This is a genomic window from Methanomassiliicoccus sp., from assembly GCA_012719175.1.
GTDB lineage: Archaea > Thermoplasmatota > Thermoplasmata > Methanomassiliicoccales > Methanomassiliicoccaceae > UBA6.
The window spans coordinates 1-49,715 of record JAAYAX010000009.1; the positions used below are offsets into that span (position 1 = coordinate 1).

At 58.0% G+C, this 49,715-nt stretch carries 42 protein-coding genes, 1 tRNA gene and 1 rRNA gene; 22 read left to right on the forward strand and 22 right to left on the reverse strand.

Translation table 11 applies throughout. From position 1 onward, the window contains the following. Window position 1: 1 nt before the first annotated feature. From rrf to GXX95_07495, 3 genes are all read right to left on the reverse strand, one after another. Window positions 2–122: ribosomal RNA gene (gene rrf, locus GXX95_07485) — 5S ribosomal RNA — on the reverse strand. A gap of 48 nt (window positions 123–170) precedes the next feature. Further along, window positions 171–899 carry a DUF92 domain-containing protein gene (locus tag GXX95_07490; GenBank protein NLT37984.1) on the reverse strand — a complete coding sequence of 243 codons (729 nt, stop codon included), beginning with the start codon at window positions 897–899 and terminating at the stop codon, window positions 171–173. 108 nt (window positions 900–1,007) lie between these two features. After that, window positions 1,008–5,444: a PKD domain-containing protein gene (locus GXX95_07495; protein NLT37985.1), complete on the reverse strand. Its 4,437-nt coding sequence runs from the start codon at window positions 5,442–5,444 to the stop codon at window positions 1,008–1,010. Window positions 5,445–5,642: 198 nt separating this feature from the next. Here GXX95_07495 and GXX95_07500 point away from each other — a divergent pair, with 198 nt between their 5' ends. After that, window positions 5,643–6,044: a winged helix-turn-helix domain-containing protein gene (locus tag GXX95_07500; GenBank protein NLT37986.1), complete on the forward strand. Its 402-nt coding sequence runs from the start codon at window positions 5,643–5,645 to the stop codon at window positions 6,042–6,044. On the opposite strand, the gene GXX95_07505 is transcribed toward GXX95_07500, so the two are convergent. Next, window positions 5,993–6,292, reverse strand: coding sequence for a hypothetical protein (locus GXX95_07505; protein NLT37987.1), 300 nt, complete (start codon window positions 6,290–6,292; stop codon window positions 5,993–5,995). The genes GXX95_07500 and GXX95_07505 overlap by 52 nt on opposite strands. A gap of 1 nt (window position 6,293) precedes the next feature. After that, complete coding sequence (gene fliE, locus GXX95_07510) at window positions 6,294–6,821, reverse strand: flagellar hook-basal body complex protein FliE (protein NLT37988.1); 528 nt, start codon at window positions 6,819–6,821, stop codon at window positions 6,294–6,296. 193 nt (window positions 6,822–7,014) lie between these two features. Here fliE and GXX95_07515 point away from each other — a divergent pair, with 193 nt between their 5' ends. After that, on the forward strand, window positions 7,015–7,404 hold the full coding sequence (locus tag GXX95_07515) for a roadblock/LC7 domain-containing protein (GenBank protein ID NLT37989.1): 390 nt from the start codon (window positions 7,015–7,017) through the stop codon (window positions 7,402–7,404). Window positions 7,405–7,473: 69 nt separating this feature from the next. Here GXX95_07515 and GXX95_07520 read toward each other — a convergent pair whose 3' ends face one another. Next, a complete protein-coding gene (locus GXX95_07520) occupies window positions 7,474–7,929 on the reverse strand; it encodes an aspartate carbamoyltransferase regulatory subunit (GenBank protein ID NLT37990.1) in 456 nt (151 codons plus the stop codon). Next, the gene (pyrB, locus tag GXX95_07525; protein ID NLT37991.1) at window positions 7,926–8,858 is read right to left on the reverse strand and encodes an aspartate carbamoyltransferase; all 933 of its coding nucleotides are present in this window, start codon (window positions 8,856–8,858) and stop codon (window positions 7,926–7,928) included. The genes GXX95_07520 and pyrB overlap by 4 nt, the downstream gene beginning before the upstream one ends. A gap of 271 nt (window positions 8,859–9,129) precedes the next feature. Between pyrB and GXX95_07530 the strand changes: the two genes are divergently transcribed. Continuing rightward, window positions 9,130–10,188: a DUF2117 domain-containing protein gene (locus GXX95_07530; GenBank protein NLT37992.1), complete on the forward strand. Its 1,059-nt coding sequence runs from the start codon at window positions 9,130–9,132 to the stop codon at window positions 10,186–10,188. Window positions 10,189–10,247: 59 nt separating this feature from the next. On the opposite strand, the gene GXX95_07535 is transcribed toward GXX95_07530, so the two are convergent. Next, window positions 10,248–10,622, reverse strand: coding sequence for a hypothetical protein (locus GXX95_07535; GenBank protein ID NLT37993.1), 375 nt, complete (start codon window positions 10,620–10,622; stop codon window positions 10,248–10,250). A 103-nt stretch (window positions 10,623–10,725) separates the two neighbouring features. Between GXX95_07535 and GXX95_07540 the strand changes: the two genes are divergently transcribed. The 8 genes from GXX95_07540 to GXX95_07575 all read left to right on the forward strand — a co-directional run bounded on the left by GXX95_07540 (window position 10,726) and on the right by GXX95_07575 (window position 15,584). Beyond that, entirely contained in the window at window positions 10,726–10,950 is a 225-nt protein-coding gene (locus GXX95_07540; protein ID NLT37994.1) for a sulfurtransferase TusA family protein, read from the forward strand. A 97-nt stretch (window positions 10,951–11,047) separates the two neighbouring features. Then, a complete protein-coding gene (locus GXX95_07545; GenBank protein NLT37995.1) occupies window positions 11,048–11,458 on the forward strand; it encodes a pyridine nucleotide-disulfide oxidoreductase in 411 nt (136 codons plus the stop codon). Between the two features lie 5 nt (window positions 11,459–11,463). Beyond that, complete coding sequence (locus GXX95_07550) at window positions 11,464–11,763, forward strand: hypothetical protein (GenBank protein ID NLT37996.1); 300 nt, start codon at window positions 11,464–11,466, stop codon at window positions 11,761–11,763. A 46-nt stretch (window positions 11,764–11,809) separates the two neighbouring features. Then, the gene (locus tag GXX95_07555) at window positions 11,810–12,130 is read left to right on the forward strand and encodes a DsrE family protein (protein ID NLT37997.1); all 321 of its coding nucleotides are present in this window, start codon (window positions 11,810–11,812) and stop codon (window positions 12,128–12,130) included. A 4-nt stretch (window positions 12,131–12,134) separates the two neighbouring features. Further along, window positions 12,135–12,494 (forward strand): hypothetical protein, encoded by a 360-nt coding sequence (locus GXX95_07560; protein NLT37998.1) that lies wholly within the window; start codon window positions 12,135–12,137, stop codon window positions 12,492–12,494. 43 nt (window positions 12,495–12,537) lie between these two features. Beyond that, the gene (locus GXX95_07565) at window positions 12,538–14,265 is read left to right on the forward strand and encodes a DUF5591 domain-containing protein (protein NLT37999.1); all 1,728 of its coding nucleotides are present in this window, start codon (window positions 12,538–12,540) and stop codon (window positions 14,263–14,265) included. Window positions 14,266–14,865: 600 nt separating this feature from the next. Further along, the gene (locus GXX95_07570) at window positions 14,866–15,195 is read left to right on the forward strand and encodes a hypothetical protein (GenBank protein ID NLT38000.1); all 330 of its coding nucleotides are present in this window, start codon (window positions 14,866–14,868) and stop codon (window positions 15,193–15,195) included. Window positions 15,196–15,200: 5 nt separating this feature from the next. Further along, window positions 15,201–15,584, forward strand: coding sequence for a hypothetical protein (locus GXX95_07575; GenBank protein NLT38001.1), 384 nt, complete (start codon window positions 15,201–15,203; stop codon window positions 15,582–15,584). 119 nt (window positions 15,585–15,703) lie between these two features. Here GXX95_07575 and GXX95_07580 read toward each other — a convergent pair. Further along, window positions 15,704–15,779 (reverse strand) — tRNA-Gly (locus GXX95_07580). A 750-nt stretch (window positions 15,780–16,529) separates the two neighbouring features. On the opposite strand from GXX95_07580, the gene GXX95_07585 reads away from it, so the two are divergent. Then, window positions 16,530–21,344 carry a tetratricopeptide repeat protein gene (locus GXX95_07585; protein NLT38002.1) on the forward strand — a complete coding sequence of 1,605 codons (4,815 nt, stop codon included), beginning with the start codon at window positions 16,530–16,532 and terminating at the stop codon, window positions 21,342–21,344. Window positions 21,345–21,389: 45 nt separating this feature from the next. Here the strand turns inward: GXX95_07585 and truD are convergent, their stop codons facing one another. The 7 genes from truD to GXX95_07620 all read right to left on the reverse strand — a co-directional run bounded on the left by truD (window position 21,390) and on the right by GXX95_07620 (window position 28,360). Continuing rightward, complete coding sequence (gene truD / locus GXX95_07590; GenBank protein NLT38003.1) at window positions 21,390–22,691, reverse strand: tRNA pseudouridine(13) synthase TruD; 1,302 nt, start codon at window positions 22,689–22,691, stop codon at window positions 21,390–21,392. A gap of 1 nt (window position 22,692) precedes the next feature. Continuing rightward, a complete protein-coding gene (locus GXX95_07595; GenBank protein NLT38004.1) occupies window positions 22,693–22,965 on the reverse strand; it encodes a DNA-directed RNA polymerase subunit L in 273 nt (90 codons plus the stop codon). A gap of 154 nt (window positions 22,966–23,119) precedes the next feature. Then, the gene (locus GXX95_07600; protein ID NLT38005.1) at window positions 23,120–23,530 is read right to left on the reverse strand and encodes a universal stress protein; all 411 of its coding nucleotides are present in this window, start codon (window positions 23,528–23,530) and stop codon (window positions 23,120–23,122) included. A gap of 195 nt (window positions 23,531–23,725) precedes the next feature. Then, on the reverse strand, window positions 23,726–25,486 hold the full coding sequence (locus GXX95_07605) for an ATP-dependent DNA ligase (GenBank protein ID NLT38006.1): 1,761 nt from the start codon (window positions 25,484–25,486) through the stop codon (window positions 23,726–23,728). A gap of 43 nt (window positions 25,487–25,529) precedes the next feature. Then, entirely contained in the window at window positions 25,530–27,128 is a 1,599-nt protein-coding gene (locus GXX95_07610; protein NLT38007.1) for a DEAD/DEAH box helicase, read from the reverse strand. 69 nt (window positions 27,129–27,197) lie between these two features. Next, window positions 27,198–27,887 (reverse strand): SOS response-associated peptidase, encoded by a 690-nt coding sequence (locus GXX95_07615; protein ID NLT38008.1) that lies wholly within the window; start codon window positions 27,885–27,887, stop codon window positions 27,198–27,200. A 152-nt stretch (window positions 27,888–28,039) separates the two neighbouring features. After that, window positions 28,040–28,360, reverse strand: a complete 321-nt coding sequence (locus tag GXX95_07620) for an iron-sulfur cluster assembly accessory protein (protein ID NLT38009.1) — start codon at window positions 28,358–28,360, stop codon at window positions 28,040–28,042. Between the two features lie 116 nt (window positions 28,361–28,476). Here GXX95_07620 and GXX95_07625 point away from each other — a divergent pair, with 116 nt between their 5' ends. The 10 genes from GXX95_07625 to GXX95_07670 all read left to right on the forward strand — a co-directional run bounded on the left by GXX95_07625 (window position 28,477) and on the right by GXX95_07670 (window position 40,380). Then, the gene (locus GXX95_07625; GenBank protein ID NLT38010.1) at window positions 28,477–28,992 is read left to right on the forward strand and encodes a GNAT family N-acetyltransferase; all 516 of its coding nucleotides are present in this window, start codon (window positions 28,477–28,479) and stop codon (window positions 28,990–28,992) included. Window positions 28,993–29,218: 226 nt separating this feature from the next. Beyond that, window positions 29,219–31,396, forward strand: coding sequence for an amino acid permease (locus tag GXX95_07630; protein ID NLT38011.1), 2,178 nt, complete (start codon window positions 29,219–29,221; stop codon window positions 31,394–31,396). A 78-nt stretch (window positions 31,397–31,474) separates the two neighbouring features. Then, entirely contained in the window at window positions 31,475–32,170 is a 696-nt protein-coding gene (locus GXX95_07635; protein ID NLT38012.1) for a DUF429 domain-containing protein, read from the forward strand. Further along, window positions 32,160–32,864 carry a M48 family metallopeptidase gene (locus tag GXX95_07640; protein ID NLT38013.1) on the forward strand — a complete coding sequence of 235 codons (705 nt, stop codon included), beginning with the start codon at window positions 32,160–32,162 and terminating at the stop codon, window positions 32,862–32,864. Before GXX95_07635 ends, GXX95_07640 begins: the two co-directional genes overlap by 11 nt. 61 nt (window positions 32,865–32,925) lie before the next feature. Then, window positions 32,926–33,906, forward strand: a complete 981-nt coding sequence (locus GXX95_07645) for an HD domain-containing protein (GenBank protein ID NLT38014.1) — start codon at window positions 32,926–32,928, stop codon at window positions 33,904–33,906. 118 nt (window positions 33,907–34,024) lie between these two features. Beyond that, a complete protein-coding gene (locus GXX95_07650; protein ID NLT38015.1) occupies window positions 34,025–34,885 on the forward strand; it encodes a tetratricopeptide repeat protein in 861 nt (286 codons plus the stop codon). Between the two features lie 340 nt (window positions 34,886–35,225). Next, window positions 35,226–36,122, forward strand: coding sequence for a DUF72 domain-containing protein (locus GXX95_07655; protein ID NLT38016.1), 897 nt, complete (start codon window positions 35,226–35,228; stop codon window positions 36,120–36,122). A 35-nt stretch (window positions 36,123–36,157) separates the two neighbouring features. Beyond that, window positions 36,158–38,314: a CoA-binding protein gene (locus GXX95_07660; GenBank protein ID NLT38017.1), complete on the forward strand. Its 2,157-nt coding sequence runs from the start codon at window positions 36,158–36,160 to the stop codon at window positions 38,312–38,314. Then, complete coding sequence (locus tag GXX95_07665) at window positions 38,314–39,315, forward strand: phosphotransacetylase family protein (GenBank protein ID NLT38018.1); 1,002 nt, start codon at window positions 38,314–38,316, stop codon at window positions 39,313–39,315. The genes GXX95_07660 and GXX95_07665 overlap by 1 nt, the downstream gene beginning before the upstream one ends. 63 nt (window positions 39,316–39,378) lie before the next feature. Beyond that, window positions 39,379–40,380 (forward strand): PH domain-containing protein, encoded by a 1,002-nt coding sequence (locus GXX95_07670; protein ID NLT38019.1) that lies wholly within the window; start codon window positions 39,379–39,381, stop codon window positions 40,378–40,380. Window positions 40,381–40,402: 22 nt separating this feature from the next. Here the strand turns inward: GXX95_07670 and GXX95_07675 are convergent, their stop codons facing one another. The 6 genes from GXX95_07675 to GXX95_07700 all read right to left on the reverse strand — a co-directional run bounded on the left by GXX95_07675 (window position 40,403) and on the right by GXX95_07700 (window position 49,254). Further along, the gene (locus tag GXX95_07675; GenBank protein NLT38020.1) at window positions 40,403–42,850 is read right to left on the reverse strand and encodes an SMC family ATPase; all 2,448 of its coding nucleotides are present in this window, start codon (window positions 42,848–42,850) and stop codon (window positions 40,403–40,405) included. Then, on the reverse strand, window positions 42,805–43,920 hold the full coding sequence (locus tag GXX95_07680) for a DNA repair exonuclease (GenBank protein ID NLT38021.1): 1,116 nt from the start codon (window positions 43,918–43,920) through the stop codon (window positions 42,805–42,807). The genes GXX95_07675 and GXX95_07680 overlap by 46 nt, the downstream gene beginning before the upstream one ends. A gap of 113 nt (window positions 43,921–44,033) precedes the next feature. Beyond that, window positions 44,034–45,539 (reverse strand): ATP-binding protein, encoded by a 1,506-nt coding sequence (locus GXX95_07685; protein ID NLT38022.1) that lies wholly within the window; start codon window positions 45,537–45,539, stop codon window positions 44,034–44,036. Between the two features lie 164 nt (window positions 45,540–45,703). After that, window positions 45,704–46,714, reverse strand: coding sequence for a hypothetical protein (locus GXX95_07690; GenBank protein ID NLT38023.1), 1,011 nt, complete (start codon window positions 46,712–46,714; stop codon window positions 45,704–45,706). 196 nt (window positions 46,715–46,910) lie between these two features. Continuing rightward, window positions 46,911–47,927, reverse strand: coding sequence for a DUF354 domain-containing protein (locus tag GXX95_07695; protein ID NLT38024.1), 1,017 nt, complete (start codon window positions 47,925–47,927; stop codon window positions 46,911–46,913). A gap of 10 nt (window positions 47,928–47,937) precedes the next feature. Then, entirely contained in the window at window positions 47,938–49,254 is a 1,317-nt protein-coding gene (locus GXX95_07700) for a nucleotide sugar dehydrogenase (GenBank protein ID NLT38025.1), read from the reverse strand. Between the last annotated feature and the right edge of the window lie 461 nt (window positions 49,255–49,715).

Below are 49,715 nucleotides of genomic sequence, written 5' to 3' on the forward strand. Positions count from 1 at the left end.
TGGCTGACAGCGCCCCATGGTTCCCGCGGGCTCGCGCACCGCAGTACAGCATGGAACGTTGGCGGGCTTAACTACCGGGTTCAGATGGGACCGGGTGTATCCCCGCCGCTGTGGCCGTCACACCAAAGCTCAGAATAGGGAGGTCATATAAAAGGATTTCCTCGGTCGGGTCACAGGAGTACGTAGATAACGGCCGCCATTGCGCCCCCGAAGGCCATGGACAGTATGTTGTTCTGCAACTTTCCTACCATCCCCCTCCGCTCCAGCGTGGCCCCTATCAGACTGTCCATCATGCAACCCGCCACTCCCATGACCACGGGGATGATGAGCAGGGGATCGAAAAGCTGTTGGAAGGCGAAGAGCCAGCCAGTATAGGATGCGGCTATGGAGGCGACGATGCACCACCATGTCCCCAGGACGGACACTCCGCCATCGGTCCCTGGTGGTACCCGCTTTCCGGTCGTGATGAGGTAGGCTCGATCGGACAGGACGCCGAGCTCGCTGGCCGTGGTGTCAGCGGCGGCAACGGCTATTGAGGATATGTAGGCTATGGATGCCAGGGCCGTCTCCTGCCCTCCCAGGAGGAAGGATATGACGGCCACCGCCGCCGGCACCAGCCCGTTGGCGAGGACGTTGCGGTAAGTCCTCTCCCCTTTCTTCCCTTCCTGGAGGCCCTTGGTCTCCTTGGTCTGGAACCGGAACTTGGTTACGAAGAAGCCCATGAACGTGAACACGATTAGGGTCAGGAGCCAACCTATGGAGCCTAGGCCTCCGATGATGATCCCCACGAGGAAGGAGGCTATGGAGCCGCTCAGGGTCAGAAGACCGAACCAATAGGAAAGGAGGGATAGCACTGCGCATAACACCAGCACTATGGCCAGGCTCTCCAGGCTGAGCATGAGAGTTCAACAGGGAGGTCGCATATTAATCTTGTCAGAAGGAGCCAGGAGGACGAAGGGAAGCATCCGACGCTAGAGAGGCGCCCATCGAGATGAGATAAGAGGGCTCTAGGAAGCTTTGCCGGGACCCTCGGGATCGCGCCTCTTCTCCCGCGGTGCAAGGTCCAGCACACTTCCCCGCAGCAGCCTGCTGGCCTCTGCGTTGATACCTCTCACCTTGTCCATGTCCCCGTCCCATTCTCCGAGGGTCTCGGAGAACCGTTCCTCAGTATGGGAGATGGCCTCCCTCATGATATGAGGCACCCTTCCCTCGCGTTTTCCGTGGAGCACCACTGCCAGGTAAATGTTGTCCCCCTTCTCCACCAGGACCTTCCTCTCCCCGAAGTCCATCCTGTTCAGCCCGGTGGATGCATCCTCTTTGAAGGAGTCACGCACGAAGTCCTGGATGGCGACCAGCATGCTTCCCATTATCTGATCGTCCATCCCCGGCTTGAGCCTCCGGGTCTGATGGGCCATGAGGTTGCCGTCACGGTATATCATGAACACCTCATCGACCACCATGGTGGTCCTCCGGAAGTACAGCAGGAGGAGGGAAGCGACGATTGTCGCTGCCGCCGCCAATGCCAACATCCAAATGCTGTCCGGCCTCTCCACGACCTTCACGTTCATGGTCGCGGACAGGGAGCTATGCCCGCCTGCATCCTCGGCCTCGACATGGAAGGTCAAAGGACCGGTCAGGGGCAGGGCGGGGATGGTGGCCACATAGGTATCGGTCCCGGTGATCCTGCTCATAACCAACGTCCCGTTGACGTCCCCGCACTGGTAGAACAGGAGGACACGTTCGATGTTGGAGACATCGGTGACCTTAGCACGGACCACTACCTCCTCTCCGGCATAGGCCTCGGTCTGCACCGCGGCATCGTCCAGGTCGATAGAGGGTGCGCTGGTGTCCACGACGATATTGCCGGTCACGGAGTCCACCTCCCCCCAACGGTCCCGCACCTCCAGAGAGGCCTGGTATATGCCATCCGTCGAGTACTGGTGCTGCACATAGCTGATGTTGGACCATGAGGTCCAGCCGCTGCCGTCGCCATAGTACCAGCGGTACTCCAGGTCGGAGATGTCCGTGGCCGAGTCCAGGCTGCTGCTCCCATCGAACGTCACGTGTCCTCCACCGGCGGTCTGGCTGACGAACCTGGCTGTAGGCAGGACATCGTTGATGGCCACCGTCAGGAAGCGTTCGGTGAATGAATTGGTGTCGTATATGCGCACGCACACCTGGTATTCTCCCGGTGCTCGGAACGACCAGGTGGTCTGATTGACCGAGATGCCCGGGGTCTCGTTGAACCCTGATGAGGGATCGTGATCAAGGTCCCACGCGTACCTGACGATCGGGAGGTAGTGCTGCCATGCAGACACCCTGAAGGTTATGGGCTCGTCCATGGGGAAGCTCACGCCCCCCGCCACAGCGACCAGTTCTCCCGCCCCAGGATTGGTCCCCAGCACGGTGATGGTGTGATTGAACGAGGATGCCTGACCCTCCTGGTCGACAATGGTAAGCGCGACGATGTACTGTCCGGGATCTGGGTAAGATGTGGTGACGTTCCGGGTTGTCAGAATCCGCCCGTCCCCGAGGTCCCACGACCACGAGGCGATGCCGTCATAGGCGTAGGAGGCATCAGTGAAGTGGATGGTCTCACCTTCCGAGAAGGAATACTTGGGCGAGCTGAACGAGGCCACTGGTGGCAGGTCCTGGACCACCACGGTGACGTTGGTCGTACTGATGTCGCCGTCCTCGTCCCACACCGTATGGGTGACCACATATGTGCCCTTGGTCAGGTAACGGTGCTCCGCATCGCGCGTGGACACCGGCGGGCTGGAGTCCCCGAACACCCACCGGTAGGCCGTTATTCTGTCGGGGAAGGATGAGGAGTCGTCGAAGAAGCCAATGAGCCCTCCTTCGTGGATGGTCGTCGAGGATAGGTACACGGCCGCCACGGGTCCGGCATCCTCGGCCACCACATGGAAGACCGCCCGCCCTTTCATCCCTGCCCGGTCGGTGACCTCCAGGTAGCCGTCGTAGGAGCCGTTGGCCCCGTAAGCATGATGCCCACTGACGGCCGTGGAGGTGTTCCCGTCACCGAAGTCCCAGAGGTATGTCAGCGAGGGGCGGTCGGACATGGAGTCGCTGCTGTTGCCGGCATCGAAGGCCATGTTGCCCCCCTCGATAGGGGTAAGATCAGAGAGCCAAGCCTGGGGCGATGGGGCAAGGTTCCTCTGGAACCATATGCTCAGGGCCCCGCTGGATGATGAGGAGGCAGCAATGTCGTCCCGCTGGTCACCGTTGATGTCCCCTGCGAAGATGCCGGCCGCTCGACCTCCGGCGGAGAGGTTGATGTTGTTGGAGAACGAGCTTCCGGTGCTTAGGAGGAGACCTACCTTGGATATGGAGGAGTATCCCACGGAGATGTCGTCCAGTCCGTCATCGTTGAGATCGGCGGAGCTAACATGCGAGACAGCTCCTGGCAGGTGCGAGGTGATGGATGCCGGTGTGTCACCGTAGAACCCCAGGTCGCTATTCAAGAACACCCTCACCTGCCCCTGGGCCGACCCCGCCGCCACATCGTCCCGCCCGTCACCGTTGAAATCCCCCATGGTCATGGAGGTGGGCGCCCGGCCCACCATGTTGAGCCATGCATTCGGTGTATCCGGGTAGCAGTCTCCGATCGAGGGAGACCCCTTCACCAAGTAGATCTCGATCCGTCCTGTGCCCTCGTTGAGGGCCGCTATCCCTCCGCTCACAGAAGTGGACGAGATCTTGCCCATGGACACAGCGGTGCGGTTCCCCGTTGTACCCGCACCGATACTCTCCAGCACGGGCGTGGACAGAGGGTGGTAGACGATCTCCACTCCATCGCTTCCGCCCACCGCCAGCACTCCCTCGCCCAGTGCCCCGATGTACCCTCCGCATATGGAACGGGGGGACGTCAGGCCTAGTGAGACGATGGCATCGGGTACTCCCTTGGTCATTATTTCGCTGCTGCCCCTGAACACGCTGACGGTCCCTGCATCACCGTTCAGGACCGCGAGGTCATCGGTACCATCGCCGTCAAGATCGCCGATGTAGAGCCCGCAAGGACCAGCCTGAGCGGGTAGGGTCGCCTGGGCCTCTCCGGCGATATCAGAGATCGTGACCAGGTCCTCCCCATCCACGATGGCCACCACGGCATCGAAGGAGAGGTTTCCGGCATATAGCGCGGTGAACTTACCGCCCTCGCGGAAGACGTTCACATCGGCGTTGCCGATCGTGCCGTTGACGTATGGGTAGAAGGCGAGGGAGGGAGCGTCCCCTGCCCCTCCGTTAGATAGTACATAGATGCCATCTGCACTGGAACCGTGGTCAAGAGCGAGCATCTTCACCGGACGATCTTCGATGGGGAACCGATGATCGTATTCTGCGTCCACCGTACCTCCTTCATTTGTGTACACGCGACAGGTATCATCCTCCGATACAAGTACGAGGTCGGGACGGCTCGAGCCAGAGAGGTGCCCGAAGGACATGGCGACAGCATTGCCAAACCCGTCGATGATGGCGGTGGCCGAAGCAGGTATGCCAGAACCAGTATTGGCCCGGATCTCCACCCGCTCCTCACCCGAATTGATCACGGCGAGGTCCTTTGGTCCGTTGCCAGTATAGTTCACCATCTGGACGTCCGTGAGCGATCCTCCAATCTCCACGTTCCTCATGCTCCAGGCCGGAGAGAAGGTGGATGGCTGAGTAAGGACCAGGACCCGATCGCCGCCTGGCTCTCCGGCGATGAGGTCGATCCGGCCGTCCGAGCCGTCGTATCCTGCTGTGAGATAGGCAATATCGGCCATTTGGGAGACGCCGATCTGGACCTGATGATATGTCTGGGTGAAGGGCCATCGGATGAGGGAGATGTTGGCATCGATGCCCTCTCCCGGGTCCCCCCGGCAGGCCACCGCCAGGCTGTTGTAGCTAGACCCCTCGAAGTGACCTATGACCACCCGCTGGGGATCGGGAAAGATTCCAACATCCAGCGCTGTGGAGAAGCCGGTGTTCTGGTAGAACAAGGTCACCTTGGGGTTCTCCCCGCTGATGTTGGTGTAGGCCGCGGCCAAATCGTCCTTACCGTCCCCGTCCAGATCTCCTATGGCCAGGCTCCTTATGTCATCCATACCTCCGCGGGTCAGCGTTGTGGATACAGCGCTCAGCGAGCCATCTCCCAGACCATGGTAGATCATGATGGAAGATGCGTTGGCGACGGCCACATCAGTGATGCCGTCCCCGTTCAGTTCTCCCAGGGCCATGTCCCTCAATTCCCCGGGAAGGTCTAGTGGTTCACGGAACGAATCGAAGATCGTACCCTCAGAGAAGATGCTGTCAGCGTTATAGGGGATGGAGGGGGTTGCGGCCTCATTGACCGCGGGAACGCTAGTTATGATAAAGGACGCGGGGACTGCCAGCAGCAGGGCTGCAGCAAGGACCGGAATTATCCAGAGGAACGCGCTCTTCTTCCCCATGCCTCCTCCACCTTTTATATGATGGCAGAGAGCCAGCGTATTTAATTCTACCTGGGTGAATACTAATTTCAAAAAATGAATCGAGAATTATATGACACTGGACAATTTAAAAATGAGGCCAGGCTATCAGGATGGATAATCGGGGACCAACTCCTTTATATTTATTTATCGGTCCTTATCTTAGGATGGGATGCAAAAGTGTACTTCGACATAGCACAGCTAACCTGTGATTTGGACAGCAGGAGAATATTATCAGCCATCGACCTCAAGCCAAGGTCGGCCAAGGAGATCGCTTCCGCAAGCCGGATGTCGATGTCCCGCTGCTACCGCATGATAAAGGAAATGGAGCAGAACAAGATCATCAGCCGGGCGAGCATTGACCGCCGGGAGATGTCCTACATATCCAACCTGCGCTCCATCGAGCTCCGTCTGGAAGAGGACCGGTTGAAGCTCGTAGTCAGCTACCGCGACGGATCCATCGCCGATCTGTGCCTTGGCCCTGAGGACCTCGAGAAGCCGCTGAAAGCACCAATGCGCCAGGAAATGCCTCAGGACCTTCTGGAAGGCACCGGCTCCATCGAACCCTCGACTATATCGTAGATCCTATCTGCCACTGAAGCCGCCACCTCCTTGTTCTCCACATGAGAGAGAAGGATGCGGCCGCTCGGATAGAAAGTGGCTTCGTGGTCCAGGTCCCTGATGACGACCATCGGTCCCTGGGCCACGACCTCATATCCTTTTTCCTTCAACAGCTCTGTGGCCGATTCCATATCGTAGCGGTGCATCTCCAGGGGCACCACCGACATGGCGTCCTCCTTGCACAGACGGATCAGCCTGTACTTCACCATGTCACATCAACTCCTTGTCGACAAGAGCATGGAACTCCTCCAAGGTGCCCTCGTTCACCATCATGATGTCGGCCATGGCTATCAGAGAGCCCAGGCCCCAGCCCAGTTCCCGTTCGTCCCGATCTGCAAACTCCTGGATGCTCCGTGGAGCATCAGAACGGTTGCGCTTACGTAGGCGCTCAAAACGGACGGCAGGAGAGCTGTGAACGGCCACCAGCGCAGTATCCTCCCCGAGGGCCGAGCGGAAGGCCTTCATCTCCCTCAAGCTGCGGGATCCGTCAATGACCGTCGGCCCCGGTCCCAGCATGTCCAGGCACCGCCGTGCCCATATTTCTGGGCCATGCACCTGCCGCTCTGAGGTGGCGAACCCCCCGATCCCTTTGTCGTCCATGATCACGCCCTGTCGCTCTGCCTCTTGACGGACGACGTCGCCCATGCGGATGATGGCGTATCCTTTCCGCTGTGCGACCTTTACGAACTCCTCCTTGCCCGCACCAGGCATTCCCGTTACTACGAGGACCTTGTTCATGGACCGCCTTGTCTGGAAGCATCGGTGATGTCATACATGTCTTTTTTCTCGTATAACGGGAAACGGACGGGAAAGGTGCTACATCGCGAGATAGTATGGAACCAGGTAACCAAATGCGGAAAGGATATAATCAAGCTCCCTCTTATACACCAAGACCTAGGGGAACGTGGGTTCACTGGGTGGAGGAAGGTCTGTGCAGGACGCCAAGTCTGTCGAGAACATCCTTGACGAAATCATCCGTGGGGAGTTCCCACAGGGGAAGAACGTTCAGAGCATCACTATCGTATCGAAGACCGGTCTCATGATTGCGGGCAAGGCAGCATCCTCGGCTCGAGCGGAAACCTTCTCGGCCATGGCCGCCATCATGTTCTCGGCCGCAGAGGCCACCAAGAACGACATTTTCAAAGACAAGATCGAGTACCTCATAGCAGTATTCCGAAACACCAAGCTATTCATATCCGAGCTTTCCTCGAGCCTTCTAATCGTGGCCACGGTGGACCGCGATATAGAGGACCAGGTTATACTGGAGAGCATGAACCGCATAGTCACCAGGACCAAGGAAGAGCTCGTCTGGCTCCGGTGATCTCGTCTATGCGGTGACGAGGACCACGTCCTCGCCCCGCGATATTCTTTCTCGGACCTTTTGATCGACCTATGCCAGCCTCTCGGCGAAGTCCTCCTGGTTGCGGTCGCAGTATTTGCATCTGAGGACGACCGGGAGCTTGGACTCGACGATGAACTCAGGCTCCACCGGCTCGTTCTTGTTGGTGATGCAGTTGTGATTGCCGCATTTGATTATTCCCTTAACGACATCGGGCATGGTGACGCTGTACTTTTCGGCGACATTGAAGTCCCGGATGATGTTGATGGTCGCCTTGGGGGCGATTAGGGAGATCTTGTCGACCTCCCGGGGGTCCAGCTCCCGGTCCTCGACCTTGACGACGTCCTTCCAGCCCTCCTTCTTCGAAGGGACGTGCATGAGCACCGACACAGTCGATCGGACGTCGCCGGTCACCTTGATGATGCGCAGGACCTTGAGGGCCTGGCCGCACTCGATATGGTCGATCACAGTACCGTTCCTGATCGGCGTAACCCTGAAGTCCTTCATCTCAGCTCCCCTCCTAAGATCATGGTCAGCAGAGCCATGCGCACTGGCACCCCGTTGAAGGCCTGCTGGAAGTACTTGGCGTTCTCGGTCATGTCCACCTCGGGGGCGATCTCGTCCACGCGTGGTAAGGGGTGCATGATGACCAGGCCCTTCTTTGCCTCCCTCAACAGGATGTTGTCTATGCGGTAGCAGCCGGCCACCTTCTCGTACTCAGACAGGTCCGGAAATCTCTCCTTCTGGATGCGCGTGACGTAGAGAACATCCGCATCGGCGATGACGTCCTCCAGGTTCGAGCACAGGCGGGCCTTGACGCCCTCATTCTCAAGTAGCTTGGCCGTCTCGTTGGGCATCTGCAGGAGGGGCGGGGCTACGAACGTCAGCTCCGCACCGAACATCGCCAGGGCCTCCGCCAATGAATGGACGGTCCTTCCGTATTTTAGATCTCCGACCAGAACCACGTTCTTTCCTGAGATGCCCCCCAGCTGCTGTTTAATTGTGAACAGGTCCAGGAGCGTCTGTGTGGGGTGCTGCCCGGCCCCGTCCCCGGCGTTGATGACCGGCTTTCTGGAGAAGTGAGCAGCCAGTCGGGAGGCCCCCTCGTGCGGATGGCGCAGAACGATGGCATCGGAGTAGGCCTCCACCATCCTGATGGTATCGGCCAAGGTCTCGCCCTTAACGGTGGAGGACGTCTGAGGCATGGTGATCTCAATGCACTTCCCACCTGCGCGGGACATGGCGCTTTCGAACGACAGCCGGGTGCGAGTGGAAGGCTCGAAGAACAGGTTGGCCAGGATCTTCCCGTCCAAGGCCTTGCACGTCTTCTCGCCTGTGGCATATGGCATCATCTTTTCGGAAAGGTCCAGGACCTGCTCGATCTGGTCGATGGTCAGGTCGCGGATGGACACGATATCCAGTCCCTTGAACGTCATGGAGGTCATTTGAGAATGTCCAAGGGGGGTAATAATAGCTATCCAATCCCCTAATGGACTGGATTGACCGGAACGGACTGGGACGGAACATCGCGACCCTACATCGTAGGCGGTCCTGCTCCGCGGGCGTATGATGAATTATCGCCCCATCTATGTCGGGTCGTTTGTATTTGAGCACATCTTGCGGTCCCACTCTGGATGGCAGTGGGGGCTCGCTCGTCGGGATCAACTACCGCAAGTGTGATGACCCCGCGCGTTATGAGGTGGTTCTGTGAGATATGGCATCGTCGTGCACGGTCCAGAGGCCCTCGATTCAGGCATGGCCAGGTGGTTCCTGGACCGCTTGTCCCAGGACCATGAGGTGGAGGCGACACTGGGAGGGGCCATGGGGTTGGCCGCCGTGCTTGACGCAGGCATGGAGGAGCGAATCGATGCGTCACGGCGGGAGCTTGTCTCCGAGGCCGTGGCGAGGCTGGGCCGTACCAGCGATATTGTTCTTTTGTTAAACTGGTCCAAGGACAGAGGGTCCGGAGAAGCGTTCGGAAGGTTGGTCTGGGAGCATGTACCTCCTGCCCTACGCTGTCCCATGGTGCAGGCGGACAGGGATTTCTTCATTGTTTGGGAGGGGAAACTGAACAAGGAGCTGGCCTCGCTGTTCCGGGAGCGGGACCTAGATAGGATAAGGGCCCCTCTATCTTGTGAGCAGCGGGAGGGCGTCCGCGCCATCAGCGGCGTGCGGCCCGGGGAGAACATCTGGATCAATGGTACTGTGGTCGGTCGAGCTACATCAGACGATGTCACCATCAGGATGTGCGGCGGCCGCCTATACTTCGAGGGGGTCGACGTCAAGGCCCATGGCCTGGAGAGAGTGAGGGTGACGGACCTGGGTACGGCCATCATCCGTTCGGGCTCGGTACGAAGAACAAGCTCCCCCGCCCGGGCAGTAGGGACGGCCGGAGGGAGCAGGCTGATCCTCGTGGACCATAAGGGTGAGGATTCCATCTTCAGGGCTCGGGGGTCCCGGGCGGCGGTCACCGTAGGGGACGATACGACCCGAGTGTGCTCAGCTCTCCTTGCTCGTCTGGGGGTACCAGTCATAGGTATTGTGGATGGGGACGAGGATGGCATATGCACCGATAGCTCCTTCGCTCCCGGCACTATGATAGTAAAGCTCAGGCCGGGCAACGATGATCAGTTGGGTGAAAAGGTCCGAGCAGAGATATTTCACGGCGGCGATGAGACGGAGTACGACGGCGATCTTTCGGCCCTTGCCGAGCGCATCGCCCGCATGGCCGGACCGTCATTGTTGGACGTCACTAGAATGATCTGAAGTTCGGAACGATCGGCGTTCGGAAAGATCCAGTAGGAACGAATCTCCATCGGGGATCTTCAAACTATGTCGTTCGCAGAACGTTCATCGAATCGGGCCATCGCGTCCCTCATGCGCTCGTTCCATTCTCCGATGCACCTCTCTATCTTTGACCTCAATACGTCCCGGTCGATGGTGCTGTAGACGTGGTAGTAGCCCCCCTTCTCCAGGCTCCTGGTCTCACGTATGCACATGCCGCAGCTCAGGAGCTTCTGTAAAGCCCTGTACACCTTTGAACGTTCCACCCCCATGAGGTCGGCCAATTCATCAGCTCGCATGGGCCCTTGCTTGAAGGCGGAGCGGAAAACCTCAACTTCGAAATCATTGAGGCTAAAGGCACACTGGACGATGTCCTTGCATGTGGATATGGACGATATGGGTTTCTGCGGTGACAATCAGCTGGCACCCCACGTATCCTTACCGTTCATGGCAAATCATTATAAAGCATCGGTTATATATAGTTAGTGAAAAACCGTGCAAAACCGTGGATGTGAAGCTATGGTGGAAGTATTGGATGCGAAGGGGCTCATGTGCCCCATGCCCATCGTCCAGTTGGCTAAAAAGTTCAAGACCATGAACGTGGGGGACGAGATAGAGCTACTGGCGACCGATGTGGGCTCCAAGGCGGACGTGCCAGCATGGTGTCAGAGGACCGGCAACGAACTGGTGGAGACCCGCGAAGAGAACGGGGTCTACATCTATCGCATAAAGAAGCTTAAGTGATAGCGTGAGAGAGGCCAGGGATGATACCTTCAAGCATGCAATCCTGAGTTCGCAAGAGATGAGCTAGCATTTGGAATGAAATAACGGAGGCACTTTGATGGCAGATACGAAGAAATTGATGATCGTCGTTTCTGAGGGGACATTCGACAAGGGAATGATGGCGATGATGATCGCCAACACCGCCGCGAGCATGGGGATGGATGTGCATATTTTCTTCTCCTTCTTTGGCTTGAACCTCCTCAAGAAAGGAGCGAAGCCGAAGCTGCCTGGTATGTATAGGCTGTTCACCGGTATGTTCGTGAAGCGCATGGCCAACGTTGGCGTGGGCAACTTCTCGGACCAGCTTACGATGGCCCTGGACCTGGGCGTGAACTTGTACGGCTGCAGCACCACCATGGAGCTCATGAACGTTACCCAGGACAAGATGGTGGATGGGGTGAAGGTCCTGGGTGCCGCAGGGTTCCTGGACCTTGCCGCGGACTCCGACATGCAGTACTTCATCGGGTGAGATCTATGTCCACTCTGTTCATATTGTTGAAGGCCCCCCATGAGTACCACTCGCTTGACGCCATGGCCGCTCTGGGTGGGGAGGATAAGATCGGAGCGTTGCTCCTTGAGGATGCTACTTTGTACTCGGTCTTCAAGGATAAGAAGGAAGAGATCGCCGATGTCGCGGACGAGATATTCGTGATGGGGGACGATCTTCAAGCGCGAGGCTTCAAGCTACGGCCAGGAGAGGGATTCCAGGAGATCGATTATCCAAGGGCGGTCGATCTGATCATGGAAGACTATGACAAGACGATAACCCTGTGAGGTGCGGAAGATGGGTACGTTGTGCATACAATTGAGGACCGGCACCATGATGAACATGGACACCAACGTGGCGGTAAAGCTAGCAAGAGCGGCTATGGACAAGGGCCACAAGGTCACGGTGTTCGGATACGGGGAAGGGGTCTTCCTCATCAAGGAGGGACAGGACCCCAAGCGCTTCCCCAACGTGGGGAAGGAAGTGCAGTCCATGACCAAGGAAGGATTGGAGGTGGCGGTGTGCGAGACCTGTTGCAACGCCCGGGGCTTCAAGAGGGGAGAGGAGATACCCGGCACCAAGATCGGCAGCATTACCAACGACTTCTCCCGAATGGCATCCGAGGCTGACCGGCTGGTCACGATAGCGAGGTGAGTAGATGGCCGAGAGCTTGTTGGTATTGATCACCAAGGGACCGTACGGGCTGGAGGAGGCCTTCGCAGGTGCGAGGCTTGCCCTGGGATGCAAGGTCAGCGGCATTATGGAGAACGCGACCATACTTCTCATCGGGGACGGAACCCTCAACGCATGCAAGGACCAGAGATCGGAGGCGGTGGGAATGCCATCCAACCTGGCCGCGCTACAGGACTTCATGGACCTGGATGGCGTCATCTACTGCGTGGAGCAGGACCTGCGCCAAAGGGTGGACGACACAGAGGTCCTGGAAGGTGTGAACATGATCACCTGGGAGCAGGCCAGAGAGGTCATAAGCACCTACCAGTTGGTGAACACCTTCTAAACACCTTCACATTGTTTTTTAAGGAAGAGCCCAATCAACGTTCATGCTCGATATCATCGACCGCTCTGGACCTGCCCGTTCCGGCAGATGGTCGTTCGGACAGACCAAGGTCGATCTCCCCAACATATTGTTCGTGGATACCCCGGTCCATCGGCCCCCTAGCTACGCAGATCTTACCATAACCAGTGGAGAGCGAATCTCTATCCAGGGATCGGGAGAGGAGGAGTACGGCGGCTTCGAGCAGAGGATTATCAAACCTAATGACTCCTTCCGCGAGGTTGCTTCCCTGGAGGAGGGTGACAAGGTCGTTATCGTCCGGGGAAGGAATTGCGAGGGACTGTGGGAGCGGGAGGAGGAGGTCTTTGTGCTGGGGAACGCCTTCGAGCTCAGAAGGGACGCACGGACCTTCGTGGAGAACCTCGTGGCGCTGCGGAAGGCCGTGGGTCCGTCCAAGCTCATATATGCCCCGGGACTTATGGAGCCTTCTAACCTGGCCCTGTTGGCCTACATGGGTGTGGACCTCTTCGACTCCTCGCTTCCCCTATATCAGGCGGCCAGGGGCAGGGTTCTCCTGACGGAGGGTGCCGTGAAGGCCGATGATGCCATGTGGCTGATGGAAAGCTCGGGGACGGTTGAAGCGCAAAATCTCCAGGCAGCATGGTCAGAGCTGCTTCTGGTGCGACACATGCTCCGGGTCGGTCGTCTCCGGGAACTGGTGGAGACGAGAGTTACCGCCAGCCCCTGGATGGTGGCCGCTCTGCGGATATTCGATCTGGAGCACTACGCACACCAGGAAAGGCTCACGTCGGTTCTCGGTCCCCGCTTCTACTGCAATTCCAAGGCCTCATTGTTCCGGCCGGACGTGTGGAGGTTTCGCCGGAGGATGATGGAGAGATGGGAACCTGCTCCTCACAAAAAGGTCCTCTTGCTGATACCCTGCTCGGCCAAGAAGCCGTACTACACATCCAAGAGCCATCGGTTATTCGAGGAGGTCCTGCTCTCCATTCCCAACTCATGTGCCGTGCAGGAGATGATATTGACATCTCCTCTGGGTGCGGTCCCTCGGGAGCTGGAACTGTTCTATCCTGCCTCCCAGTATGATATACCGGTCACGGGAAACTGGGACCGCGAGGAGGTCAGCATGATACAGGAACTTGTAGGCAAGGCCGCCAGCTACGGTTTCCAGGCAACAATATCCCATCTCGGCTCGGAGAGCGGTTTCGTGGGCGAGGTCCTCGATTGTGTTGATACCACACAGGGCCAGGGCACCACGGCCCCGGAGTCCTTGGAGCGTCTGAGGAAGGTGCTGATGGAGGCATGTGGGAATGCGGACAAGGCCCCGCGGGCGCAGGACCGGGTTGAATTTCTCCGTTCGCAGGCCCGCTTCCAGTTCGGCAAGGAGGGAGGTGTGCTCCTGGACGGGTGTACGGTCGTAGGGAAGTACCCCTATCTGAAATTTCTACGCGAAGGCGTTCAATTGGGTATGCTCACCCCGGAGCGGGGCATGCTCTCCTTGACCATGGAAGGCGGGGAGGTCCTGAGGGGACAGAACATCAACGTTGTTCGCATGGGGGATTTCGATCTGGGAGGCAATCTCTTCGCTGTCGGGATAAATGATGCCGATGAAGGGATCCGGGCAGGGGACGAGGTCGTCATACTCAGGGGCGAGGAGGTAGAAGGGGTAGGCGTGGCGGCCATGTCCGGGGAGGAGATGGTGCGGCTGAAGCGGGGAGAGGCGGTGCGGGTCCGGCACAAGCGGAAGAGGAAGTAAGCGGTTTCGGTACGAACGTTACAATCCAGACAGCGAAACGGGGTTCCGGTTTTCGGTCACCTCCGGCCGTTCTGCATATTAAATGAAGAACGGTTTCCATGATCAGTGGTGTGACAATGGACTCCGGTGACGAGGAAGACAACAGTTGGGAAGATGTCTACCATGCCAATGGAGTAAGTTGTAACATCGATATTGTGTCATCCCCAAACGAGCCTGGGGTTTGCCCAGCCCCGCTCGTAAATCCCTTCTTTTTTTCTTTCAATCCTAAGCAAAGATGGTCATCGAGCAGTGCAAAGACCCTTGATGCCTTCGCCTGAAGGCCTGTGACATAGATACCAACTTTTCTGCTTGAGATGCATAAACGGACGCTTAGGAAACTCTGATCGAACTAGAGGGGCGGTGCCCCACACGTCGCTTTTGCTAGCCCTTCCTCTAGGGCTCTTTTGCTAAGCCAGTATATGATCGTCATCATTTCTGATGCACCTATCTCGATCCGATCCATGGGGGTGCGGAACGCCGACGATGGTAAGTAATATATACTCATTGGTGCATTTGATACTTTGGTGCAATGGTGATTTGGTGACAAATATGACGGATAACATGACACCAGACGATGTTGGGAGCGATACCAAATTTCGCGAGAACGTTAGACGCCAGCTCCTGGAGAAGGGTGCTGAGGGAACAACGGATCCAAAGGACGCCTATGTTCCCATGGTCGAAATGGACCCTAGCGAGGGACGGGCCGTAAGATGGTTCGGCTCGGTAATAGGGGCCGGCCTGCTGCTGATAGGGGCCTTCTGGTTCCTGGACATACTCGGCTACAGGTTTCCATGGTACACAATATTCCCGGTACTGGCCATGTTCGTGGGTGCATTCTTCCTGGCCGCTGCGTACGCCACGCGTGGGAACCATGAGAAGAGGGGCAGGTAGTCCCCATGACCGACGTGACCATCCGCGGAATTGACGACGATGTCTACTCTAACTTTACCGCAGAGGCCAAGAGGCGCAACCTCTCCATAGGAGAGCTCACTACCATCGTCATGCGGGCCCTGATCGATGATGTTGGCACGACGAACTACCGCATCGGCAACTTGTCGAGCCTAAACGTCTCCCGGAAGGACCTGGAGTCGTTGAAGGGCCCGGTCCTGTTCCACAACATAAAGTTGCTGGAGTTCACGGACGATGTAGATTGGAACCTGTTCGACAAGCGAGTAATGTCCATCAAGAACTGTACCAAGGTCATGATACCTCAATCACTGACCCGGTTCCAGGTACTGACAAAGTGCGCCCAGGTCGGAGAGGTGAAAGCGAAGGGATGACGGTCAAGAAATGATCCGAGATCGATCCATTCGTTCATCTAAGGTCTTGGCGTCCGGTCGCCGGAGATGGCCACAAAACGGATACGCAATGGATGACGTGGATCAAGAAAGAAAGGTGATGGTGCAGGTGCCGGGATTCGAACCCGGGCGTTTAGCTTGGAAGGCTAAAATCCTAACCAACTAGATTACACCTGCGCGCCCACCCTAATTCACTTCCCCTTTAAAAGGATTATTGAACACAAGGGCACTGGCCTAGGCCCGGCTACCAGAATGATGAACATGGGCCGAACCAACTCCACCACCGAGCTCTTTAAAAGGTAACGACAGTAGGCTTTCAAGATATGTCTGGGGGTGCGTAACACCAGCTCCAACAATACCTGCCTTCAAGAGCTATCTTGAACAGAACCTCGAACGTGGAATTGATTCTAAAGTGCGGAATGTTGATTAGAACTTGGAACAACTCAAGAGTCTTGCTGACAAAGTGCTGCATACAAGTGATTGAGGAACGAATATTGTCGATAACAGCATGATGAAAAAATTAAGGTGTAGAGGAAGCGCCCCATCCTGCGCTTCCTCCAAAGGGGGCCGTGCTCACACCACCGCCACGATCAGCCTTGTTGTCTCCCATCCTGACAACTCAACCCAACGACCCTTAACAGGACCGATGTCATGCCAGCGGAACGATCCGTGCCTGTTTTTGTTGCATCCCATCTAAGATATTGCGTCCGACACTAGTCCGACAAGAAAGGTAATACATATAACTTGTATTTAATGATTTGTAGTGGACGGGCTGACGATGATAATAATGTGATGCCAGATAGTATAACCTAATGCACTTTGAAAGAGCCCGTCCGACACTGTGTAGCCAAAAATCAATCTTTCGTAACTTATAGAAAAGCCTTTTTATGCAACTACCCCAATGCTTCTCGATAGAAAGGTGATGGGATGGGATTTCTAGAATCGCTCCGCGATAAGGAGCTTAGAGGGCTCTATAGAGCTCGAAAGCTGGTCGAGAGCGCTGACCTGCTTATCGAAAAAGGTCATGTTCAAGAAGCACTGGCCGAGTTTGAGACAGTCAAAGAACTGGTGTCTCGGGAAGGTATCAAGGAGAGCCCCCACTCCAAGGACTACGCTGATCTGCTGATCGTCCTTTCAGGAGTGATGTTAAAGGCCAAATCATATGATGATGCTCTAGCGACGGCAGACAAAGCGCTGACGTTGAACCCATCCAATCCTTCCGCCATGTCCGCCAGGGCCCGGGCGTTCGCGGTGAAGGGATCACCCGCAGAAGCCATCACCCAGATGGACCGAGCGATAGAGCTCAAGGGCAATGATAAGAAGTTGCTCTTTGATAAGGCCAAGGTCCTGGAGCAGTCGGGGGACAAAGAACAGGCGGCCGCGGTGCTGAAGAAGGTAGTGGAGATGGACCCGTCGGACATCGAGACCTACGACGCGCTCATCGCCCTAGATGATCAGAAGAGATGGACCATGGCCAAGGCCGAAGCTCTGCTTCGCAGCAAGCGGTATGATGATTCCCTCAAGGCTCTAGACGATGTTCTTTCTCATGACCCCAAGAACCTGGATGTAATGCTGGTCAAGGCCAAGATCCTGATGGAGGAGCGTTGCTTCGATGAGGCCTCTGCGATATACGATATGGTGCTGGACATCGAGCCGACATCGTTCAGCGCCAACATTGGCAAGGCCCTGGTGCTCCGTTCCGCGGGGGAACTGGAGGCCTCGGTGAAATTCTACAAGGAGGCCTTGAGAGCGGACGTGGAGAGGAAGGAGACATGGAACGAGGTCGGCCCCTTGCTGGAACAACTCAAGCGGTTTGAGGAGGCCGAGATGGTCTATACCCACGCGCTGAAGCTCGATCCCGATTACCTCTCCGCTCTGGAGGGCCATTACCGTACCCTGCAAGCTCTGGAGAGGTGGCCAGAGATGATCGATGCGGCCTCGCTCGTGCTGGCGCAGAAGCCGGAGCTCGCTGTCCACAAGAGCAAGATCACCGCCCTGGTTAAGACCCAGCGCTTCAAGGAAGGACTCGAAGCGGTTAACACCGCCCTGCTGCAGTTCCCCAAGGAGCCGGAGCTGGTCTCCCGCAAGAGAGATATCTCCGCGGCCCTGGGCATGGGGGATGAGACCGTCAAGTACTGCGAGGAGATACTTGCCGATAAGCCCCACGATCCCGAGACCATGTACGATCTGGGAGTGGCATATTGCAGAGCCCTCCGGTTTCATGAATCCATAAAAATGTTGGAAAAGGCCCTCAAGACCCATGAGGACAAGGAGAAGGTCCTCCTGGCCCTGAAGGATGCATATAAGGGCATAGGCAAGGACAAGGATGTCCTGATGATGTGCGAGCGGGTACTGGAGATCAACCCCCAGAACACCAGCGCCATGGTGGACGCGGCAGTGGCCCTGGACCGCTCTGGAAGAAGGGAGGAGGCCTGCCAGCTGTACGACCAGACCCTGCAGCTGGAGCCAGGCAACCAAGATGCCCTGCGCAACCTCTGCATCTCGTTGTTCAATCAGAAGAAGTACGATCGTGCTCTGGAGAAGTCCCTGGACGGCACGCAGCTTTTCTCATCGGACCCCAGCTTCTGGATGATCAAGGGGGACACCCTGTATGCAACGGGACGGTTCTCGGAAGGGGCGGAGGCATTGGCCAAGGCCATATCCCTGGACCCTACCGACAAGAGGCTGTGGTGGTCCCGCGGCATGGCCCTGGTGTCCGACGGCAGGCACGAGGAGGCGATAGTCTCCTATGATGAGGCCCTTAAGTTGGACCCTCAGGATTTCAACATACTCATCAGCAAGGGAGTGGCCCTGGCAATGATGGACCAGCATTCCCAGGCGATCCAGTGCTTCGATAGGGCCATCTCCGTGGACGAGGACAACAAGTTCGCTCAGGTCCAAAGAGGACGCTCCCTCGCCAAGCTAGGCATGCACGCCGAGGCCGTGAACTCCTACAACCGCGCCTTGGCCCTGGGCCACAAGGACCTGGAGGTCCTGGAGGCCAAAAAGGGGTCCCTGAAGCTCCTGGGTAGGGTGGACGAGGTGATCTCCACCTGCGACCAGATACTGAAGCTGGATCCCAAGAACAAGGCGGCCGCCATGGACAAGGCTTCCTCCCTTCAGACCCTGGGAAGGGTGGACGAGGCGCTTAGGACGTACAACAAGGTCCTGGACGGCAATCCGCGGGACGACCTGGTGCTGGAGAAGAAGAAGGAGGCCCTGATGCTGAAGGGGGACTACACAGGCGTGATCGATGCCTGCAACCTCCTGCTTCAGATCGAGCCTCGTTCCAAGTCCGCCCATACCGATCGCGGTGACGCCCTGCAGGCGCTGGGCCGGACACAGGAGGCATTGATCGAATATGATTATGCCCTGAGGCTCGATACCAGCGATAAGGCGTTATACAACAAGAAGGGGATCGCCCTGATGGACCTGGGCAACTATCAAGGAGGTGCCGAGGCCTTCGACCGCGGGTGGAAGATGGACCCCGGCGACTCGGTCATGCTGGACAACAAAGGCCGGGCCCTTTTGATGTCACGCGATGCCTCCGGAGCGCTGGAGGCTTTCAATCATGCGGCGAACATAACTCCTGCCAACCACACCTTCCGCATGGACCAGGGACGGGCCCTGGCCACCCTGGGCAGCTACGACCAGGCACTGGAGGCATTTGAAGCAGCCCTGCAGCTCAATGCCAACGATCCTCAGGTGTGGAAATACAAAGGGAACGTGCACCTGAAGCTCGGCAACAAGGAAGAGGCCATCAAGTGCTTCGACCGCTCCGCGGAACTGGGCTCCCCCGATCCCGCCACATACCTGTCCAAAGGTAAGGCGGAGGAGGAACTGGGCAGGCTCGAGGACGCACTTGGCTCGTATCTTGATGCGGCCAAGATCAACGCCAACGACGCTCGGCTGTGGATGCGTATAGGGATCGCGCAGGCCAAGCTCGGCAAGCTCCCAGAGGCGGTGGAGAGCCTGGACCGTTCCATCGCCCTGGACCGCACCAACAATCGTGCCTGGCTCAACCGTGCCGCCCTGCTGGAAAGGCTGGGGGACGATGAGGAGGCGCTGCGTTCTTACGATACGGTCATCGGTAATGAGCCCCAGGACAAGTATGCCTGGAGCGGGAAGGGTCGCATCCTCATGAAGATGGACAAGCTCGACCACGCCAAGCGTTCTTTCGACCGGGCGCTGGAGCTGGACCCGCAACTAGAGTCGGCAGTGGAGGGCAACACCGCCCTGGATTTGAAGCTGAAGCAGCGGCAGATCTCCATATACGCGGCCCGGGTGCTGGAGTACGAGCACCGCCGTAACGCCAAGGTAACGCGCGAGGAGGCCTTCAAGGACTGTGGGCTGCCCTTCAGCGCCCTGGACGAGGTTACGGCATACCTTCAGGCCAAGGAGGCAGTGGACGTGGAGGGGCTGGACGAGGGGCGCTTCCATGCCTACGAAGTGCTGTCGCACGATGTCCTCATGGCCACCCTGGGCAACCCCAACTATCAGAGGCAGGGGCTGCGCCTGGCCGACGTGTACATGAGCATGCCGGACCGAGATGTGGAAAAGGCCAAGAAGGTCATGTCGTACATCGAGACCGTCAACAAGATGGACTTTACCCCTGAGGCCATGGACAAGAAGACCGAGAAGATGGTGCGGGCGGCCCTGGAGCTGCCCTCGTCCGCCCATAGCACCCTGGGGATCATGCAGAACCTGGAGGTAGGTCTGTACACCGCCCGGCGGATAGTGAGCATGCTCAACAGCTTGAGCTCGGGAGCATCCGCGCCCCGTCAGTATCAGGTAGCAAGGGAGCGGCCCCCGTCAACAAAGGATGCGCCTCAGGCACCCGTTGCAAAGGGGCGTGTCAGATCACGAGAGACAGTGGACCCTGCCGATGTGGAGGGGAGCTATGAGAGGCAAGAGGTAAGACCGATGTTCAAAAGGAAGAGGAGAGAGGAGGCCGCACCCGCGAGGCCCGTGGACCGCTCCAAAGCGGTGACTGTCACTTATCAACAGGAGACCGGCCAGTACCATGGACGCAAGTGCCTTTTCCATGGGGGGGCGGCGGTGTCAGTGTGCCCCAGCTGCGGGACCATGTTCTGCATGGATTGCGTAACCAACCTGGATATCTGTCCGAGGTGCCAGCTGGCCATCGACTTCGTCGATGGGGCGACCATAGGCAAGGCCGTGGACGACAGGGACCTTATAGAGACCGAGGCCCAGAGGAAGGCGATCCAGCAGCGGTGGGCGATGAAGCGCCTGGCGGAGGCGGATCGCAACAGCGCTGCCGGTGAAAAGCAGTACAAGGCCGTGGAGCGGGAGCTGAAGGCTGCGAGGCCGGACAAGGAGAGGATGGTGGAGAGGCTGGTGCAGGAGTCGCAGAAGCGATATAACGCTCCGCCGGTCCAGAACGCCCCCCAGGCTGCATACCGTGCGGCCGCCGAGAGCGTGGAAGAGGCCCCGCCCACCCTGAAGGAGCAGATCGAGATGCTGCAGCAGGACGCCCCCGAGCCGCAGATCTATCAGCCGGCGAGCATGGTGGAGGAGACCATGCCCAGAGAGGCTGCGTTGGCAGAGGGAGAGCTCAATGAGATGGAGGCGGTGGAAGCAGCGCCAGAGCCCGAGGAGATATTGCCGGATGAGCGCGCCCCTCCCGTGAGAAGGTCCGACGACCGGAGGGAGAAGCTGAGGGAGATCCTGGAGGCCGAGCCGGAACCGGCGGCTGAGGTGCGTGACCTGAGCCGGTTGTAAGCGACCTCATCCGGTCAGATGGTCCTGAGCGACGGAAGACCTGGCTCAGTAGTCCATCAGCTCGCCCTTCTTCATGAACTCGCGGAGAAGTGAGGTGGCGTAGCAGCCCTTGTTCAGCTCGAACGAGAATCGGACGCTGTCCTCGGCGGCCTCGTACCGGAGGTCCTTGACCCTCCCGAGGATCTCCCTCCAGCTCCCCTTGGAGGAGCACTGGTGGAGCTGGGGTACCATGAAGTCCTTTGCCTCCAGCCCCTCCCTCTCGATGATCAGGCGCTCGATCTCGCCCATGGTCCCCTCGGAGAGTACGGACTCAGATCCGAAGAGGACTCCCCCTATGTACGCTCTGCCGTTCCTGACCTGCCTCTCCACAAGGTCCAGGTTCTTCGATGTTACCGGAACACCGTGATCGTGGTCCGGAAGACCTTGACGGTCCACGGGGAGGACTACGTCCCCAACCAGAGGGCGGTTGAGAGGCAATCCCCTGCGGATACGCTCGCTCACCGTGAGGTTGAAGAGGTACGACTGGTAGGCATGGACGAACATCATCTGCAGGTTGGGGGGCAGCACCCGGATGGCTCCCATGTAGTCATCAGGGTTGCGGGCCAAGAAGCCTATGATCATCCTCTCGAAGGTCAGCGTGCGGGGGAAGTAATCCAGCGCCTCGCTGAAGTCCCGGTTCTCGTCCAGCCTCTTGCGGGCCTCCCTGGCGGCCTCGCTTTCCTGAGGTACAGGATTCCCGGCGTAGGTCATGACCGCCCGCTCGAAGTCCCCCTTCACGATCCACCTCCCCACCTCATGGGTCACCGGGCGCACTGCCCCGAAACGTTGCACCCCGAAGAAATTGGGATAGCCGCCCAGTTGATCGAGGGCGGCCGCCGTCCCATCGAGGGACGATCGAAGATCGTTTCCGGATAGAGCAGTCTCCTTCACTTGGATCTGGAACCGGTTCCCTACGAGGTCGCCGATCGTGAGCGGCTTTTTCGCTCGATATGCCCCCTCCACACTGACCTGGTGGATATGTACTTCCATGACCTGGTCCACGGGGGCCAGGAACGACATGAGCTGAGTGGTGATCGCCCTCTTGTCCTTGGTCCCGGCGAACCCGATGGAGTCCCGGGAGATGCCCAGGGCCTTGGAGAGCTCCCGCACCAGACGGTTCATCTCCCAGTTCTGGGCGGTGACCTGAGCTATGGTATAGGGGCCGATATCGTTCCTCTCGGGAAAGGAGGATACCTCCTCGACCAGAAAGTCCTCGGGCGAACGCTTCAGCCGTCCCCCGATCCCAGTGGTATCAGAAAAATAGACCTCGAGGCCTATGACAGCCTCACGGGAACTGCACTCCAGCATGTCACTTGCTCTTCTCTAGTTTCTCCCGCGCTTCCTTGAACTCATTGGAGAGGGTCTTGGCAGCCCTCTTCAGCGCGGTCTGGGGCTTGCCGCTCTTGACCTTGATCGTCAGCACCGGTATGTCCAGATCGGGGTGACCAGTAACCCACTTGACCTCCTCCACGCCCTCGTCCGCCAGGAGCTCGCTGATGAGCGGCTGGATCAAGGTCATATCGGCGTCGCGGATCTGGACCTGTATGGAGTCCTTATCCTTGTCAAGGAGCTGAAGTTGCATGAAGGCGCTCAATACTGCCGCCGATTATAAAGGTTTTCTCCTTCGCTCCCATATCCCCTGAGCCTCATGGCCAGCCCCATGGGCATGTGGAGAATGACTACCTGGGAACGATGGAGAAGGACGGTAGCATGTTGGGCATGCTTCTGGACTTACCTCATCCCTTAGGTGGTACGATCAAGACGGGGATGTGAACATGATGCGTTACCCTGCTGGTGACGCTCCCCAGGAGAAATCCCTCCACGCTCCCCAGTCCCCTGCTGCCCATCACCAAGAGGTCATAGCCCTTCTTGGACTCGTCGATGATGTGCATCGCTGGATTTCCTATCTTCTTGATCACTGAGTAGGTTATACCAGCATCCTTCAGGATCTTCTCCGCCTTCACGAGCTTTTCCAGCTCATACTCCGGGATCTCACGAATGACGATCCCCTGTCCGGAAGCGGCCGGTGGGTGCCACACAAAGATCAGCGTTATGGAGGAACCGTATTTCCTCCAGATATCTTCCGCATATCTAACGGCCTCTTCGGAATTCTTCGAGCCATCAACGCCGACCAACAACCGTTCCATTACCATCTCCCGAGCATCCTCCTAAAGCTTGATTGAAAAATTAAATCAAAAAGCTCTATATTAAACAAATTTTTATTTCTATCTATACATGATGAAGGAAGATATCGACCACCGCGTCGGCGCCATCGGCAGGTATGACCAGGAATCGGTGGGTGGACAGAAAAGGTCAACAACCTGGAGCCATCGATCGTCCTCTCAGCTCTCGACCTTCTTCAGCTGGGCGTTGTACATGTCGTACAATTCATGGCTGGTGGTGGCGTCCCTGGGTCTCTTATCGTCTCGGAACGTCCCCGTGAAGCGGGGGAATCTGATCGCCAGCCCCGCCCCGTCCCGGATGCGGCCATGGGCGCAGGTATGGATGGGGGACAGGCTTATCTCTGCCCCCAGCACCTCCAGGACCAATGCCGGTTCGAACCACACGTCAGCCTCCATCTTGGACTCCACCAGAGGATGACGTTCCGCAATACGGTAGGGGTCCAGCCTATCCGGCAAGAGGGCCAGGGTGGCATCGTCGAAACCGCTCCCGAGCTTGCTCACGGTCTCGAAGCGGTCCTCGTCCGCGTCGTACGTGGCCATGAGTAGAGCGCCATACATCCCCCCGCGCCGCCCTCGCCCGTGGAACGCTCCCACGACCACCAGATCGACGGTGTCGTTCATCTCCGAGCGGTACTCCTTCTTGTACTTGATCCATAGGAAGCCACGGGAGCCGGCGCGGTAGACCGAACCCTCGCCGAGGAACTTGGCCATCAACCCCTCGCATCCAGCGTTGAGGGCCTCAATGAAGAACTCCTGGACCTTGGAGGGGTCGTCAAGGACCCTGGCCTCGGAGAAGCGGACGTCCTCGGTGATCTTGATGCACCTGGTGAGCGCGGTGCGGCGGTCCGGCAGGGGCTCATCGGTCATGTCCGCTCCGTCAAGGTACAGGCAGTCGAACAAATGTATGCGCACGGGATACTCCTCGATGGCCTCGGTCAGGCCGTGCTTCCTCCCTCGCCGATGCGATACCTCCTGGAACGGCAGAAGCTCCCCGGTGTTTATGTCCACAGGGACGCACTCCCCCTCGACGATGGCGCTTTTACAAGTGAAAGCCTCTTTCAGAGATTTGACCACATCGGGGAACTGGGAGGTGAGGTCCTCCAAGCGGCGGGAGTACAGGGTGACGTTCCCGTCCTGGATATGGGCCTGGACACGCAGGCCGTCATACTTGTACTCGAACATGGCCTGACCCCCCATCCTCTGCAGGATCTCCTCCGGTGATGGCAGTCTCTCCGCCAGCATGGCGCGTAAAGGGTTTCCGACCCGTACATGCATCTCCTCCAGCCCGGCGATCCCTTTCTGGCAAAGTACCTCCCCCACAAGGCCGAGGTCGGAGGTGATGTTGAACGCCCGCTCCACCGCCGCCTTGTCCTGCTTGGTGGCGAAGGCCTGGGCCAGCGAATCGATGACCGTCTGCGAGGCCACCCCCAGGCGCATGCGGCCGGTGACGATGCGTGCTATGTACCGCGCCTCGGCAGGCTTGGCGTCATGCAGTATGTCCGCCAGGTAACGGGTCTTGTACTCCTGGGAACCGCTCCCCTCGGAACGCGCGACCTTCAGGAGGGCATCGTAAACACGATCGAGCGTCAAGGGCTCGGAGAACAGGGTGGTCTGGCGTTTGTTCTCGAATACCTTCTCGGTGATGATACCGAGGTCTCCCTCCTGGGCCCACAGCTTGCGGACCGACTCCTCGTTGGCGCCAGTGGCCGCCAGCAGGGTGCGGACATACAGCTTATCGGCCATCCCCAGCTTCTCCGGGCAGAAGTCGGGGACAATGCTGCCCTGGGTCATGTATACGATCTTCTTGATGTGAGCGCAGTCAGTGGACCTGAAGAGGTCGGCGAGGATGTCGGCCATCTCCAGCCTGGAAGTGGTGGACTCGAGGGCCTGGTAAACCTTGACCAGGTCATAGTATAGCATGAGGTTCGATACGGCTCCCAGGTAGATAAACCGGATGCTAGCCCTATGCTTTCGGGGGGAAGTCTGACAGGTTCGACTGCCCCTTCTTAGGCTTCGGAACAGACGCCTCGTCCCTACCGTTCTCCCTGTCCCACTGCTGCTTAAGGGTACGCAGACGCTTGCGCATCTCCCGCTCCTTCTTCTCACTGGAGTTCAGCGAGGCCTCGTCCCTGGTGCCAGCGGTGACCAGCACCACCACGCGCCCCGCCCGCGACCGCCCCGTTCGCCCCCTCCTCTGAATCGATCGGATCTCGGACGGCACCGGCTCGTAGAAGATCACCAGGTCGGTGTTGGCCACGTCCAGGCCTTCCTCGCCCACGGAGGTCGCCACCACCACGTTGAACTCTCCGTCTCGGAAGCGTTGCAGGACCCCGATCTGCTCCTTCTGCCTCAGTCCCTTGTCACTCCCCCGTCCGGACTGGCCGATTAGCTTGGTGACCCTTGCGCCTTCTATTCTTGATAGGAGATTGGTGACCATGTCACAGGTGTCGCGGTACTGGGTGAACACCAGCACCCGGGAGTCGGGCTTGACCTGCAGCTGGTTGCTCACGATACTCATGACACGCGAGATCTTGGGGTGCTCCATCTTCAGCGAGCCCAGCAGCCGCTCTACCTCCTGGAACTCCTCGGAGGCCACGATGGCCCGGGAGGCCTTGGAGCCTTCTTCTGATGAAGCCTCCTCCCGGAGCTTCTCCAGGTAGCTGGTCAGGGCCGTCACCCCCTGGGTCTCGGCCAGCTCCAGGGCATGGCCCACCTTGATGGCCCGAGCCTGGACAGAAAGCGCGTTATATATGGTGCGGTTCTTCTCTCCCTTGTTGAGCCTTACCTGGATGGCCCTCTGGACCTCCAGCAGGTACTTGATGGATGGCGGCCGCGCGCTCGTCATCACACCCATCGCCACCAGCTCCTGGATGTACCGGTTGAACAGCTTCCGCAGCACATCGGCCAACTTTCGCATGCCCACCGGTACCTCGACCTCCACCCAGTCCATCTGGATATCGTGGACGTACGGCGCGACGTCGGGGTCCATCTCCGAGCGTACCTCGATGTTCTCGATCCCCAGGTTGGTGCACACCTCCTTGATCTTGGCCATGCTGGAGCCGGGGGAGGCGGTCATCCCCATCACCAGGCCGTTGTGCCCCATATACTCCTGGGCGATGGCCACGTACGCGTAGTTGCCCACACCGCGATGCGCTTCATCGAACATGATGAGGCGCACGTCCCGCAGCGAGACCCGCTCCGTGCGCAGGTCATTGGCCACCACCTGGGGGGTGGAGGCTATGACGTCGCTCTGGACCCATTCTGCTTCCCTCTCCTCGGGATCGATCTCCCCGGTGAGCACCGCGACCCTCTTACCCACCAGTTTGTCCTTTAGGAAAAGGGCGTGCTGCTCCACCAGGGGTTTGGTGGGCGCGAGCAGGAGCACCTTTCCCTTCTTGGCCATCAGCACGTCCGCGATGACCAGCAGGGCGATGACCGTCTTCCCCATGCCCGTGGGGAGGACCACAAGCGTGGAGGAGCGCAGGCAGGATTCCGCCAGTGCTCGTTGATAGGTCCTATCTTCGACACTTTCCCGGGCGATTAGGGGATGCTCTACGAACACGGACCCCAGCATGATGGGGGACGTTGAAGAAACTTATGGTCGGTGGCCTGAAGCTCTGAGAAGGGTCGTTCAGAACCACTTGCGGCCAGCAGCCTGAGGGACGGGCCGTATCAGCTCCTCCGAGTCCCTGCTCAGGTCGTTGACCTGCCTGGACACGGGGTAGGTCTCCATCCTCTCTGATGGGAAGGGACTAAGGACCCTCTCCCTCTCCGCAGCCTCTAGCGTCCCCGGCTCCAGCCATACGACCTCGTCCTCGCGGGAGAGTATCACCGGCATCCGATCGTGCACCTCTGACAGGAGGTCATTGGCATTGGTGGTGATTATGGTGAAGCTGTGGATCTCCTCCCCTGAGGGTGCCTTCCAACGATCGAAGAGGCCCGCCATGGCAAAGAGCTTGTCATCCTTCAGGCGAGCAAAGTAAGGTGTCTTACCATTCTCACCGTCCTTCCATTCGTAGAAGCCTGTGGTGGGAACCAGGCAGCGGCGATCCTTGAGGGCGGCACGGAAGGCCGGACGTTCGGCAATGGTCTCGGCGCGGGCGTTGATGAGCCTGGAGCCGATCTTCTGGTCCTTGGCCCAGAAGGGGATAAGGCCGAAGCGCATCATGATCAGGCGGTTAGGGCTCCTCCTCACGACCACGGGCGAGCTCTGCGTGGGAGCCACGTTATAGCGCGGCCTAGGCATGTCTGCAACGGGCTCCTCGATGGAGAAGCGTGTCATGAGATCCTTGATCTCCCCTATGGTGAAGCGGCCGCACACATCATGTCATGTGAGCTAGGAGTATATCTTGCCAGCGGGAGGTATGCTGGGCGCGATCTTCGAGCCAGGCCTGAGCCAGGGGAGGGGGTCGCTGGCGATAATTGACAAAGTAAAAAATGAAGGATGGAGAGGCCGTAGGGCCTTCCCGATGTTTAATGGCAGCCGCCGCAGGTGCCGCAGCCGGACCTGAGGTTGGGGTTATTGACGACCAGACCGGCACCGTTGGGCGTCTCGATGTAGTCGACCGTGGACCCCTCGAGCATCTCTCCGGTCTCTCCGTCATAGTAGAAGGAGAAGCCGTCGACCTTCTCCTCATTGTCATCCGAGTTCTTCTTCTCCTGGAAAGCCATCCCGAACTGGGGACCGGAGCAGCCCATGCCTGCCAGATAGATCCTGATACCGTATCCTTTCTTTTCGTTCTTTTCCAACAGGTCATTGATGAACTTTATCGCTTCAGTGCTGACGGTAACCATGTACTATCACCATTTTTACTTGACAAATCTCAAGATATATAAGTCAATTGCCGTAAGCATACGATGGGCTCCTGTACCACGCGTTCCTGTTAGAAGGGTTTATCGTCGTCGGGAACATGCGGCAGAAGGTAATGATAGGAGCCATCTCCCGAACGATGACACGTAAGGACCTCCCCCAGGTCCTGGCCATCAGCAGGGAGAACATGTCGGCGATCATATTCTCATCGTGGGGGGTGGAATACCGTGATGAGGACCTCCTTCACATTCTTCTCGAGCCCTCCGCTCTCAACGAGGTGCTGGAGCTTGATGGGAGGATAGTCGCCTATTTCTCCGTGGACGAGCGCAACGGAAACCTCTTCATCAACTCCATACAGGTGCAGAAGGCCTGTCAAGGTTGCGGCCTGGGCAAGAAGATGATGGCCTACATCGAGGAGCAGGCCCGTCAGCGGGAGTCTCCTGCCATCGAGCTATTGGTGCAGTATACGAACAGGTCGGCTATGGAGTTCTACAGGCGCATGGGATATCGCCTCATCTCCCGCCAGGGCAACAACTACCTAATGAGGCGGACACTGGACCCTGGCAAGGGACCTCGTTTTGTGGGACTATCATTTAGAGAGGAGACTTTGGAATAGAGCGATCTATTGAGCGTCAGACCAGGTCTATGAATACTGGGTGAACGGATCAGGTGCGCTCCCCAGGATTTGATCCTTGTAAAAAGGAGGCGATAAGCGGATTAGAGAAACCATTATCTGACCGAAGCCGATTCCAGCGCTCACCGGTATGTCCGAAGGGGAACATTCTCGCCCGAGCGGAGTCGAAGTCACTCTCAACCGAGATCTCGGTCTGGCCGAGGTCCTGATGATAGGTATCGGACCGAACATCGGCTCGTCCATCTTCCTACTCATCGGTCTGGCCACAGAGATAGTAGGCCCCGCCCTCCTGATAACGTTCCTACTGAACTTCATAGTGACCATATTCACCGCCCTGGCATATGCGGAGCTTTCCAGCGCGTTCCCGGAGACCGGGGGAGGTTACCTGTGGATTAAGGAGGGGCTCTTCGAACCGCTGGGGTTCCTGGGGGGTTGGATGTCATGGATCGGCCATTGCATCGCCTGCAGCGTTTATGCAATAGGCTTCGGTACCGGTGTCTCCCTCCTCCTCGATCAGTACAACATCGTCATACCTGGGGTGCCCATGGAGTGGGTGTCCACGGCCTTTACCGTGGGTATCGCCGTGCTCTTCTGCCTGCTCAACATCCGAGGGGTGAAAGGTGCAGGGAAATCGGAGATACTGGTCTCCTCCTTCCTCTTGGGCATCATCGTCCTGTTCTGCCTCTTCTGCATCGCCTACGTATTCGGCAGCCCTGACGCCGCCGGGGCCTCGGGCTTCGGACCCGTTTTCCTCCCCTTCGGCTATCTATCCATAGCCACCTCCATGGGCTTCACCTTCATGATCTTCGAGGGCTATGAGGTCGTGGCGCAGACAGGGGAGGAGGCCAAGGACCCTGAGAGGACTGTGCCCAAGGCGATGTTCCTGTGCATCACCATCTCCGCGGTGCTCTTTATCACCGTGGCCGCGGTGACCTTCGCCACCATCGGATGGGAGGCCGCGGCCGTGGGCGGAGATCACGCCCTGAACATCGCGGCCGACCGGACCATACCCTTCATGGGAGGGGCACTGATGTCCGTGGGGATGATCATCGGCTCGGTGGCCGCGGTCAACTCCATTGTGTTCTCCACATCCCGGGTCTCTTTCGCCATGGGCCGGGACGGGAACCTTCCTACGGTCTTCGGTAAGCTCCATCCCGAGACGCATACGCCGGTGATAGCCATCCTTATCAGCGGCATAATAATCATAGTCATGGCCGTGAGCTTTGACATCAGCAAGGTGGCCACGGTCGCGGACGTGCTGATCCTCCTCCTCTTCGTGCTGGTGAACCTGTCGGCCATATCGCTGCGGAAGAAGAGGCCGGACGCCAAGCGCTCATTCATCACTCCCTTCTTCCCCTGGATACCCATAATCGGGGTGGTCACCACCACATTCCTGGCCATCCTCCTCTTCGAACTGGACATGATGGCCTGGTACATCGCCCTGGCGGTCATATTCGCAGGGCTGTTGGTCCACTACTTCGCCAAGGGACGTGCAGAGATCGAACACTTCGCCCCCGCCGCCCTCCCCGAGCTGAGCGATGAGGCCAAGGCCCGCTACAGGGTCCTGGTGCCTATAGATGATCCCAAGAACGAGGGCCTGGTGGACATGGCAGTGATGCTCGCGGCCAAGAACCAGGGCGAGATCGTACTCATCACCGTGGCGGAGGTCCCCCACGCCGTTCCCCTGAGCGCTGTGGACATGAAGCTGGTGGAGGACCGTGCCCATACCGTGAAAAAGGCCCAGGAGTACTCGGAGCTTAGAGGAATAAAGGCCAGGGCCATCGTCTCCGTGTCCCACGATGTGGTGGCCACGGTCATCGACACTGCCAAGGAGCAGGCGATCAACGTCATCATCGTGGGCTGGAAGGGTTACACCCACACCCAGAAGAGGGTCCTCGGCCGCAAGCTGGACGACATCGTTCGCCAGACACCATGCGACATCATGGTCCTGAAGACCGAGACCAAGCTGCGGCCGGAGAAGATCATGATCCTTTCAGGGGGGCTGTGGCATGTGAGCAAGGCCACCGAGGTGGCCGCGGACATCGCCCAAGTGAACAGCTCCCGTGTCACCATCCTCAACGTCATCATCAATGAGCGATACCTCGTCAAGGCCTCCGACTATTCCAAGAGGCTCCGCAAGATCGTAGAGATGAGGAAGGTACCAGTGATCATAAAGGACATACGCCCGGAGTCGTTCGTGGGCGGAGTGGTGGCCGAGTCGCTGGAGACAGACCTTCTGGTCATCGGCTCCTCCGCCGCTAAGCGCTGGGACCAGTTCGCCTTCGGGGCCATACAGGACACCATCGCCAAGAACGCCCGGAGCCCCGTGCTGGTGTACAAGCGGGTGGCCCCGGGAACACCGGACGCACCTGACGACAAGGACTGATGATGCCCGGGGAAGAGCTCTCGGCCTGAGCGAGAAGCTACTGGAGCGTGATGGCAATGAATTTCTAGGGGTCCACGCATGCCCCCCGCGTTGAGATATATCGGCATCGACCTGGCGTGGAAGGTGTCCCCTCCGCGGCACGAGGGGACCGGCCTCTGCATCATCGAAGGGGACGGGGAGGTTTCCTGCGCCCGGTCGCTGACCACGGACCAGGAGGTGCTCGACCAAATAAGATGTGAGGACATCTGGGTGGGTGTGGACGCACCCCTCCGTATCCCTCCAGGGAAATCCATTCGTAACTGCGAGAGGGATCTCCGGTCCATGGGCATGAGGATCCTTCCCTCAGGAAGGGAGTTCCACCAGAACCATTACGGGGGCTGCCGCGGAGCGATGCTGGCGAACAGAATGATGGGGATGGGGCTGGAGTACTTCGGAAAGGGTCGGAGGGCGCTCTACGAGGTCTACCCCCATGCCGTCCTACGGTCCCTCCCGCCACCCCCACCACGGTACAAGAAGGGACCCCGGTCCCTTCGCGAGGCTGAGGCCGCGAGGGCCTTGGAACTTCTATCGCGTTGGGAATCGACGCTGCAGTGGTCGCCTACGATGAGCAAGGTCCTGACCCGGGGGGAGGGGGCGGCCGACCGGCTGGACGCTCTCCTGGCCGCAGTTTCATTGTATCGCCATAGCCTATACTCCGGGGAGCGTTCACTTATCCTCGGAGACGATGATGACGGATTCCTGCTATTGCCTCGGGGCTGGGAAGATGACCGCTGAATGTGACGAACTGGGTACCGCGTTTTGCACCGTGGGAACGAACTTCGGTTACGAGGACATCGATGTCAAGTTCGGACGATACAAGGAGTTCAAGAGCACTTGGTGCCGGAGCGGCAAGAAGGTCTCTTTCCAGATAACCGATTACCTTTCGGGAGCGGGTCCCGAGGTATTGGAAGACTTTGCCCTGTCCCTCTACATGAAGATCGCCCACAGGGGGGACGGCAACATATACGGTCCCCGACTGAAGGAGTATCTGGTCTCCGATGAGTTCCTGGAGCGAAACCAGCCTCTTTACGTGAAGCGGAGCCGCAACCTATCGAGGAGCCCTCTGGGTGAGAACTTCGATCTACGGGACACCCACAACAACCTCTTGGCATCGGGGATGCTGGGTGAGTCCCGGAACGTTTCGCTGAACTGGACGATAAACGAGAACCGGATGAGGGTGGGGTACTGCAGCACCATAATGCATGTGGTGGCCATCTCCTCGATCCTGGACAACATGAACGTCCCAGAATATGTCCACGAGTATGTCCTGTACCATGAGCTCCTGCACCTCGAGGACGGTCTCTCTAACGGTAGGAGGCACCACACTGCTGAGTTCCGGGCCAAGGAACACCTCTACCCCAGGTGGAGAGAGTCCGAGGATTGGCTGAGGCGGCTGGCAGCGAAGAAGGTGGACCTTTCACGTTCATGAGGGCCTCCGGCACCCCATTCATTATTAGAGGCGGGGGATATCCCGCCCCCGGGAGAGATCGATGGCCGCCGGGCGCCAATGGGTAAATGAGATATCAGAGAAAGGATTGGAGATCGACTGCATATATGCTATCAAGAAGAAGGACCCCCCTCGGAAGGGGAAGAAGGCTGGTTACTTCTTCAGCATCGTCGTCTCCGATGCCACGGGAGAGATAAAGGTCAATTTCTGGGGAAAGGGCGAGGAGGCCTCGGTACGCAGCACCTACGAGGCGCTGCGCGAGGGCAGCATGGTCCGTGTGAGGGGCCGTAGCGACCTCTTCGGGGATTCGGTGGTGGTGCAGGTGAACCAAGGTAACGGTGACATCCTCGAGGAGGCCAAGGAGGGCACCTACGACCTCGCGGAGTTCATTGTCACCTCCAAGAAGGATCCGGAGGTCATGTTCCAGGAACTGCTGGATCTGTTGTCCCAGATCAGGGATGAGAACATCCGCCGCATGCTGGAGCTCATGTTCTCGGACCCCGCTCTGGTCACTGCCTTTAAGAGATCCCCCGCATCCGTTTCGTACCACTGCGCATGGGTAGGAGGGTTGCTGGAGCACACCCTCAAAGTGGCCCGGGCTTGCGACTTCATTTCGCAGCTCTACGATGAACTGGACCGCGATCTTCTGCTGGCATCGGCGGTCCTGCATGACATCGGCAAGGTGAGGTGCTACAACGTCTCCACGGCCATCACCGAGTCGGTGGACGGTCGGTTGAGGGGACACATCGTGATAGGTGCCCAGATGGTGGAGGACACTTGCTCTCGGTGCCCTGATTTCCCCGAGACCCTGAGGACCAAGCTGGTGCATATGGTCCTGGCCAGCCACGGTGCTTACGAGAAGGGGTCTCCCACCCTTCCCTCGATACCGGAGGCCCTGGCCCTGACATTCGCCGATGAGATGGACGCCAAGCTGGAACGTTTCATACGGGCGCGGGACAACGGGGGCCGCGAGGACCTCTTCGTTGTCGACCACATGCTTGGAACCAAGGTCTTCCTGGGTTGAGCAACGACCTCGCAGGCCAGACCGCAGCCGCTGATGCTCTTGTTAAAAGCATGTTAGCATCACTGTACGCGCTGAGATCTTCACCCTTGCCCATCCCTGGCCCTCCCAGTGATAATTTATGCAGTCGGTCTGGACAAAGAGGCCTAGCTGGTCGCAGCTGGCGGCGCTCGCGCTGGGAATTGCCAGCGTATTCCTTGCGTGGTCTGAGATAAGATACGGGACGCACTACATCGAGGCCAGGCTCATCGATCTGATGGTGGAGGGAGGGGATGCGAACTTCCTTTTCCTTATTTTTGGAACGGCGTTCCTCGCCGGCCTACTGTCGTCTCTGTGGTGGGAGAAGGCGTGGTTCCTGCAGCTCTCGGGGCTCGTGCTTCTCACCCTCACCCTCATCGGCTCGCTGGGGAGGACCACGGGGTCCGAGGGCCTACTGGAGATGCTGGCCGCATCATTACATAGGATGGGCCTGGGAACCTTCCTAGCGTGGACGGCCACCCTCATCTCGATTCCCCTGCATCGTCCATACATCTCTCGTTCGATACACGGCCGGGACCGACCCTCAGGGCGCAGCTCACGACGTGAACGCTCCAAGGGCGACCACGTCAGCACCATCAGAATCCCCCCTCGGACGCGGGATGGATCAGGCGGGAACGGTCAGCGACCATCGTCCAACTATGACCAGGCGATGGCCCAAGGTTCCTTCGAGCTCAGCAACGGTGACCTCGACTCAGCCTTGCGCTCATATGGTCGGGCCCTGCGCGCCTGCAGGAACGCCAGCGAGAGGGCCGCCTGCAAGGTGCAAATATCTGTGGTCCTTCACCGGAAGGGAGACCTGGAAGAGGCACATCTGTTCCTTCAAGAGGCGAAGGTGCTCGATCCCCTTTCCTGGACCAACGGTCAGGGGACAGCTCGATTGCTGCCGATGAAAAGACCCACCTCGAAGAAAAGGATAAGGTTCGGATTGTCCCCCGAGCCGTAACAGATTGGTTCATGGACGGCGTGTGCCTATTCTCCCCACACTGACCCAGGCCGGGGGTTGTTTGTCGTGCGTCGGGGTTGTTTCCCAATCATGACCCGATGTCACATCGTTGTTCATGGAAAGACCCATAATAACGACACACTGTGCGCCCCTAGCATGCAAGGGGATTCACTGATCGTCCCCGATCTCTAAGAGCGAAAAGGCCATGGACGCACCAGGCTTAAGAGTTTGCATGAGACCTACCAGGAAGATCACGCCAACGATGGACAGGCCATGTCCGGGTTGAACTTCCACAGGGAAGCTATATGTATCCTCGGAAGGCATCATCATTGGGGGTCTCGTGTTTATCGGCTGTAGCGGATGGTCTTTCGAGGATTGGGTAGGTAGGTTCTACCCTGTCAACATGGCCAAAAAGAAGGAGGAATGGCTCAGATATTACTCCGGCTACTTCAACACAGTGGAGATAAACAGCACCTTCTTCCGCGAACCGGAGGATTTCATCGTTAACGGTTGGATAAAGAAAGGCTCCGTGCTGAAGGACTTCGAGTTCTCCGTGAAGATGCCGCAGACGGTCACTCATCAAGCCCTAGTAAAGAACGAGGGCGAGCAGGCAGGGGTCATGGCCTCGTCATTCGAGGTCCGCTGCGTCAAGCCGTTGGCGGAGAGCGGACTGCTGGGAGCGGCCCTGCTGCAACTGTCACCCTCCTTCGAGAACGAGGAAGGACCCCGTGAGGCCCTGCGCAGCGCCCTCAGCGCTCTGGACACGGACGTCTACCGCTACGCCGTGGAGTTCCGCCACGGTTCGTGGTTCGACGGCACCAGCGGGGATCTGGAGGAACAGGCGTTCGAACTGTTGCAGTCCCTCAATGTCGCCAATGTCCTGGCGGACGGACCGGAAGCTCCTGCAGGTAGGAAATGTTCTGCCAACCACGCCTACTTCCGCTTCCACGGGCGTACACGGGAAGTTTGGTCGGACCAGGAGCAGGAGGAGTCCCTCCGCCTCAGCCGCTTCGACCACCTTTATGATGATGAGGAGATGAAGAAGCTGGCAGCAAGTGTGCAGGTGGTGTCTGCCACTCGTTCCCAGACGCGCGCCTATTTCTGCAACAATAGCAGGGCCAAATCCGTCAGGAACGCTTTGCAGCTGATGGACCATCTAGGCATCGCCCACAAGGAGAAGGACATACCGGTGGACGACCATTCGGCCGTGGGCCCCTTCCTGATGAGCAAGCGCTAAGGCCAGAGGTCATCACCGTGATCCGTGGCGAGGACATGCCCAAAATGATAAAGCCCATCTACGACGATATGGTGAACGTGGGACCGGTCGGGGGGTTGAGGGAGCTGTTCGAGGCCTCTTCCATAGCAGTGGTGGGGGCCTCAAGATCGGAGGGCAAGATCGGTCATGTGGTTCTCAGGAACATCATCGGCTCCGGCTACCGCGGGGCGCTGTACCCGGTGAACCCCAAGGCGGACAACATCCTCGGCCTGAGGACGTACCCGGACGTATCCTCGATACCGGGTGAGGTGGAGATGGTGGTGATCACCGTTCCCAACCACGCCGTTCCCCAGGTGATGGAGGATGCAGGAGAGAAGAGGGTGAAGGTGGCCGTGGTCATCACCGCCGGCTTCAAGGAGACCGGCAGGAAGGGCGCGGAGCTGGAACAGCAGGTGGGGGAGATAGCCCGCAAGCACGGCATCCGTGTGCTGGGCCCCAACTGCCTAGGGGTCATCAGCACATCCAACGGCATGAACGCCACCTTCACCAATGACTATCCGAGGGAGGGGTCGGTGGCCATCACCTCGCAGTCCGGGGCTATCTGTTCGGTGGTGCTGGACTGGGCCCGGGCGACCAGGATCGGCTTCTCCAAGTTCGTGTCCGTCGGCAACAAGCTGGACATCGATGAGGCGGACCTGATGACCTATCTCAAGGATGATGAAGGCACCAGGGTCATCGGCATGTACATCGAGGGCATGGCCCGCGGCCAGGAGTTCATGACGGCTGCGAGGGCGGTGACGCGCGAGAAGCCGGTGATCGCCCTCAAGGCAGGTCGTACCGCCTTCGGAGCGAAGGCGACCTCATCCCACACCGGGGCCCTTTCGGGCAGCGACCAGGTCTACGAGGCCGCCCTGGCGCAGTCAGGAGTAATACGCGTGGACACCATCGATGAGCTGTTCGACCTGCTCCAGGCCTTCGGAACGCTCGCCCTCCCGCAGGGAGATGGGCTGGCGATCGTCACTAACGCCGGTGGCCTGGGCGTTCTCGCAGCAGATGCGGTGTCCGATCACGGCATAACCCTGGCGTCCTTCACAAAGGAGACGGTGGAGCGGCTGGCATCGGGTCTGCCGGAGGAGGCAGGCCTGTACAATCCCGTGGACGTGATCGGGGATGCGGACTCCGCCCGCTTCGAGCATGCCATCAACACCGTGATGGAGGATCCCCATGTGCATATGGTCCTGGCCATGCTGGCGCCCACGGACATGCTGGACGTCACCAGCGTGGCGAGCACCATCGCCGCCTTCTCCGGGACCACCCGGGTACCGGTGGCCACGGCGTTCGTGGGCGGCGAGGATGTGGCTAAGGGCTCCCGCATACTCATGGAGGCCGGTGTGCCCTGCTACCAGTCGCCGGACCGAGCCGTTCGGGCCCTGGCAGCGATGGTCGACTACAAGGAGATGCAGGACCGCAGGACCGAGCGCGATGCGCCGCCCGTGCTGGGAGATCAGGCGGCAGTGAGGAGGCTGCTGGACCGGGTAAGGGCGGAAGGCCGGACCGCGCTCACCGAGAGCGAGGGGAAGGAGATCCTGATGGCGTACGGAATGCCCGTCCCCCCCGAAGGAGAGGCGCGTACCGCCGATGAGGCGGTCAAACTTGCCCACGTCATCGGCTACCCCGTGGTCATGAAGGTATCTTCCCCGGACATAGCCCACAAGACCGATGTGGGAGGCGTGGCCGTCAACCTGCGGAGCGATGACGAGGTCCGCCGAAGCTACCAGCTCATGATGTCCCAGGTACGCTCACGCATGCCCATGGCGCGGATAAACGGGGTCACCGTGGAGAAGATGTTCAGTGGACGGGAGGTCATAGTTGGCATGGTCCGCGACGAGACCTTCGGACCGGTGATGACGTTCGGTCTGGGCGGAATATTCGTGGAGGTCATGAAGGATGTCAGCCACCGCGTGGTACCGCTTACGGAGGAGAGCGTGGACGATATGATACGCTCCATCAAGGCATATCCTATTCTGACGGGTGCCCGGGGCCGCCGTCCGGCCGATGTGAACGCACTCAAGAGCATCATCTTCGGTGTGGCCCAGATCGCCCTGGACTTCCCGGAGATAACTGAGTTCGAGATAAACCCCGTCATGGTCGGTGACGAGGGCCAGGGTTGCGGCGCGGTGGATGCGCTGGTGACCATAAAGAGGGTGAGCTGATGAAGACCCTGTTTCTAAGTTCCGTGGTGGAGAGGTCTGGTAAGAGCATGGTGACCCTGGGGCTGGCCAAGAACTGCCCCGTCAAGGTGGGATACTTCAAGCCGTTCAAAGAGGTCGTGATGAACGTGGACGGCAAGGTTGTCGATCAGGACGCCCTCCTAATGAAGAGGGCGCTGCGCCTGACGTTCGACGAGGAGGAACTGTGCCCTCTGACGTATGATATCTACCAGCCGGTGGGAATGGAGGATATCCTCAAGGCCTACGATAAGGTCAAGGAAGGAGCGGAGGCCATGCTGGTAGAGGGCACCCGGGACATAACCACCGGCTGCATGGGGTCGGTCTCAGGGATGACCATCGCCCAGGCCATGGACGCCCAGGTGGTGCTGGTCTCATCGGCCCAGATATCTGCCCTGGACAAGATCTGCATGCTGCGGAGGCTGATGGACCAGTATCCAGTGCATTTCCGGGGAGTGGTGCTCAACCAGGTCGAGGACATGAAGATGGGCAGGCTCCTGGAGAGGCGGGGCATCCGCGTGCTGGGGATGATCCCTCCGGTCAAGGAGCTGCGCGCCTTCCGGGTGAAAGAGGTGGCCGACGCCATAGGGGCCGAGGTGATCAATGGCGACAGGGGCATGGACGGGATGGTGGAGAGGGTCCTGATAGGGGCCATGACCATAGAGACGGCCATGCTCCACATGCGCCGGGTCACGAGAAAGGCCATCATCACCGGGGGCGACCGCACCGACATCCAGATGGCCGCCCTGTCCACGGACACGTCCTGCCTGGTCCTGACCGGCGGCATGTTCCCGTCCAAGACGGTGATGACCAAAGCCTACGAGGTGGGCGTCCCCATCCTGGTGACACGACACAACACCATGGAGGCGGCGGAGATGATAGAGCATCTGATCGCCCGCATCGACCCAGAGGATGGGACCAAGATATCCCAGATCGCGGACGTGGTGAAGCGACATGTGGACCTGGAGGCGGTGTGGGGGGATTGAGCCAAGATAAAATGGTAAATATACTGCCAGGAGAATCTGGTCCAGACTACACTGGGGCTAAACATGACGACCAACGCAGCACCTAATGAGGGAGAGCGGCACAAGTTCCCGAAAAAGCACCTCGTGACCGGTGAGAGGATCTTATGGGAGGGGAGGCCATCCATCGTGGTTTACTTCCTGCGCTCGCTCCTCCTATTCGTCTTCGGTGGCCTGTTCGGGGTTATGGCGATCCTGCAGAGCAATCAGGAAGTGGACCTGGCGAACCTAGGCACATTCCTGGCATTGTTGGCCATGCTGCTGCTGGTCGTGCTCATGGTAGGGGTGCACCGCAAATGGGGGTTATTATCCGGCCTGATCTCTGTGGCGATAATAGTTCTCGTCGTCCTTAACGTTCATGTCAACGGCCTGGTGTACTTCATCCCCATGATAATCGGCCTGCTGGCCTTTGCCATAGAGTACTTGATATGGTCCCACACCTTCTTTGCGATCTCCGATCGCAGGATCATGACCCAGTATGGCATCTTCAACATAATGTTCGCCGACACCCAGATAGACAGGGTGCAGAACGTGACGGTGGTGCAGCCTCTCATCGAGCGCATACTGGGGTACGGGGACGTGATGTTCGCTACCGCGGGCGAGATGGGTGGCATACAGAGCAGCGACCCCCGGGAGATGATGAAGTCCGGTGGCGCCATAGTCTGGGATAATATCCCCAAGCCCTTCCAGGTCCGTAAGGTCGCCGAGGAGATCATCTTCTCAGCGAACCGGAGGCAGACGGTGCAGTACGTCCCCGCTCCTGCCCCGACCTACGTTGCGCCTCAGGTCGTGAGCCAGCCAGCGCCGGCCTATGCCCCCTCCCAGTCCGCTGCTCAGCCAGCGCAGACCTACGCTACTTCTGCGCCCGCGGTGCAGCCAGCCGCATCTACGGCAGCTCCGTCTCAACCGTCCATACCCACGGCGGAGGCCGAGGAGAGGATGATAAAGCTCAAAGAGATGCGGGACAAGAACCTGATCTCCGAGGAGGAGTACCAGCAGAAGAGGAAGGAGATCCTGGGGCGGTTCTGAGGTCGCCCCGGTCCATTTTTCTTCAATACTCGATGGCGCTGGTGCCGTCCTCAAGCTCCTTTATGGTGATGACATTGGTCATCAGGTCCTTGGTGTCGTCGATGTGCGTGATGAGGATGATCTGATGGAACTGCTTCTCCAGACGGTTCAGGGTGGTCATGATGTTCCTCTTGCGAGTGTGGTCCTGGGAACCGAATATCTCATCCAGGATCAGGAAGTTGATGTCGTTGCCGGAGCGGTCGGCCAGCAGCCTGGAGATGGCCAGCCGCAGGCTTAGATTGGCCAGGTCCCCCTCGCCTCCCGAGAACCGGCTCAGCGGGTACTTGTCGCCACCGTCGTAGATCTGCATCTCGTAATCCTCGTCCAGCTCGATCCCCCCGTAGCGGGAGTCGGTCATGTCAGTGAAGAGATGGGAGGAGACCTCGGAGAGGGTGGGGACCACCCGTTCCATGACGTTCTGCTTGAAGTCCAGCATCACCTTCTCCAGGGTTGCCAGCTGCTCCACCTTGGTGGCTCGGAGAGACACTCCCCTCTCCTTCTCCAGGACCTCATCCAAGGCCACCTTACGGTCGTCCCTTCGCCCGGCGGCCAGCTCCAGGGCCATGGCCTTGCGGGACACCTCTGCATACGCCGCCTCCCGGGCATGGAAGGCAGCATCGTACGCGTCCCTGGCCGACTGCAGCTCCTGGGGAAAGAACCCTACCGCCGCGAGTTCCTCCTCTGCGCTCCTCAGCTCCCTTTCGAGAAGCTCCATCGATGACCTCCTCTCCGCCATCCTCTGCTCCAGGTCGGGGAGGTTGGAGCACTCTCCCCTCAGCTTCTTGGCCCTCTCGGCGAGCGGTCTCAGAGCGGTGATACTCTCCCTCACCTCCCTGTGCTCCGAGGGGTCGAAGCTGACCTCACCCATGGACTCCATCTCCTGCACCGTCCTGGCCAGATCGGCAGAGAGTTCGTTCGATCTCTGCTCGAAGCCTTCCACGCGAGCGGACAGCGTCCTCTCCCGGTCGACGTCGTCCTGCAGCTTCTTCTTCCTCTCCTCCAGTAGCTCCTTGCGCCGCCTTGCCTGCTCCGTCTCCTCCCGGATGTCCTGAAGCTCACAGTCCAGCTGGTGGAGCTGGGCGGATTTCTGGGAGCGCTCCTCATCCAGCTTGATGACCAGGTGGTGATGGTGCTCCCCCAGGGGCCGCTCGCAGGTGGGGCAGATGCTCTCCGGCCCCAGACGTGACATCTCCTTGGTCTTGGTGCCCAGGTCATCTGTCTCGCGTTGCAGCCGCTGCCTCTCCGATCCTAGTCGGGCCAGGGACTCCCTCCTTTCTGCGAGGGTCTGGTCCAAAAGCTCCAGATTGGACGTCACCCTCATCAGGCTGTCCTGGGGGCCCTTCAGCGTGTTAATCTCCTCCTGGGCGTTCGTCCATGCCTCATCGTTCTTACGTATCTCGTCGCGGATGCGGTTGATGTTCTGAGCTATGGCCTTCCTTCGTTCGTATCGCCCCAGGCCCTCGTCCATCAGTTCCTTCCGGGATATCAGGGCCTCCAGCTCCTTCTCCTGCTGCTCCAGCGACGGCAGGGCGGCGAGCCTCTGCCTGATCTTGCGCACATCCCCGTCCAGAAGCTCCAGGGCCCGACGCCCCTCCTCGACCTCCTTCCGCTTGTCCAGGGCCCGACGCTCCACTCTCCTGTGCTCCTCCTCCTTAAGGGAGAGCCATTCTCTCCTGCCTTTTGTTGCTTCCAGTTCCGTCTCCCTGGCCCTCGCTTCCTCGTTGGCGGTTGCCATCTCCTGATGCAGCTCGGCGATCTGGGACTCTAGGGAATCGATCTCCTCGCCCAGGACGACCTTGCGCTCCCTGCGGTCCGGGGTCATCAGCTGCTCGTTGACCGCTTGTAAGAGCTGCCGCTCGCTCTTAACATCCCGGCGGATCCCGTCCACCACGTCCTGTAGGACGTCCAGTTGGAGCATTCGCATCACCAGCCTCTTTCTGTCTGCGGGGGTCAGAGCAGATAGGGCGGATAGGTCCTTCTGCCGGGCGAACACCGAGATGAAGAACGCCTGGTGGTCCATACCCAGTATTTCCTCGATCTTCTTCGTCACCCCGCGATCGCTCTTGGCGATGACGCCGCCGCCGGCCATAAGCTCGGCCTCGGTCTTTAGGTCCTTCCCCCGCAGGGAACGTTTGAGCCGGTACTGGACCTGGCCCAGCTCGAACTCCAGTTCCACAGCGCAGTCCTCATGGGGCCCTGCCCCGCTCCTCTTGATGCCTTCCTTCCCGCTGCGGCTCTCGCTGCGGTTACCATAAAGGGCCCAGGAGACCGCCTCAATGAGAGTGCTCTTGCCGGCCCCGTTGGGTCCCATGATTCCGATCACGCCCTCAGGGAACTCCACCCGGGCATGCCTGAACTTCCGATAGTTTATCAGCTCCAGGTAGATCAGTCTGATCCTTCCAGCCCCCTCTTGAGGTACTCCAGGCCGCACAGCTTGAGCGTGTCCTTGTCAACATTGTCGATGGGATAACGGTCCAGATACGACACGAACTCCTCTTCCAGGGAGGTCAGGGCGGAGGAGCCTACCTGGATCGAGACCCCCTCCTGGACGACCTCGAACTTGGGCTCGAAGTGCGCGGCCCGGGCGGCCAGGTCACGGAGTCGCTTGAAGTCCACCGTCACATATAGGGATCGGCTCAGGTTCTTGACCACCAGCCTTACAATCTTGTCCTCCAGTTCCTGAGACAGGAGGCCCTCCAGTTCCTCCTTCAGCGTTGTCGGCTCCATCCCTCGTGCGTCCACAGGGCCCAGGTCCAGCATGGGGCGGGTGGGCAGCTCGCGGAAGGTCCTGCTCCCGGCCTCCAGGTCCAGGACGTAGAAGCCCTTAGGCTGTCCCGCCTCCGAAAAGGAGAAGCGCTCGGTGGAGCCGGAATAGGCCGCGTTACTCTTCACATCGTAGCGCTGGTGGTAGTGGCCCAGGGCGATGTAGTCCATGTCGTCCCGGAGGTAACCAGTGTCGACCAGCTGCTCGTTGAACTCGTTCATCTTGAACTCGCTGAACCCCACCACGCCAGCATGGAGCATGGCGATGTTAAAGCGTGTCGCATCGCTCCTCTGGATGAGCGGTAGCTGCTCCTTGAAGCCCTCCCCCTCGGAGTGGGGCACGGCGTGAACTGTGAGGTCCCCGATGACGATCCTCTGATACTCGCCTCGATAAACTGGATATATGCCATCAAGGTGCTCGAAGAGCCGGAAGGCGCTGCCTGTCTCCCTCAGTCGGGGAGTGGAGTGGTTGCCGGCTATGATCACCACTGGTATCTTCGCCTGCGACAGTCGCACCAGCTGCTCCAGGGCGAAGCTCAGGGCACGGTTGGACGGCCTCACGGTGTCGAAGAGATCGCCGCTGTGCAGTACCACGTCGGGTCGAAGCTCCAGGACACTGTCCACGAACGCCTCGAACGAGCGGTATGTGTCCACCTCACGCTGGTTCAAGCCCTTGTAAGGACCGTCCTTCTCGCACACCTTGCGGTACGCGGAGAAGCCCAGGTGAGTATCCGCCACGTGAACGACCTTCAGATCGACACCCTCGCCGAGCCCACAAAGCTGACGCTCCGCTTTAGTCTTTTTCCCCAGTTGCCCGAAGTTGCCTCACCAAACTATTCACATTGACTCTGTCAGTAGAATCCCCTGTCCGGGACCGTTCGTGTGGACGCTAACTTCTCCGTCCCCATCGCCGGCACACTCGCCAGGTACTCCTCATAGAGGTGGATCTTCACAGGCACCGCGAAAGGTGTGAACGGGGACGCTATCAGCGCCTCCCCTGGCATCAGCATCTGGATCTCGTTCTCCAGCTGGGAGATGTCCTGCTTAGCGGAGTTCTTCAGTATGTCCCGGTCCTTGCGGTCTGCCAGGCCGAGGACGAAGAGGGTGTTGAACTGGGATATGATCTCGCTGTCGATCAACTTAGGCTGCTGGGACACCGCGCACAGGCCGGTCTTGAACTTCCTTCCTTCCCGGGCGATCTGCGCGAAGATGCTCCCCTTGGCCTCGGTGAGAACACGCTGCGCCTCCTCCAGGGCGATGAGCACTGGTGGAAGCTTATCGAACCTCTCCTTATCTCCGTAAAGCTCCTTGTTCCTTTCAAAGATGGCCCGCGAGAGCACCGTGGAGATGAGAAGCTCCTCGGTCTCGAACATGTTGGACGTGTCCACCAGGACGACCTTGCAGTCGTGGAGGGAGTCGATGATGTTCTTGGTGACGGAGAGCTTGGGGTCCCTGGTGACCAGGTCAAGGCGGAAGAGGTTCTCCAGACGACGCTTTATCACGTTGATCGTACCCTCGTGATATTTCTCCCCCAGGTCCTTGTTTATAGCGGCCACCGAGCGGTCGTTCAGCTCCACCAGCCAGTTCTCACCGTAGCGGTACTGGGCGGACTGCATGCACTCCTTCTGGGGCTCGGTGAACTCATAGAGATTCTGTAGGTCGGCGATCTCGATCTCCGAGGAAGCGAGGTACAGGCTGTTATATGGGCCATCCAGTTTCCGGGAGGAGAACACCACCAGGGCATCAGGACGTCCGGCGTGCTTCAAACCCCTCTTCTTGGCCTCGCCGCCATCATAGTACTCGCCGTGAGGATCGAGGATGAGGAAGCCGTACCTGCGTATGCTCATGCACGACAGGGCCAGGTTCTTCATGAGATTGCTCTTGCCCATACCCGTTGTGGCGAAGATGCCGATATGGTGTGGTATGGCCTGCCCCGTGATGCCTACAGGAAAGTCCAGGACCTGGTCCCCGGAGCGAAGGTTGCCCACCTGGATGTCGCCGAGGCTTTCCTTCAAGAACTCATAATCACGGATATCGGTCCGGCGCACCTTGGAGAAGTGGTGAGGAATGGTCTTGGTCTTCCGGAAAGTGCTCCCGATGCAGCCCAGGGGGATGGAGATACCTGCACAGAAGAGCTTCCCCTTGATGCGCTCGAGGTCGAAGACGTCCATCTCCGCATCCTGCTTTAATGCCTGGCCTGCGTGGGTCACCAGCCAGTCCTTCTCATCGGAATCGGCCCCATGGAATATGTCCATGACCCGTATAAGGTAACGGTCCGTAGAGGTCTCGTTCTCCACCACCAACATCTCCCCCACCTGCAGGGGCTCTCCGAAGTTCATCCTGAACCGCGTTTCCATGACGCTGTTACCTACAACTCGACCAATGTGCATAGGTGATCCCTCTCCTCTCAGCTCCCATGGTCAATGACCATGGAGTAGAAAAAGGGATTCGCACTACCCCTACGCCTCATTCTAGCGGTAACGTTAATATTGACGATCTCGAAATATTTCAATCTCAACGGTTAAACCAGGTCCCGATTCCTCTTATCTGTCTGCAGGCAGAGCAACAGTCTTCCCAGTGCATGCATCATCCAGGCCTGGCCCCAACGCATATACGGGATGCGGTTACTGATGAGCCCGCTCTGTTGGTAATAAAAATAACCTGACGGGCTTTGCATGTTCTGAATGGTCCATCTGGCTATCTTACTTGCGAATCGAAGATGCTCAGGATCGTATCGGCCGAGCTTGGAGAATGTCAGTATTCCCTGCGATTGATGGTGTATGTCCGTTGGCATTAACCATGGCAAACGCCAGTAGGCGCGTCCAGTAGGGTGGAACTGGGCGTTCCTATAGAAGTTAGCCCCATTTTCCAGAGCCGAACGGTCCTGGGGACGGTGAAGCCCGGAGCACTCCATGAATTCAGCAAGGGATGTTAGGATGAAGCCTTGATGGAAATCGATCTGCATGCGTTTGCTTCCAGTTTTAGGATCATAGCTGTATGCCCATGAGCCGTCCTCTTCCTGATGTGCGAGAAGATGATCGATGGCCCGTACCGATCCCTCCAAATAGTCACTCCTTCCTGTATGATGGTACATCCTGGAGAGCAGAGCAGCTCCTAGGGCGTTCGCGTTATGGACCGCATGTTGATCGATCGGCGTATAACTGTAGCATATGCCATATTCATCTTCCAGGACGTTCAGGTCCTCTAATATGAACTCACACACGCCCTGTGCGGCCTGGATGTACTCCGGGTCCTTGGTGATGGAGTAGGCATCAAGGAGGGAGTTGCCCACGAACGAGGATACGACTATCGTAGGTAATCCCGGTTCTGAATACCTGGTCACGTCCTGCCATGGGAAGTTGAAGCCCCAACTGTAACCATGGTATCTCTGGCTCCTTGACCTCATCAGGCCATCTACGATGAGGGCAGCATTTGATTCGAACGTGGTCTGAGAGATGAGCCCCGCCTCTCTCAGGTCGCAATATGAGCTGAGGAACAAAGCCAGAGCCTTAGGATTCCTACCTTTCTCCACTTTGAAAACCTTTCTGAGGTTTAACGGTGAATAGACCATCAGCTGGGTCACTGCAACCTTGAGATACCGTCCGGGTATGGTCCGAAGGAGAGGTGAAAGTAGCGCGTCATATGGATCGAAGCCCTCATAGCTTTCCTTTTTTACGTATCCATCCAGGTCTAAGATCGAATGTTGAAACAAACTCAATTCGTCAGAGCTAGTTATATCTTGATTTCTGGATAAGGTCGATGACATCAGCTTTAACCTTCTTGCTTCGGGAAAGGTCAGGGCGATTATGTGGCCGTGGTCTTGACATAACGTATTCCACGATAGCCTTGGGATCTCTGGAGTGTATCATCTTTCCTTCATCAATTAATCTTTGGTCCACGGATAATAGTTCGTTGCTAGGAAAGAAGGATACCGATGTCTTTCCCATGCAAGCCGCCTCCCTCGCCATGGTTCCGGAACCCGTGAGTACGGCCATTGAGTGATAACAAAGGTCAAGGCCGTTCACAGCCTTATCAGGAATGTATGCATCAAGGCCTTTAGCGAAATCTGCATCTCCCTTGTCCCGTGGCAGATATATGACCTTTATGTCCTCAGCTGCGAACAATTTTATTATCTCAGGAACGAGGGTGTGGAGCTCCTTCACATAGAATGAAGATAGGGCTTCTGGCCTAAGGACGACGTAGTTGTCGAATTGAATACTATCCTTGAAGTGTGGGTCAGGAGAATAATCAGCGATGTACACATCCTCCTTGAAACCATCATATGTGTAGATAATATTCTGGTCTACATGCTGCGAGAATGCATCTAAGCATGCTTGAGGTATTATGATACGATCCGCCCGGTCCTTGATCATTGTTTCCAGGTCTTGCATGTAAGAGCGTTTTTGGTAGAATTTAAGGTCATTATCGCAAAGGAGGATGGACCTCTTCCCCCTGACCTTAGAGACCGTGACGCTCATGCCGTTCTCGAAGGACAGAGATTGATCGAAGTCATCAAGGGTGCTCATCAAGGAGAGGGTACGTCCGACCATCGCCAGTGATTTCCAGACCCTTAAGCTATGGTCCGCACCTACAACTTTGCCTTCGATGCCGAGCATCCTCGACAGCTCCACCGTCTCCGCCCTTTCCCGCAGTGTTATCTGAACCTCCTCGTCAGGGAGTTCCTTAAGAATGGAACTAAAGAAAAGAGCGTGTGATGGATTGATTATGTCTATCCATAAGCTCATTTTGTTCCACTCAGATGGAGATACGTTGTTCCAGGGTCCCTTTTATCTTGGGTTCTACAGTTTCCTCAATACTCGGAATTCCTTTTATCATTTCGGGACGTCCGAGAACCTTCACATCAAAACCGGATTTTTTCCAGGCCTCATGATCAAGGAAATTGCGGGTGTCCAGCAGGAATTTATTCCTTACACGAAGTTGCTGAGGGTTTATGGCTCTGAATACCTCATGATCGGTAAGAAGTACTACGCAATCGCTCTCAAACGTGGCGTCCTTCAGCTCCTCCAGTGGATAGTCGAACCTCTTCACGAGAGGATCATGGACTCGGATAACATATCCCTCGTTCAAGGCCAATCTGATGAATTTCATTGCGGGGGTCTCTCTCGCATCGGAGATGTTCCCCTTATACGCTACTCCTAAGACGGTAATGATCGGGTGCTCCACGTCCTTAACGATGGATTTGACCATATTAAGAACGATATTTGGCATATTGTCATTCACATCTCGTGATGCCTTGATCAACTGGCAATTATTGGGGTTGTTGGTCAAAAACCATGGATCGACCGCTATGCAATGACCTCCCACCCCTGGACCAGGCTTTACATAATTGACCCGTGGGTGTTTGTTCGCCAGCTCTCTTGCCTCCCAAATATCGATATTGTTGTCCTCAGCGATCTTTGCCATTTCATTGATAAGGGCAATGTTGACATCACGGAATGTGTTCTCCATAACCTTGGTGAACTCGGCCGTGTTCATGTTCGTCAGATGGATGGTGCCTTTTACGAACGATGAATACAACAGCATCGCTTTGGTTGCCGATCCGAGGTCCTTTCCCCCGACGATGCGGTCGTTATGGACCATTTCGTGTATCACATTTCCGGGCAGCGCACGCTCGGAGCAGTAAGCAACAAAGAACTGGTCAGATTCCAGCCCGCTCTTCTTTAATATGGGGATAACCAGATTTCCCGTGGTGCCGGGGGGAACAGTGGATTCGACAATCACCAAGTTACCCTCCCTTAATTGAGGAGCTATCATTGCCGCAGCATTCTTCACGCAAGTTAGATCGGCGACCCTAAGTTCTCCGTCAATAGGAGTTGGAACGCAGATAAAAAAAGCATCCGCTAAGGGCACTTCTAGCTGGGCATGGAACCTTTCTGAGGCTCGTCTGAAAAGGTTCAACATCATCGGTTCCTCGATCGAAACGACGTTCATGTTAAGCTTCTCTATCAATGACTTGTTAACATCAACGCCTATGACCTCATGTCCAGCATCGGCCAGAAGAAGCGCTGTTGGTAGACCAATATAGCCCAACCCAAGAACGCATACTCTCATTCTGCCCCCCCCAATACCTTTAATTTGGCGACACTCATGTTATTTAGTCCTCGCAAGTTATTCAATTTAGGCTAGGGTGTTGGTTGGAAGCACAGACTATTTATTTATTCCTACTTTATCAATTTTAATATTATAGCATGTAGTCAGTAATAACTAATCAAGTAATCGAGGTAGTATTTAAATCGCATTAATGAAAAAAAGGATACTATATATAATAACTCAAAGCACGCGTAATCCCGCCCATCAAGCGTTTAACTAGGAAAAGTCGCCTCGTGAAGATACCCATCGACAACCCTGATTCTCAAAATGAGCTTTAGAAAGTAGCCTCCTACCAGGATAGATTTATGACGGTATGACAGAATGTCGAAGTGGATGGTAAGGGACATAGTCCCCCTGGGGGTCAGCGATGGTAAGGGGAGGCCAAGGTTACGTGCCGTGGGCATCGGGGGCGCGGGATGCAA

What these genes read in the sequence shown, in the direction of transcription:
- GXX95_07490 (NLT37984.1), bottom strand. Translation starts at nt 899, where the DNA reads ATGCTCAGCCTGGAGAGCCTGGCCATAGTGCTGGTGTTATGCGCAGTG.
- GXX95_07495 (NLT37985.1), bottom strand. Translation starts at nt 5,444, where the DNA reads ATGGGGAAGAAGAGCGCGTTCCTCTGGATAATTCCGGTCCTTGCTGCA.
- GXX95_07505 (NLT37987.1), bottom strand. Translation starts at nt 6,292, where the DNA reads ATGGTGAAGTACAGGCTGATCCGTCTGTGCAAGGAGGACGCCATGTCG.
- fliE (NLT37988.1), bottom strand. Translation starts at nt 6,821, where the DNA reads ATGAACAAGGTCCTCGTAGTAACGGGAATGCCTGGTGCGGGCAAGGAG.
- GXX95_07520 (NLT37990.1), bottom strand. Translation starts at nt 7,929, where the DNA reads ATGAAGGACTTCAGGGTTACGCCGATCAGGAACGGTACTGTGATCGAC.
- pyrB (NLT37991.1), bottom strand. Translation starts at nt 8,858, where the DNA reads ATGACGTTCAAGGGACTGGATATCGTGTCCATCCGCGACCTGACCATC.
- GXX95_07540 (NLT37994.1), top strand. Translation starts at nt 10,726, where the DNA reads ATGGTGGAAGTATTGGATGCGAAGGGGCTCATGTGCCCCATGCCCATC.
- GXX95_07545 (NLT37995.1), top strand. Translation starts at nt 11,048, where the DNA reads ATGGCAGATACGAAGAAATTGATGATCGTCGTTTCTGAGGGGACATTC.
- GXX95_07550 (NLT37996.1), top strand. Translation starts at nt 11,464, where the DNA reads ATGTCCACTCTGTTCATATTGTTGAAGGCCCCCCATGAGTACCACTCG.
- GXX95_07555 (NLT37997.1), top strand. Translation starts at nt 11,810, where the DNA reads ATGATGAACATGGACACCAACGTGGCGGTAAAGCTAGCAAGAGCGGCT.
- GXX95_07560 (NLT37998.1), top strand. Translation starts at nt 12,135, where the DNA reads ATGGCCGAGAGCTTGTTGGTATTGATCACCAAGGGACCGTACGGGCTG.
- GXX95_07565 (NLT37999.1), top strand. Translation starts at nt 12,538, where the DNA reads ATGCTCGATATCATCGACCGCTCTGGACCTGCCCGTTCCGGCAGATGG.
- GXX95_07570 (NLT38000.1), top strand. Translation starts at nt 14,866, where the DNA reads ATGACACCAGACGATGTTGGGAGCGATACCAAATTTCGCGAGAACGTT.
- GXX95_07575 (NLT38001.1), top strand. Translation starts at nt 15,201, where the DNA reads ATGACCGACGTGACCATCCGCGGAATTGACGACGATGTCTACTCTAAC.
- GXX95_07585 (NLT38002.1), top strand. Translation starts at nt 16,530, where the DNA reads ATGGGATTTCTAGAATCGCTCCGCGATAAGGAGCTTAGAGGGCTCTAT.
- truD (NLT38003.1), bottom strand. Translation starts at nt 22,691, where the DNA reads ATGCTGGAGTGCAGTTCCCGTGAGGCTGTCATAGGCCTCGAGGTCTAT.
- GXX95_07595 (NLT38004.1), bottom strand. Translation starts at nt 22,965, where the DNA reads ATGCAACTTCAGCTCCTTGACAAGGATAAGGACTCCATACAGGTCCAG.
- GXX95_07600 (NLT38005.1), bottom strand. Translation starts at nt 23,530, where the DNA reads ATGGAACGGTTGTTGGTCGGCGTTGATGGCTCGAAGAATTCCGAAGAG.
- GXX95_07605 (NLT38006.1), bottom strand. Translation starts at nt 25,486, where the DNA reads ATGCTATACTATGACCTGGTCAAGGTTTACCAGGCCCTCGAGTCCACC.
- GXX95_07620 (NLT38009.1), bottom strand. Translation starts at nt 28,360, where the DNA reads ATGGTTACCGTCAGCACTGAAGCGATAAAGTTCATCAATGACCTGTTG.
- GXX95_07625 (NLT38010.1), top strand. Translation starts at nt 28,477, where the DNA reads ATGCGGCAGAAGGTAATGATAGGAGCCATCTCCCGAACGATGACACGT.
- GXX95_07630 (NLT38011.1), top strand. Translation starts at nt 29,219, where the DNA reads ATGATAGGTATCGGACCGAACATCGGCTCGTCCATCTTCCTACTCATC.
- GXX95_07635 (NLT38012.1), top strand. Translation starts at nt 31,475, where the DNA reads ATGCCCCCCGCGTTGAGATATATCGGCATCGACCTGGCGTGGAAGGTG.
- GXX95_07640 (NLT38013.1), top strand. Translation starts at nt 32,160, where the DNA reads ATGACCGCTGAATGTGACGAACTGGGTACCGCGTTTTGCACCGTGGGA.
- GXX95_07645 (NLT38014.1), top strand. Translation starts at nt 32,926, where the DNA reads ATGGCCGCCGGGCGCCAATGGGTAAATGAGATATCAGAGAAAGGATTG.
- GXX95_07650 (NLT38015.1), top strand. Translation starts at nt 34,025, where the DNA reads ATGCAGTCGGTCTGGACAAAGAGGCCTAGCTGGTCGCAGCTGGCGGCG.
- GXX95_07660 (NLT38017.1), top strand. Translation starts at nt 36,158, where the DNA reads ATGCCCAAAATGATAAAGCCCATCTACGACGATATGGTGAACGTGGGA.
- GXX95_07665 (NLT38018.1), top strand. Translation starts at nt 38,314, where the DNA reads ATGAAGACCCTGTTTCTAAGTTCCGTGGTGGAGAGGTCTGGTAAGAGC.
- GXX95_07670 (NLT38019.1), top strand. Translation starts at nt 39,379, where the DNA reads ATGACGACCAACGCAGCACCTAATGAGGGAGAGCGGCACAAGTTCCCG.
- GXX95_07685 (NLT38022.1), bottom strand. Translation starts at nt 45,539, where the DNA reads ATGGAAACGCGGTTCAGGATGAACTTCGGAGAGCCCCTGCAGGTGGGG.
- GXX95_07695 (NLT38024.1), bottom strand. Translation starts at nt 47,927, where the DNA reads ATGAGCTTATGGATAGACATAATCAATCCATCACACGCTCTTTTCTTT.
- GXX95_07700 (NLT38025.1), bottom strand. Translation starts at nt 49,254, where the DNA reads ATGAGAGTATGCGTTCTTGGGTTGGGCTATATTGGTCTACCAACAGCG.